Below are 56,217 nucleotides of genomic sequence, written 5' to 3'. Positions count from 1 at the left end.
CCAAGCCGGTGCTGATCGGCGAGATCCGGGCCGATGGGCAGTTTGACATCATCAGCCAGACCTCAGAGGTGCCGGGCGATGCCTGGACCGATTACCTGCCCGAGAGCGCACCGCTCACGAGCGATTGGAAAGATCTTGGCTGCGGTATGTACAACACCGAGACCAAGACCTGCGTGCAGATGACGTCGAACTACTGACGCGCACCGGGCGCGCGGGGGGAGCCCCCTGCGCGCCTTTCCTCTCAGGCAAGGCCCATATCCAGATGCGTTCGTTTCTTTTTCTCGCCCGGCTTGTGGCGACAGTGCTGGCCATTGGCCTTTTGTCCCTGTTGCGGCCCTCCGAGGGACGGGCACAAGAGGGGCTACAGCCGCTCTTGCAAGAGTATCAGGCAGAGATCGCCAAGCCATCGCGCAGCACCGTTGATCGGGTGCTGGCTGCGTTGATGGCTGCGGACCGGCCCGGAACCGCCGAATTCCTGCTGCGGTGGCAGGATCGCGGGGTCTATGAGCGGCCTGACGATGGGCTGTTTTTCTATGCTGAAGAGGCGGGCGGCGCGCTGCGTTTGATCGACATCGATAGCGGGGCTGCGGTGGCCGAGGTCAGCAGCCGTGACGTTAATCAAATCCGGCCCAACTCTGGGGTGCGTGGGGTAATCGCGGCGGCGCTTGTGCCCTTTGAGCTGAATGCGCCCGATCCGGCGCGACGCGCGGCGGCACTAGACGCGATTGCCCGCAGTGGGGACGCCAGCCAGATCGACCCATTGAGCAAGTCTATTGAGACCGAGACAGATCCCGCGCTGAAACAGCGCAAAGAACGGCTTCTGACGCTATTGACCGCGCAGTTTGCATCGGCGCTGCCCTACCGCCTCGCGGCAATCGAAGGGTTGGCCGGGGATATCAGCATTGAAGCGCGCAGCGTGCTCAACCAATTGACGGTTCGCGCGCAGGGCGTCGGCACCGCCCTGCCCACTGATGCCAATATTGCGCGCGTGCTTGAGGTTGCCACGGATGTTTCCGAGGTTGAGGCCTATGATCGGCTGGTGGCTGCCAATCTTGCGCCGCCACGTCAGAGCGCCACTGATCGTCGTGATGTGCTGGCACAGCATATCGTCGATGGGGCTGTGGGTGGGGTGCCCTTGCATCTTCTCAACACCGATGATGCCCGTGCCCGCGCCTATGAGGCGTTGGAGGCCGCAGGCAATGTGCCCCCTCGCGCTGCCGATGATGAAGTGGCCCGCGCAGTTGCGGCGCATGTGTTCTACGAGGTCTATGCCGAGCCGAACCCCGAGGTGACAGCCGCCGCCGAGGCGGCGCTCGCTTCTACCTCGCGCGCGCTTGGCCTCTTTCAGACGTTCGATCTGGTGCTTGACGGGCTCTCGCTCGCCTCGATCTTTTTCCTCGCGGCGATCGGTCTTGCCATCACCTTTGGCGTCATGGGCGTGATCAACATGGCGCATGGCGAATTCATCATGATGGGGGCCTACACCGGCTATGTGGTGCAGCTGTTCATCCCCGATTACACCGTCAGCCTGATCATTGCCCTGCCACTGGCCTTTGTCGTGACCTTTGGCGCGGGCGTGGTGATGGAGCGGCTGGTGATCCGGCATCTTTACACCCGGCCATTGGAAACACTGCTCGCGACCTTTGGCATCTCGATTGCCCTGCAACAGCTCGCCAAGAACATCTTTGGCACGCAGGCGCGCCCTCTGACGGCCCCTGACTGGCTAAGCGGGGCGTTGACGCTGAATGACATTGTCAGCATCAGCAATATTCGCGTGGCAATTTTCGTGCTTGCCCTGATGTTTCTGGCGCTCTTGCTTTTCATCCTCAAGCGCACGCGCCTGGGGCTGGAGGTGCGCGCGGTCACTCAAAATCCCGGGATGGCGGCAAGTATGGGCATCGACCCGGACCGCATCAACATGCTGACCTTTGGCCTTGGGTCGGGCATCGCTGGCATCGCGGGCGTGGCGATTGGTCTTTACGCGCAGGTCACATCCGAGATGGGGGCGAATTACATCGTTCAGAGCTTTATGACCGTTGTCGTGGGCGGCGTCGGCAACGTCTGGGGCACGCTGGCGGGGGCCTCGATGATCGGGTTTCTGCAAAAGGGGATCGAGTGGTTCAACCCCTCGAACACCTTGGCCGCGCAGACATATATGGTGCTTTTCGTCATCCTTTTCATTCAATTCCGGCCCAAGGGTATCGTCGCCCTCAAGGGTCGTGCGGCGGGGGACTGAGCCATGAGCAAACCCGAGATTGCCCCTCGAAAGCGGTTTTTGGCAGAGAACCCGTCGGTTTTGTGGTTCCTCGGTTGCCTCGCGCTCTTCACGCTTGGGGTGACGGTTTTGTCCGAGGGGTTTGGCATTGCGCTTCTCTCAACCTCGATGGTCAAGATCCTTGGTATGACGCTTTGCCTGTGTCTCATCGCGGTTGCGATGGATGTGGTCTGGGGCTATTGCGGCATCCTAAGCCTAGGGCATTTCGCCTTTTTCGGCCTTGGCGGCTATGCCATCGGCATGTGGCTTATGTATGCCCGCACCCAAGGGATCGTAGTCGAGTCGCTTTCCGCTGCGCCCATTCCGCCAACGCAGAGTGAGGTTCAAAATGCCATCGCCAGCCAGATTTTTGGTGTGGTGGGCAGCAATGAATTGCCATGGCTTTGGGGCTTTGCGCACAGTCTCACGCTGCAATTGTTGATGGTTTTGCTAGTGCCGGGCCTTTTGGCGCTGGTCTTTGGCTGGCTGGCGTTTCGCAGTCGGGTTACCGGGGTATATCTTTCCATTCTCACGCAGGCGATGACGCTGGCGCTGTCGCTTTATCTTTTCCAGAACGACACCGGGTTGCGGGGCAACAACGGTCTGTCGGGCCTGCAAAATATTCCCGGTCTTGATCATGTGCCGCAATCCACGTTGTCGCTGTGGTTCTTCTGGGCCTCAGCGCTTGCGCTTGGGCTCGGCTATCTGCTTTTTGCTTGGCTGGTCTCGGCCAAATTCGGATCGGTCATCCGCGCCATTCGCGACAATGAGGCGCGGGTGCGGTTTCTGGGCTATGATGTCGAGAGTTACAAACTGGTCATTTTCACGCTGACAGCGGTGGTGTCGGCAATCGCCGGGGCGCTGTATTATCCGCAGGCTGGTATCATCAACCCAGCCGAGATTGCGCCGATTGCCTCGATTTACCTTGCCGTCTGGGTGGCTATCGGTGGGCGTGGGCGGCTATATGGGGCGGTGATTGGGGCTGCGGTTGTCAGCCTTGCGTCAAGCTGGTTCACGGGGGGCGGCGCGCCCAACATCAACCTCGGGTTCTATACGATCAATTGGACCGATTGGTGGCTGGTGTTGCTGGGCCTCGGCTTTGTTGCGGTGACACTATTCTTTCCGCGTGGCATCGGTGGCCTCTTTGACAAGATCGTGAGAAAACCATGAGCACGCTTCTAGAAGTTTCAGGCGTTTCCGTGACCTTTGACGGGTTCCGCGCGATCAACAACCTGTCGATCCAAGTGGCAGAGCCTGAATTGCGCGCCGTGATCGGACCGAATGGCGCAGGCAAGACAACCTTTATGGATATCGTGACCGGCAAGACGCGGCCCGATGAGGGCCGCGTGATCTGGGGAGAGAAATCCGTCTCGCTGCTTGGGATGAGCGAAAGCCAGATCGCGCGAGCAGGGATTGGGCGCAAGTTTCAAAAGCCGACGGTCTTTGAGGCGCAGACCGTGCGCGAAAACCTTGCCATGGCGCTCAAGGCCAAGCGCGGGCCGTTTGATGTGTTGTTCTATCGCCGCTCCTTGCGTGCCACGGCCCGGATTGCTGAATTGGCTGAGGAAATCGGCCTGCTTGATGCGCTACCGCGCCGCGCCGGAGAGTTGAGCCATGGGCAAAAGCAATGGCTGGAAATCGGGATGCTCTTGGCCCAAGATCCGCGTCTCTTGCTGGTGGATGAGCCCGCCGCCGGGATGACCCCCGCCGAGCGCGAGCATACGACGGATATTCTCAAACGCGCGGCGCAGACCCGCGCCGTTGTTGTGATCGAGCATGACATGGAATTCATCCGCCGCTTGGGATGCAAGGTGACGGTGCTGCACGAAGGCTCGGTTCTGGCCGAGGGCAGTCTGGATCATGTGACCCAAAACCAGCAGGTGATTGATGTCTATCTGGGGAGATAAGCGATGCTGAGCGTCGAGAACCTCACGCTGCATTACGGTGCGTCACAGATCCTGCATGGTGTCAGCCTGACGGCGCGCCCGGGTGCTGTGACGGCGGTGATGGGCACCAATGGTGTGGGCAAGACCAGCTTGCTAAAGGCGATTGCCGGGCGGCATCCCTATTCGGGTGGGCACATCACGCTTGATGGGGCGGTTCTGGATCATCTGAGCGCGGCGCAGGCGGCGCGGGCCGGCATCGGCTATGTGCCGCAGGGGCGCGAGGTGTTTCCGCTCCTGACTGTGACCGAAAACCTCGAAACCGGCTTTGCCTGTCTGCCGAAATCCGAACACCGGATTCCGTCGCGGATTTATGATCTCTTTCCGGTGCTGGACCAGATGAAGGACCGGCGCGGCGGCGACCTCTCGGGCGGGCAGCAGCAGCAGTTGGCCATTGCCCGTGCGCTGATCGCCAAGCCGCGCGTGCTTTTGCTCGATGAGCCGACCGAGGGCATTCAACCCAATATCATCAAGCAAATTGGCGAGGTGATCGGTTTGCTGCGGGACGAGGGGGAAATTGCCATCGTGTTGGTCGAACAGTATTTCGATTTCGCCTATGGGCTGGCGGATGATCTGGTCGTCTTGAACCGGGGCGAAGTGCGGCTGTCCGAGCCTGCGGCGATGGTGGAGCGCGACCGGCTTTTGCGTGAGGTGTCTATTTAATAGGCCATCTGCGCTAAAAATAGGCATATACAGCCGGCGCGCCTGTGGGATTTCAGGCTGGCGCGCCGGGCGACTGGCAGGCCCCGACACAACAGGTAGCCTCTGACCTATCGCAACTCGGAATCACCCATGACCGCCTGTCCCGCCCCCTTGCATCAGCGTAGCCACGGCGCGGCTCATGTCGCCCTCTTGCCGGGCCCCGCCGGGGCGCGGCTGGACCGGCTGCATCAGGCGGGGTCGGCCAAAGCGTTCGTGCATCCGGGCGCCTTTGGCCCTGAGGTGGTCTTTCTCAACACATCCGGCGGTTTGGCGGGCGGAGACACCTTGGCCTACCGTCTTGATTTGGCAGCGGGGTGCCGTGCCACCGCCACCACGCAGACCGCTGAACGCGCCTATCGCAGCGCGGATGGCGCGGCGCATGTCACGGTGCGGCATTCTGTAGGGGGTGGCGGGCACCTCGATTGGCTGCCGCAGGAAACCATCCTCTATGACAGCAGCCACCTCGTCCGCGAAACCGAGATAGACTTGGCCGAGGATGCTTCTTGCCTGATGCTGGAGGCCATCGTTTTGGGCCGCATTGCCATGGGCGAGACACTGGCCGATGTAACGCTGCGCGATACGCGCCGGATCATGCGCTTGGGCCGCCCGGTTCTGATCGAGCCGCTGCATTTGGGCACCGAGGCGTTGACCGCTGGTCCCGCCATTTTGGGCGCAGCGCGGGCCTTTGCCACGCTGGCGTTGGTGGCGCCGGGGGCTGCGGATGCGGTGGAGCGCGCTCGTGCAGAACTGACCGAAGAGGGCGTAACCAGCGGCGCGTCGGGCTTTGACGGCAAGCTGGTGATCCGCCTTATGGCCGCTGATGGCTGGCCGCTCAAGCGGCAGATCATGCGGCTGGTTTCGGTGTTGCGCCCTGGCCCTTTGCCCCGCGTCTGGCAGATTTAGGAGAGAACCGCGATGAACCTCACCCCGCGTGAAAAGGACAAGCTGTTGATCAGCCTCGCCGCGATGGTCGCACGAGGGCGGCTCGCACGCGGCGTCAAACTTAACCACCCCGAAGCCGTGGCGCTGATCACCGATTACGTGGTCGAGGGCGCGCGCGACGGGCGCACGGTGGCCGATCTGATGGAGGCGGGTGCGCATGTCATCACGTCTGAGCACTGTATGGATGGCATCGCAGAGATGATCCATGCGGTGCAGGTCGAGGCGACCTTTCCTGATGGCACCAAGCTTGTCACCGTCCACAATCCTATCCGCTGAAAGGAACTGATCATGCGCTATCCCGTTGCCTTTTTCCTTCTCACACCGACGCTGGCACTGGCCGACCCTGGTCCGCATCTGCACCCGCATGGGATTGACGCAATGTGGCTTGGCGTTGTCGGGGTGATTGCAGCTGCTGGCGGCTATGTGCTGGGTCGGAGGCGCAAATGATCCCCGGCGAGGTGTTGCCCGCCGACGGTGACATCACCCTGAATGCAGGCGCTCCGGTGACCGTGCTGATGGTTGCCAATACCGGCGACAGACCAGTTCAAGTCGGCAGCCATTACCATTTCGCCGAGGCCAATAGTGGCCTCAGCTTTGACCGCGACGCGGCGCGCGGCCAGCGTCTGGATATTCCTGCTGGCACCGCCGTCCGGTTCGAGCCGGGGCAAAGCCGCGAGGTGCGGCTGATCCCCTACGGCGGCGCGCGGCGTGTGTTCGGCTTTAATCAACAGGTGATGGGAGACCTCTAGATGCCCTATGCGATCCCCCGCTCTGCCTATGCCGCCATGTATGGCCCCACCACGGGCGACCGGCTGCGGCTTGGTGATACCGATCTCATCATCGAGGTAGAGCGTGATCTGACCACCTATGGCGAAGAGGTGAAATTCGGCGGCGGCAAGGTGATCCGCGACGGGATGGGCCAGAGCCAGATCCCCCGCGCCGGGGGTGCGATGGATACCGTCATCACCAACGCGCTGATCGTCGATCATCAAGGGATCACCAAGGCGGATGTCGGCCTGCGCGATGGCTTGATTGCCGCCATAGGCAAGGCGGGCAACCCAGATACGCAATCGGGTGTCGATATCATCATCGGTCCGGGCACCGAGATCATCGCCGGAGAAGGCAAGATCCTTACTCCGGGTGGCTTTGATGCGCATATCCACTTCATCTGCCCGCAGCAAATCGAGGATGCGCTGCATTCCGGGATCACCACCATGCTGGGTGGCGGCACCGGCCCCGCGCATGGCACGCTTGCCACAACCTGTACGCCGGGAGCGTGGCATATCGGGCGGATGCTGCAATCGTTGGATGCGTTCCCGATGAATTTCGGCCTGTCATCCAAGGGCAATGCAAGCCAACCCGAGGCGCTGATCGAAATGATCCGCGCGGGGGCCTGCGCGATGAAGCTGCACGAGGATTGGGGCACCACGCCCGGTGCGATTGATTGCTGCCTGAGTGTTGCCGATGACATGGATGTGCAGGTGATGATCCACACCGACACGCTGAATGAAAGCGGCTTTGTGGAAAACACCCTTGCCGCCATCAAAGGCCGCACCATCCACGCCTTTCACACCGAGGGCGCAGGCGGCGGGCACGCGCCGGACATCATGAAAGTGGTGGGCTATGAACATATCCTGCCGTCTTCGACCAACCCGACCATGCCCTACACTGTCAACACGATCGAGGAACATCTCGATATGCTGATGGTCTGTCACCACCTCGACAAAGCGATCCCCGAGGATGTGGCCTTTGCCGAGAGCCGGATCCGGCGTGAAACCATCGCCGCCGAGGATATCCTGCACGACATGGGCGCGTTTTCTGTCATGGCCTCGGACAGTCAGGCGATGGGGCGCGTGGGCGAGGTGATCATCCGCACATGGCAAACCGCCTCAAAAATGCGCAAGCAGCGTGGGCGGTTGCCGGAAGAGACCGGCGACAACGACAACATGCGGGTGAAACGCTATATCGCGAAATACACCATCAACCCCGCCATTGTGCACGGGATGAGCGCCTATATCGGAAGTGTCAGCCCCGGCAAGCGCGCTGATCTTGTCCTCTGGAGCCCGGCGTTTTTTGGTGCAAAGCCGGAAATGGTGCTGATGGGCGGCACGATCGTTTTGGCGCAGATGGGTGATCCCAATGCATCTATTCCCACGCCCCAGCCGGTTTATTCGCGGCCCATGTTCGGGGCCTATGGGCGGGCGGTGGAACGCTCTGCCGTGCTCTTTGTCAGTGCCGCAGCGCAGGCCGAGGGGATCGGCGCGGCCTTGGGTCTGGCCAAAGAGACCCTCGCCGTCGCCAATACCCGCAAGATCACCAAGCGCGACATGATCCACAACAGCCTGACACCCGAGGTCGAGGTGCATCCCGAAACCTACGAGGTGCGCGCCAATGGCGAATTGCTCTCTTGCGAACCAGCCTCTGAGTTGCCGCTGGCACAACGCTATTTCATGTTCTGAGGGCCTGCCATGACCGACCTGCCTGTTGCCCGCCACCTGCTTCATCACGCCCCTGATCGGGTGTCTGATACGGTCGTGCTGGATTATGACGCGCGGCTGATGCGCCGCAAGCGGCTGGTGGGGCGGGATGGCCTGGAATTTCTTGTCGATCTGGCAGAGGTGACGAACCTTGACGATCACTGGGGCTTTGCGCTCGACGATGGGCGCGCGGTGGCGGTCGAGGCCGCACCCGAAGATCTGATTGAGGTGCGTGGCGATCTTGCGCGGCTGGCTTGGCATATCGGCAACCGGCACACGCCTTGCCAGATTGGCGCGGATCATCTGTGTATCCGCCGCGACCACGTGATCGAGGCGATGCTGGCCTATCTGGGTGCAAAGCTGACGCCCGTCACTGGCCCGTTCCGGCCCGAGGGCGGGGCCTATGGCAAGGGGCGCACCATGGGGCATGACCACGGGGATCACAGCCACGCCCATCACAGCCACGCCTGATGCTCAGCCCTGCGCATCTCACGCTTGTGCAATGGCTCTCGCCAGCCTTTCCAACCGGGGCGTTTGCCTATTCACATGGTCTGGAGGCTGAGATTGCGGCGGGCACGGTGCGGGATGCCGCAAGCCTTGCAGTGTGGCTTGGCAATATCCTGCGATACGGCGCTGGCTGGCAAGATGCGGTGCTGCTGGCCCATGCGCTGGATGGGGAGTGTGACAGGCTCGACGATCTGGCACGCGCGCTGCAACCCTGCGCCGAACGCTTGCAGGAAAGCCGGGAACAGGGGGCGGCACTGGCGCGATGCGTGGCGGGGATCACTGGGCGCGCCTTGCCCGCGCGTTTCCTACCTGTGGCGGTGGGCGAGGCGGCGGCGGCGCTGGACCTGCCCAAGCGCGATGTGATCGCGCTTTATCTGCATGGCTTTGTCGGGAACCTTGTGACCATCAGCGTCCGCCACGTGCCATTGGGTCAGACCGAAGGGCAGGCTGTGCTGGCGCGGCTTTTGCCGGATATTCACGCGCAGGCGGATCGGGCGGCGCGAGCCACCCTTGACGAGATCGGGACCTGTGCGCTGGCGGGTGATCTTGCGGCTTTGCGACATGAAACTCAGGACGTGAGGATATTCCGGACATGACAGGCAAGAGCATGAATGGCCCGCTGCGTGTGGGGATCGGTGGCCCGGTGGGCGCGGGCAAGACGACGCTGACCGAAATGCTGGCGCGTGCGCTGGCGCCGCGCTGTTCGATGGCGGTTATCACCAATGACATTTACACCCGCGAGGATGCCGAATACCTCTTGCGTGCGCAGGTCCTGCCCGCAGACCGCATTCGCGGGGTGGAAACCGGCGGCTGCCCGCATACGGCCATTCGCGAAGATGCCTCTATCAATCTGGCCGCAGTGGAGGAGCTGACGGCCGCCTTTCCTGATCTCGATCTCATCCTGATCGAGTCGGGCGGTGACAACCTTGCCGCGACGTTCAGCCCGGAATTGGCGGATATTACCCTTTATGTGATTGATACGGCCGCCGGTCAGGACATTCCGCGCAAACGTGGGCCGGGGGTAACGAAATCGGGCCTATTGGTGGTGAACAAGACCGATCTTGCCCCCTATGTTGGCGTCGATCTGGTGCGTCTTGAGGCGGATACGGCGCAGGCCCGCGCTGGTAGGCCCTATGTGCTGGCGCAATTGCGGCGCGGCTTGGGCGTTGATGCCATTGTCGATTTCATCGTTGAGGAGGGGGGGTTGCAGGTGCAGCCACCGCTGGTCCTGGCGGCTGGAGGGCTGGGCAACTAAGGCACAAGGCCGTTGAGAAACACCCGGATCGCCAATCTTTGCCGCATGGCAAGGGCGTCTGGTGTTGCAAGACAGGTGGGATCCAGCAGAGACTCCAGCGGCCATGGTCGCACCATATCGAGCAGCAGGAGCGCCGCGTCGGTTGTATCTGCAACCGCAATTTCACTTCGGTCAAGACCACGGTCCAACTCGGCCTTGAGGATCGACAGATCACGTCGCATCAGGGTTTGGACCAGATCGCGGCCTATATCCGGTGCCTGCGGCACCTGTGCGATGAAGGCGCGCAGGATTTCCAGCGGCAAGCCATAACCCTGATGCCGGACACCTTGGGATAACACACGCTCAAGTCTCGCGGCGATAGGCAGGGCCGTGTCGGCGTCGGGCAGCGGACGGATGAACGCATCGGCCACCTTATTGATATAGGCCCGAAAGAGCGCGCTGCGGCTGGAAAAAGCGGCATAGAGCGTCCGCTTGGACATCCCTGCATGGGCGGCGATTGCCTCCATCGTGGCCCCGTCTAGACCGCGCTCGGCATGCACCGCTTCGAGTGAGGCAAAAATGGCGTCGCGCCGGTCTTCGCAACTGCGTGTGACCGGGCGTCCGCGCCGGATCTTGCTCTGGGCTTGCTCGCGTCGTGTGCCATCTCGCATCACGTGGCCTCATTTTCGCACATTGGTTGTGCGCATGGCGCTGTGCTGTTGCCATTTGCCCGTTTGTCATATTTATAAAACGCACGCGTTTTATATCTGACTGGACGCCGTTCTGCCAATCCATATCGTGAAAGGGTCTCTGATGGCTGCGTTTCCCCGAATGATCCGCGTGCTCGCGCTCTGTGCTGGCTTTGTGCCGGGATTTGCCATTGCGCAACAGGCGCAGGGGCCGACACCCGTGACCGTGGTAACGCTTGCGCCGCAGGATGTGACCTTGACGTCGCTCTTGCCGGGGCGCGTGGCAGCTTCGGCAGAGGCTGAGGTGCGTCCGCAGGTCAACGGGATCATCACGGAACGCCTGTTCGAAGAAGGGGCTGATGTGACCATCGGTGATCCCCTCTATCAGATCGACAAGGCCACCTATGAGGCCACTGTGCGGCAGTCGCGTGCCGGTGTGGCGCAGGCCGCAGCGCAACTGCGCGCGGCAGAGCGCGAGGCGAGACGTCTGGTGGAACTGCAATCCCGAAATGTCGCCAGCGAGCAGGCGCTTGACGAGGCGACATCGACCCGCGATGCGGCGGCGGCAGGGCTGGAACTCGCCGAAGCACAGCTCAATTCTGCGGAAATCGAGCTGTCACGCACAACTATTCGGGCTCGCCTGTCGGGGCGGATAGGCCTGTCATTAACCTCGCAGGGTGCGCTTGTGACCGCAAGCCAAGCCCAGCCTTTGACTGTGATCCGCAACATCAATCCGGTTTATGTCGATGTGACGCAATCCGCTGCAGACCTTTTGCGGTGGCGGCGCGGTGAGACGGAGCGCGAGCTTGAGGATGCGGATGCCACGGTGCGGCTCAAGCTGGCGGATGGCTCGGACTATAGCGAGACAGGTCAACTCAAGGCGGCGGAACCCAATGTGAATCCGCAAACCGGGGTTGTCACGCTGCGGATGCAGTTCGACAATCCTGATCTTCTTTTGCTGCCGGGGATGTATGTGCAGGTGGACATGCCGGTTGAAGTGGCGCGCGATGTGTACCTCGTGCCGCAAGAGGGCGTGGTTCGCGATCGGCGCGGTCGTCCGCTTGCTTGGGTGGTCAATGGTGACGGTGTGATCGAGGAACGCGCGCTGAACATTATCCAAGACCGTGGCAATGCCTGGGTGGTGGATGAGGGGTTGAACCCTGGTGATCGCGTGATGGTGGCAGGGTTCCAGAAAACCGCACCGGGGGCGACCGTGACGCCTGAAGAGCGCGCCGCCGCACAACAACAATAACCGACCGGGCAGAGGATATTCCGAATGGCCAGCTTTTTTATCGACCGCCCGGTGTTCGCATGGGTCATTTCGATCCTGATCATGGGGGTCGGGGTGCTGGCCATCCTGATCCTGCCTGTGGCGCAATATCCGCAAATCGCGCCGCCCTCTGTCACGGTCACCGCCAATTATCCCGGGGCCTCGGCCGATACTGTGGCCAATACGGTGACACAGGTGATCGAGCAGCAGATGACCGGGCTGGACGGCCTGCGCTATTTCTCGTCTCGCTCGACCTCGGCGGGCAGTGCCGAGGTGACGCTGACCTTTGAGACGGGCACAGATGCGGATATCGCGCAGGTGCAGGTTCAGAACAAACTAGGTCAGGCCACGCCACTCTTGCCCGAGATTGTGCAGCGTCAGGGGATCACGGTCGAGAAATCCTCGGCAGGCTTCCTGATGGTGGTTGGGATGATCTCGACCGATGGCACGCTCGATCAGGTGGACCTGTCGGATTACATGGTCACCAACCTTGTTGATGAACTAAGTCGGACCGAGGGGGTCGGATCGGTCAACGTTTTTGGTGCGCAATATGCGATGCGTATCTGGCTCGACCCGTCCAAGCTGGCGGGATTCGGCCTGACGCCATCAGACGTTGTGGCGGCGGTTTCGGCGCAGAACGCGCAGATTTCTGCTGGTGCCTTTGGCGCGCAACCGGCGGTCGAAGGCCAACAACTCAACGCCACGATCACCGCGCAATCGCTGCTCAGCACGCCTGAGGATTTCCGTCAGATCGTGCTGCGTGCCGAGACTGACGGCGGCCTCGTGCTGCTCGACGATGTGGCGCGGGTCGAGATTGGGGCGGAAAACTATGCCACGACGGCGCGGTTCAACACCGATCCTGCGGCAGGTATGGCGATCACTCTGGCTCCGGGGGCGAATGCCCTCGACACGGCGCGCGCGATCAAGGAGCGGATGGTCGAATTCGCCCGCTTCTTTCCCGAAGGTGTGGATTACGTGATCCCCTATGACACCACGCCCTTTGTCGAAATTTCGATCAAGGAAGTGGTCAAGACCCTGTTCGAGGCGATTGGTCTTGTGTTTCTCGTGATGTTCCTCTTCCTGCAAAACCTGCGCGCGACGCTTATCCCTACCCTCGCGGTGCCTGTTGTCTTGTTGGGCACCTTCGGGGTGCTGGCGGCGGCGGGGTTCTCGATCAACACGCTGACGATGCTGGCGATGGTGCTGGCGATCGGCCTTTTGGTTGATGACGCGATTGTCGTTGTTGAAAATGTCGAGCGTATCATGGAGGAAGAGGGCCTTGGCCCGCGTGAGGCTACGCATAAATCCATGGGCCAGATCACCGGAGCGCTGGTGGGCATTGCCATGGTGCTTTCGGCGGTGTTCGTGCCGATGGCGTTCTTTCCCGGATCGACCGGCGTGATCTATCAGCAATTCGCGATCACCATCGTGTCCGCCATGGCGCTGTCGGTGGTGGTTGCGATCACGCTCACGCCCGCGCTCTGCGCGTCCCTGCTCAAGGCCAAGAATGGCCATGGTGCGACGCGCGGACCGTTCGCGTGGTTCAACACCGGCTTTGGTAAGCTGACCAATGGCTATGGCGGCGCGGTGGGCTGGTCGGTGCGCCGCCCGGTGCGGGTGTTCGTCGTCTATTTGGCGTTGGCGTTGGGCATGGCGCTGATGTTCCTGCGCACGCCCACCGGGTTCCTGCCCGAAGAAGATCAGGGCATTCTCTTTACCCTCATCCAAACCCCTACCGGATCAAGCGCCGAGCGCACGCTGGAGGTGATCAAGCAGGTCGAGGATTATTATCTCGAACAAGAAACCGATGTTGTGAACTCGATGTTCGGCGTCGTCGGCTTCAGCTTTTCGGGGAATGGGCAGAACATGGGTCTGGCCTTTGTGCAGCTCAAGGATTGGGAAGAGCGGACCGAACCGGGACAGAGCGTGCAGGCCTTGGCGGGCCGTGCCTTTGGGGCCTTTAGCCAAATCCGCGATGCGATGGTGTTCCCGGTCGTGCCGCCCTCGGTGATCGAGCTGGGCAATGTGTCGGGCTTTGATTTCTACCTGCAAGCGCGGGCGGGGCAAAGCCATGCCGATCTGATGGCCGCGCGCAATCAGCTGCTGGGCATGGCGGCGCAAAGCGATCTTATCGCCTCGGCTCGGCCCAACGGGCTAGAGGATGCAGCGCAATACAATCTTGATATCGACTGGCGCAAGGCGGGGGCTATGGGGCTGACGCCGACGGATGTGGGGCAATTGCTCCAGATTGCTTGGGCGGGCAGCTATGTGAACGACTTCCTTGATCAGGGCCGGATCAAGCGGGTTTATGTTCAAGGAGAGGCCGACGCGCGCGCGCAACCCACCGATATTGACAAATGGCGGGTACGAAACGCCAGCGGCGGGCTGGTGCCGTTTTCCAATTTCGCCGAAGGGCGATGGGATTACGGCGCGCAGGGGCTTTATCGTTACAACGGCATCCCATCGGTGCAGTTGCAGGGCTCGCCCGCGCCCGGTGTGTCGACGGGCGAGGCGATGGCCGAGATGGAGCGTCTCGTGGCGGAACTGGGACAGGGCTATGAGCTGGCCTGGACCGGGCTGTCGCTGGAAGAGCGCGAGTCGGGCAATCAGGCACCGCTGCTCTACGCGCTTTCTTTGGCGGCGGTGTTCCTGTCATTGGCGGCCCTCTATGAAAGCTGGTCAATTCCCTTTGCGGTCATGTTGGCCATGCCCATCGGCATCGTGGGCGCGCTGACCGGCGCGTGGATTGGCGGGTTTGAGAATGGGGTATTCTTTCAGGTGGGGCTGCTGACGGTGGTGGGCCTGACGGGCAAGAATGCGATCCTGATCGTAGAGTTTGCCCGAGAACGCTATGAGGCAGGCGAGACCATTTTGGAGGCGGTGATCGAGGCGGCGCGTCAAAGGTTCCGACCGATCATCATGACTTCGATGGCGTTCTCTCTTGGCGTTCTGCCGCTTGTGCTGAGTTCTGGCGCAGGGTCCGGTGGGCGCAATGCCATTGGGTCCGGCGTGCTGAGCGGGACCATTTCGGGCACAGTGTTGGGCGTGGTTTTTGTGCCGCTCTTCTTTGTGATCGTGACGCGTCTCTTTGGCCGGGCCAAGTCGCGCGATTGACCTTGGGCAGTTCCCGGCAAGAGCCGGGGACTGTCACGTGATTGTTGCCTGAGCATTCTAAACGCCTGAGCAACTCGGCCAGTTTTGGGCCGGAGTTGATCAAACTCAGGAGATAAGAATGACCTACCCCCTTCAATCCCTGTCCCGTCGTGCCGTGCTGGCCACGGGTGCCGCCGCCCTGGCGACCCCGCTGATTGCGCGGCGCGCGCTTGCCTCGTCTGGCGAGGTGAATGTTTTTGCTTGGGGCGATTACTTCCAGAATGGCGAGATCCCCGAAGCCTTTACCAAGGCCACCGGCATCAAGGTGAATGTCTCGACCTATGGCTCGAACGAAGAAGCCGCGTCCAAGCTGCGCGCCGCTGGCGGCAAGGGCTTTGACATTCTCTTCCCCTCGGTTGACACCCGTCCCAATTATGACGAGGGCAACCTATTGTCTGAGATCGACGAGAGCCGCCTCAAGGTGGATCGGATCGAGCCCGCGCTGTGGCGTTCGTCGCTGGAACTGGGGGCTGCGCATCGCGGCAAGCGCTATCTGGTGCCGTTCGATTGGGGCACTGAGGGCATGACGTGGGATTCGAGCGCTGTCGATGTCGCGCCTGCCGATCTGTCCTATGCCCATCTCTGGACTGATGGTCTGGATGGCAAGGTTGCCATGCGCCAGAAATCAGTGCTGATCACCCTTGCGATCTATCTCGACTCGATTGGCGAAGTGCCGTCGAACCGGGCCATGGATCTCTACAAGACCGAAGAAGACACGCGCCGTATCTTTGATGCCTGCGTGGCCTTTGCCGCCAAGAACAAGGCCAATATCGGCGCTTATTGGAATAACGCCACCGAGGCCACCGGTGCCTTTACCGATGCGGGCTGCACCATCGGCCAGACATGGGATACAACCGGCATCAAGCTGCACATGGATGTGGACCCCAAGTGGCGCTATGCCGCCCCAAAAGAGGGCGCTCTGGCGTGGATGGATACCGCTGCGATCCCCGCGGGTGCCGAGAATGTCGATCAGGCCTATGAGTTCCTCAACTTTCTGATGAGCCCGGAAATCGGCGGCATGTTTGCCAATGCGACCGGCTATAATTCAGCGGCTGTCGGCGCATCGGCGCATCTGAGCGAGGCCAACAAGACGGCGTTTGCCTTTGCCTATCAGAACGGTGCGATCGAGAACCTGTGGTGGTGGCCGATGTTCACGCCGTGGTTCTCGGCGGTGCGCGAAGAGTATTCCGAGAAACTGACCAACGCCTGAGCTGACAGTGTGGCGCGGGGAGAGTTCCCCGCGCCCGTTTCATGGAACGACCCCAATGACAGTTTCCGCTCGCGGTATGGAAATCACCCTCTGCTCAGCCGCCGTGCGATTTGGCGACTTTCAGGCCGTGCACCCCACGGACCTGACCATTCGCGCGGGCGAGTTTTTCTCGATCCTTGGCCCCTCGGGCTGTGGCAAAACCACGATTCTGCGCCTTGTCTCGGGGTTTTTGGACCCTTCAGAGGGCAGCATACTGATCGGTGGCCGGTCGATGGCGGGCATTGCGCCCTCGGACCGTCCAACTGCGCTGATCTTTCAGAATCTTGCGCTCTTTCCCCTGATGCCAGTGTGGGAGAATGTCGCCTTTGGCCTAGAGATGCGCGGCTGGAGCAAGGCCAAACGCCGCACGCGGGCGCTTGAACTGCTCACGATGGTCGCCCTTGGCGAACAGGCCGACAAGCTGCCTTCGGAATTGTCGGGGGGGCAACGTCAGCGGGTGGCGATTGCCCGTGCTCTGGCCGTTGAACCGGCGGTTCTGCTGTTGGACGAACCGCTCTCGGCGTTGGATCTCAAGCTGCGGCAGCACATGCGCGCCGAACTCAAGCAGTTACAGCGCGAGACTGGCATCACCTTTGTCTATATCACCCATGATCAGGGCGAGGCGCTGACCATGTCTGACCGGGTGGCCGTCATGAACGCCGGACGGCTGGTGCAATTGGGCACGGCGGACGACCTTTATGACCGCCCCACTGATGCCTTTGTTGCAACCTTTGTCGGCGAAACCAACCGTTTGACTGGGCGCATCGAGGTGGTAGACGGGCAAAGCGCCCGCATCGCCACACCCGAGGGGGCCTTTGTCGCGCTCAATCCGGCGGGTTTGGGTGTTGGCGCACAAGCGTTTCTCTTTTTGCGGCCCGAGCGGTTGCATGTGCTGACCGAAGGCGAGACCTGCGCCAACATGCTGGCCGGTGGCCTCATACGTCGCGATATGGAGGGGGCATTCTCGACGCTTGTGATTGACACCGGCCAAAGCCATTTGACCGTGCACCGCGTGAATGGAGGGGGCATCCCCCTTGCGGAGGGCCCGTTGCGCCTTGGGTTTTCGCAAGAGGCTGGGGTGATCCTGCCCTTGGGCGAAACCGCCCATGACTGAGTTGCGCCGCGCCTTTGGGGCACCCTTGTCGGCACTGATCGTGTTTCTGGTGGGGGTCTGGATTTTGGGCCTGATTGCCGCGCCACAGATCATCATGATCGAGCAGTCGTTCTGGACCATGCAGCGCCCCGACGGCGCCGCCGAACTTTCGGCCAAAATCGACGGACTCTACAATCGTCTCGATGTTCTCGCGCTGGACCATCAGTCCGCCGCAGACGCCACAGCCCGCGCCGCTATCGACACCGAGCGCGACACGGTTCGGGCCGAGATTGCCACGCTCGAAGCCCGGGAAACCACGCCTGTCAAAACCTGGACGCTGTCCAATTACGGGCAGATGGGGCAGGCGCATCTTGCAATCTTTGCCAAGACGATCCTTGCCTCGCTTGCGGTGACGGCCATCGCCTTTGTTGTCTGCTATCCCATCGCTTTTGCCATCGCCAAGCTAGAGCCGCCGCGCCGGGCCGCGATGATTATGATGGCGCTGATCGTGCCCTATGCCCTCAACGAACTGCTGCGGGTCTTTGCCTGGCAGATGATCCTGAACTACGGTGGGCCGATCAATGCGGCCCTCGGGCTGGTGGGGATTGGCCCGGTGCCCTTTCTAGAAAGTGGGTCTGGCGTCTTTATAGCCATGGTCTATGCCTATATCCTGTTCATGGTTTTTCCGCTCTACAACGTGCTGGAAACGCTCGATACCCATCAGATTGAGGCGGCGCGGGATCTGGGTGCCGGAACCCTTCAAATCCACCGCCGCGTGGTGCTGCCGCATGCCCGCCCCGGGATTGCAGTAGGCTGTATCATGACATTCATGCTGTCGGCGGGGTCTTATGCGGTGCCCTATATCATGACGCGCGGCACCGCTGATCCGTGGTTCACACAACTGGTCTACAACCGCTTTTTTCAGGCGACCAACTGGAACGTGGGGGCCGCCTATGCGCTTAGCCTGCTGGTCGTCTGCACCGGGTTCATTTTCCTGATGATGCGGCTGCTCAAGGTTCGGCTCAAGGATATTGCGAAATGAGAGGGCAGGGCAGCGGTGTTATCCTCCGCCTCTATATGGGCCTGTTCTTTGTCTATATGTTCCTGCCGCTCGGGATCATGGTCGCAGCGGGATTTAATGCCTATTCGCCGCCGTCTGTCACGGTCTGGCAGGGATTTACGCTAGGCTGGTTTGGCGAACTTTGGGCGGATGCGCGAATGTGGTCGGGCCTGCGCAACTCGCTGATCATTGCGGGGGCCGTGATCGCGCTCGCTCTACCGATGGGGCTGGCGGGGGCCCTTTTGCTGGGGCGGTTGGGCACCCGGGCGGCTGGGGTGCTCTATACGTTGATGGTATCGCCGCTTTTGACGCCTGGACTCATCTTGGGCATCTCAACCGTAATTTTCTGGCGCAATTTTGAGGTGGCGGGGGGGCTGTTCACTGCGATTCTTGCGCAGACCACCTTTGTTTCCTCTTACGCGATGCTGATGTTCATGGCGCGGTTGCAGCGACAGGATGCAGCGCTGGAAGAGGCGGCGCGTGACCTTGGTGCCACGCCTTTGCAGGCGTTTCGCCGGATCACCCTGCCGTTCCTGCGCCCCACCATCGCCACGGCGGCTGTCATCTCCTTCTTGCAGAGCTTTGAGAATTACAACACCACCATGTTTGCCATCGGCGGTCAGCATACGCTGGTAACAGAAATCGGCTCCCGTATGCGTTTTGGTCTTTCGCCGGTGGTCAATGTCATCGGAATTCTCTTTATCCTTGCAACGATCACCTGCGCGGTGATCTGGGCCATCCTCAAAGAGCGCGAGCGCCGCGCCGCAAACGGAGCATCGGCATGATCGACACATTCTCGGCCCCCGGACGGTTCTGGCGCGGAAATCTGCACACCCATTCAACCCGCTCAGATGGGGTATTGCCCCCTGAGGAAGTCTGCCGTCGCTATGCCGCCGAGGGCTATGATTTCATGGCGCTGACCGATCATTTTGTCGGGCGCTACGGCTATCCGATCACCGATACCCGCGCCTATCGCAGCAATCGCTTTACCACCCTGCTTGGGGCCGAGTTGCATTCTGGCGCTTTGGTCAATGGAGAGGTGTGGCATATTCTGGCCGTGGGTCTGCCGGACGATTTCGCCCCCTCCCATTCCCCCGAGTTCAAACCGGTTGCCAATCAGGAAACCGGACCCGAGATTGCGGCGCGGGCCGTCGCCGCCGGGGCCTTTGTCGCCGTGGCACATCCACAATGGTCAGGGCTGACACTCGCCGATGCGCGCAGTCTTACGGCGGCGCATGCGGTCGAGATTTACAACCATGGATGCCATATGGGCTGTGACCGGGGAGACGGCTTTGGGATTGCCGACCTCTTGCTGAGCGAGGGGCGGCGTCTGAGCTTGATTGCCACAGATGACGCGCATTTCTCGGAACCGGATCATTTCGGTGGCTGGGTCATGGTCAAGGCAGAGGAAAACAGCCCCGAGGCTCTGCTTGCCGCACTCAAGACGGGGCTGTTTTATTCCAGCCAAGGTCCTGAAATTCGCGCGCTGCATCTGGAAGACGGGGCGGTCGAGGTTGAATGCTCTGCTGCGTCTGCGGTGATCGTGCTGGGCCACGGATCAGCCGGGGTGGCGGTGCATGGCCATTCCATGACCCGCGCGCGCGTTACCCTTGACCCCCGCTGCGTCGCCTCACCGTGGCTGCGGGTCACTGTGGTGGACGCGGCAGGCAAACGCGCGTGGTTCAACCCGATCTGGAAGGGCTGAGTTGGACTCAGCCCGCCGCGAGATCCGCAAGGATCATGTCCGAGGCTTTCTCGCCGATCATGATCGCGGGGGCGTTGGTGTTGCCTGACACGATCTCGGGCATGATCGAACAATCCGCCACGCGCAGTCCGTCGATGCCATGCACCCGGAGCCGGGCATCGACGACGGTATCTGGCCCCTGTCCCATCTTGCAGGTGCCTGTCGGGTGATAGATCGTTGTCGAATAGCGCCGCGCCCAGTCGAGCGTGCCTTCGTAATCGTCCAGATCCAGCGTGCGGTCTGGGCGAAATTCTTCTGAGATCTTGGAGGTCAGCGGCGCGCAGCGCGCAATGCGACGGGCAATCCTTATTCCTTCGACGATGGTCCTGCAGTCGGTCTCGGTCGAGAGGTAATTTGGAATGATCTTGGGATACTTCCGCGGATCTGATGAGGCGAGGCGGATTTCCCCGCGGCTTTCGGGCCGCAATTGACAGACCGACATGGTAAAGGCCGAAAAGCGATGCACCCCTTCGCCGGGGCTGTCGGCGGACCATGGCTGGACGTGAAACTGAATGTCTGGTGTCTCGACATGGTCGCCCGTACGCATAAAGCCCGTGGCAAGACTTGCGGCCATGGCCATGGGGCCCGAGCGAAAAAGAGCATACTTCAGGGCGATCCGCGCCTGATTGGACAGGCTGCGCACCTCGTCATTCAACGTCGCTTCATGGCACTTGAACACCAGACGCGCTTGCAGATGGTCCTGCATGTTGCGGCCCACGGCGCGCAGATTCTGGCGCACCTCGATGCCGTGATCCTGCAAATGCGCCGCCTCTCCGATGCCCGAGAGCATCAAGAGTTGCGGCGAACCAATCGCGCCTGAGGATAGGATGACCTCGCGTCCGGCCTTGACCACCTGATCCAACCCCGCCCGGTCACGGTAGGCCACGCCAACAGCACGTCGCCCCTCCAGCATGATACGGCTGGCTTGCGCATGGGTGATGATGGTCAGGTTCGGTCTTTTGCGCGCCGGGTTGAGGAATGCCACGGCAGCAGAACACCGCCTGCCATTGCGCGTTGTCAGTTGGAAATATCCCACGCCTTCTTGGGTGGCCCCATTGTAATCGGGGTTGAACGGATAGCCCGCCTCTTGTGCCGCCGCGACCCAGGCATCGCAGATGGGCCTTTGCAGGCGCATGTTCGACACCCAAAGCGTGCCCTGATCGCCGTGATACTCATCGGCACCGCGTTCCTGTCGCTCGGAGCGCTTGAAGAGCGGCAGCACATCGTCCCATCCCCAGCCGGGATTGCCCATTTGCGCCCAACGGTCGTAATCCTGCGGCTGTCCGCGCACATAAAGCAAACCGTTGAGCGAGGATGAGCCCCCTAAAACTTTGCCACGTGGCCAGTCTAGTGCGCGGCCATTGAGCCCCGGATCTGGCTCCGTGCGATAGCACCAGTCCACCGCCGGGTTATGCATCGTTTTGAAATACCCAACCGGAATGTGAATCCACGGGTTCCAATCGCGCCCACCCGCCTCAAGCAGAATAACCGTGTTCCGAGGATCCGCAGAGAGGCGATTCGCCAGAACACATCCGGCAGAACCCGCGCCGACGATCACGTAGTCCGCTGAAATCTCCGACATTCCGGGCCTCCTTGCTCAATCTTGGCGCAAGGAAAAAATCTCCTTGCCAGATCAAGGATAATTCGATCATTATTGAGACTGCAAGTATCAAAATTGCAAAATAGGGAGGAGACCATGAAAGTATCGAAAGCCCTGAGCGGAATTTCCCGCAGGGACCTGTTCCGTCTGTCAGGTCAGTTTGGCCTATCATCCGTTGTGTTGGGGGCCGGGGCGCTGACGGGGGCGGTCTCGCTTTCGTCGGTGGCGCGGGCCGCCGAGAGCACCTATGAAAAACGCTTTGGCAAAGAGCCGAAGCATACGCTGAAACTGGGGGCTTCGGGGTTTAACGCGCGCAACCTGTTGATCGAGCGCGCCGGCGTTCTGGAATTCGCCCGCGATCTGGAAGAACGCACTGACGGCGAAATCCGCGTAGAGTTCATCGGCGACAACCAGATTTGTGGCCAGCTCAACTGCGTGGAAAAAACCCAGACCGGCGTGGTGGATATGTATGCCGCCTCGACGCAGAACTCGGCCGGGGGCGCGCCCTATCTCAACGTGCTCGACTATGCCTATATGTTCCCGAGCCGCGCCGCGCAGTATCATTTCCTCTATAGCCCCGCTTCGCAAAAGATTTTGCGTGAACCACTAGAAAGTCGGCATGGGCTGAAGTTCCTGTTCTCGCATTGCGAATTGCGCGGCCTCCAGATGGGTCAGTCCTTTGCTGACAAACCCACCGTCACCAAGCTGGAAGAGCTGTTTGGCACCAAGAACCGCGTGACTGGCACACAGTTGGGCCGTATCGCCATGCAGTTGCTCAACCTCAACCCGGTGCCGGTGGCCTGGGAAGAAACACTGGACGGACTCAAGCAGGGCCTCATTGACGGCGCGGAAACCTGGGCCTCTGCTGTGGCCTATGCCAACATGGCCCCCGTTGTCAGCCAATCGGTTGACCTGCGGTTCTTCTGCGGCACGGAACATACCTCCATGTCGGTCAAGGTGTTTGACGCGATGGAGCCGCATTTGCAGGATGCCATCATGGAATCCGCCTATCTGGCGCAGGTTCATGTGCAGGCGGCCAATGAGGCGGCGCTGGTCAAGACCGTTGGCTTCTCTGACCCGCAACTGCCCGGCACCATCTTTGCTCAGAACAATGTGCGCCCGGCGTTTCTGGCGGACGATCAGATCAAGATGGCCGAAGAAATGTGCTCGCCCGAGTTCAATCCAGAGCCATGGGCGCAGTGGCGTGAGCGTCTCAATGGCTGGGCTGGTGGCATCGACACCTATCAAGAAATCTACAACGTGGCCCGCGAGATTCCTGTGGATACCTTGCCCGAGAATGTCGAGCCGCGCCGCTGGTGGCGATCAGCCTGACGCGATAGGCTCTGATCGGGTCGCGCCATCCGCGCGGCCCGTTACCCCAAGCCGCCGAGACGTGCGGCGAATACATACGGCAACCCAAAGGGAGGAACGGGCATGACCGGCTGGTTTCAGGGCACAGGCGATATCATGAGTGCCCTCATGGCAGGCGATTCCTGGATGTTGAGTCAGGCGATGAACGAACCGGCGGCTTGGCCGCTTGGGCTGGCCGCGATGCTGGCGCTGGCCTTGTTGATTCTGGTGTTCTATCGCTTCAGCCCTTGGTCAGAGCGTAATCTGGAAAAGACGATCATGGTCGTGTCTTATTTGGCCATTGGCGGGATCATCTTTGTCGAGGTGTTTCGCCGTTTCGTCTTGTCACAACAGGTCCCATGGTCGACCACCCTGCCGCCCTTTCTTTTTCTGATCATGACGTATTTCGGGTGCAGCTATAACGTCAAGTTGCGCACGCATCTGGCCTTTGCCGAATTCCGCAACGCGATGTCGCGCACGGGACAAATGGCCTGCCTCATGCTGGATGCATTGCTCTGGACCGGGTTTTCCTGGGTCGTGGTCGTTACCTCGACCAAGGTGGCGATCAATTCGGCAGCGAATTTCCAAATCATGCTGGGCACCGACAATGTCATGCAATGGTGGTTCCTTTTGTCCGTGCCTCTGGCCTTTACCACGCTGGTGGCGCGGGTGATCGAGAATGTCCTGACCGATATTGCCAATTTCCGTAGTGGTGAGACCTTGATCACCCAAGCTGTGATCGGAGGCGACTGATATGAGCGACCCAACCCTCATCACCGCCATTTCCATTGGGGTGACGTTCCTTTTCATGCTGGGTGTGCCGGTGTTTCTGGTCATCGGTTACTGGGTGATCGGTGTGTCATTTGTCCTTGGTATGCCGCTCCAGAATATTGGGGGCGCATTGGGCGATGTGTTCACGGACGGCTTTGCGCTTTTGGCGATGCCGCTGTTCATCTTGACGGGAGACTTGATCAACCGCTCAGGCATTGCGCGGCGCTTGAGTGATTTTGCCTATGCCTGCCTAGGGTGGATACGCGGCGGATTGGCTATGGCGGCGCTTGGCGCTTGTGGGCTCTTTGCCGCAATCTCGGGCTCTAACTCGGCCACTACCGCGACCATCGGCTCGATGCTGCATCCCGAGATGATCAAGGGCGGGTATGATGCGCGCTTTTCGGCGGCGACGGCGGCGGCGGGGGGGACTGTCGGCATCATCATCCCACCGTCGATCATTTTCATCGTTTACGGCTTTCTGCTCAACCTGCCGATTTCGGAACTGTTCGTTGCGGGGATCATTCCCGGCGCGCTGATGGTTTTGGCGATGATGTTCGCCGCCTTTCTGATCTGCTGGCGTAATGGCTGGGGGTTCCTCATTCCCCTCAGCCCCCTGCGCGTTTTCAAAACTGCCATTGGCGCATGGCTTGGGTTCTTTGCCATCGGCCTTGTTCTTTGGGGCATCTACACCGGCAAATTCTCTCCGACAGAGGCGGCGGGCGTGACCGTGGGCTTTTGCGTGATCGTGGGCTTTATCAGCCTGCCGCTTTACAAGCTGATGGGCGGTGCCAAAGGGCGTGACGTGAGCGAAAAGAAAATCTCGGAGATGCTGGTCGTCGAAGGATTCAGCCCGCTGGAATTGCCTTCTATCACCATGCGCTCGGCGCAAATCACCGGTATTCTTGCCCCTCTCATCGCGGTTTCAGTCGTGATGCAACAGATCCTGTCGGTTCTGGGGGCACAGGAAGTCATTGGTAATTTCGTGACCTCGATGGGCGGGTATTATGCGGTGCTCTTTACCGCGATGGCGATTGTGTTTGTCTGTGGCATGGTGCTGGAAAGCCTGCCTGTGACGATCATTCTGGCCCCTATTCTGGCCCCTATCGCCCATTCCGTCGGGGTTGAGCCGGTGCAGTTTGCGGTGATCTTCCTTGTGGGGGCCTCTATCGGCTTTGTCACGCCGCCCTATGGGCTGAACCTCTATGTCGCCTCTGGGGTGACGGGCGTTCCCTATTTCAAGCTCTTGCGCTACATCGTGCCTTATCTTGTGGCGCTGTTGTCGGTTTGGGTGCTTGTGGCTCTGGTGCCTTCCCTATCCACAGCGCTGCTTCCGCAACGGTGAGAAAGGTCAGGACATGGATGGTGACGACGCAGGGACCATTCCCACCAATCTGAGGCTCCTGCTTGTGCTCGAGGAGATCGCGCGCGTGGGCGTGCCCGTCACGCCCACCGAGATCAACGCAGCGCTTGGCCTGCCCAAGCCGACGATCCACCGCCTTTTCGCTACACTCGAAGAGGAAGGGTTTCTGCAACGCGACATGGATGGGAGGACCTATTCCCCGGGCCCGCGCCTGCGCAGCATGGCCGGGGGTATCCTGTCGTCGCTGCGCATCCGTACAGCGCGGCAGGCAATCCTTAAGCGGTTGAGCGGCGAAATAGGCGAGACCTGCAACATCGCCTTACCGGACCGCGATGCCATGATCTATCTAGAGCGTGTTGAGACGCAATGGCCGCTCCGGATACAATTGCCGATCGGCACGCGTGTGCCGTTTTATTGCACGGCCAGTGGCAAGATGTATCTGAGCACTTTGGCGCGCAGCCACCTGGTGCGCTATCTCTCTGCGACAGATATTGTTGCCCGCACCGCCAACACCCTGACCGACCCCGATGCCCTTTTGGCCGAGATCCAGCGTGTGCGCGAGCAAGGCTACTCGCTCGACCGCGAAGAGTTCATGGAGGATATGATCGCTCTGGCTGTGCCGATCCTTGATGTCAACGACCGGCTGATGGCAACACTGGCCTTTCACGCGCCGACGCAGCGGTTCAGCATCGAGCGGGCGATGGAGTATCTAGAACCGATGCGACACGCGGCGGCGGATTTGTCAAAGCTCGTCGCCTAGGACGCGCTTAGGTCCATTTAGCCAGCGGTGGCAGGCTCATAAGCACCGCGTTGGCGTCATGGCCTGTGGCCAGTCCGAATTTCGTGCCTCGGTCATAGACGAGGTTGTATTCGGCATAGAGGCCACGATGCACAAGCTGCGTGTCCTTGTCCGCATCCGACCAAGGCTGCACCCGGCGTTTTTCCACCAAAGGAACATAAGCAGGCAGAAAGGCGCGGCCAATATCCTGTGTCAGCGCAAAATCGGCCTCCCAATCGCCAGTGTTGCGGTCATCCATGAAAATACCGCCCACGCCGCGCGCCCGATTGCGGTGTGGCACAAAGAAATACTCATCCGCCCAAGCCTTGAGTTTCGGATAGAGGTCCGTGCCATGCGGATCTAGATGCGCCTGTTGCTGGCCATGGAAATGGGCCGTGTCCTCGGGATACTCGATACAGGGATTAAGATCCGATCCGCCACCGAACCACCACGCATGCGGGGTCCAGAACATGCGGGTGTTCATATGGACCGCCGGGCAATGCGGGTTCTGCATATGCGCCACAAGGCTGATCCCAGAGGCCCAGAACCGTGGATCGCTGTCCATGCCGGGCACACCGCGCGCCGCCATGGCGCGCTGTGCGGCCTCTCCCAAGGTGCCATAGACCTCTGACACATTGACGCCGACCTTTTCAAAGACCCGCCCGCCACGCATCACGCTCATCAGCCCGCCCCCGGCGTCCGATCCGTCGTCACTATGGCGGCTGGTGTCGCTTACCTCAAACCGCGCGGGCGCGGCGTCTGACAGAGGCCCGGTGGCGTGGTTGTCCTCCAACCCCTCAAACGCGGTAACGATATCGTCGCGCAACTGGCGAAACCATGCGGCGGCACGTGATTTTTGCTGGGTAAAGTCGTCGGTCATGCGTCTGGTCCTCGGGCGATGTTGCCTATTAGTGCGCCGGGGCTGCGCAGGGGTCAAGCAGGGTCCGCCCTCCGTCCACCGTCATGATCTGTCCGGTCATAAAGGCTGATCCATCACAGGCCAGATAATGCACCGCTTCTGCCAGTTCCGCCGCCGAGGCAATCCGCCCAAGGGGCGTGTGGCATTCGATATCGGCGCGGTAATCGCTGTGTTCCCGTAGCGTTTCCTTGAGCGACGCGCTCATGACCGAGCCAAAGGCAAGGGCGTTGACCCGGATACGGTGCGGTGCCAAGGCAAGTGCCAGGCTGCGTGTCATCTGATCCAGTGCCGCCGAGGCCACCGAATAGGCCAAGAGATCCGGATGGGTGCAGCGCGCGGCAATCGAGGACAGGTTGACGATGGTGCCCGCGCTGCCTTCGGTCTGGCCTTCGGATTGCTTGATCATCCGGCGCGCGACCTGTTGGCTCATGCGCAGCGCGGTCAAAAGGTTCTGCTCCAATAGCATCTCAACCGCGTCATCATCGGGGTTGAGCGCATCTGAAGGCACGATCTGGCGGCAGGCATTGACGAGGATATCCACCTGTTCAAAGGCGTCGATCGTGGCCGACAGCAGATTGGCCTGCGTCAGTTTTTGCCGCAGGTCGCCCGCGAAATAGCGGATGTTGCTGCTGTCGTCATTCTCGCCCAATTCCTTGATCAGGCGCGCTTCATCCATGTCGGCAAAGACAACATTGGCGCCCTTGTCCGCGAAATGACGCCCGATGGCGAGGCCGATACCATTGGCACCTCCGGTGATAATGGCGGTTTTTCCGGTGATCGAGAAGGACATATCGGACCTTTCAAGCTGGGTCTGGCGCGCATGGGGGCACTAGCGGCTCTGGCGCACAGGACGGCTGGCGTGGAGGATCTTGAAGCGGGTGTCGCCAGCTACCTCACTGACCGAGGTAAAGGACTGTGCCAGCGTGGTCTCATAGGGCAGATGCCGGTTGGCCACCATCCAGAGGCTACCCGAGGGTTTGAGCATGCCCGCCGCCGCGCGAATAAAGGCGCGGCCCAGATCGGGATCGGCACTGCGGCTCTCGTGAAAGGGTGGGTTCATGATGACGCTATCGGCACGCGCGTCGGGCTTCCAGACGGTCGCATCGGCCCAATGAAATTGCGCGCGGGCGTCTGTGACATTCTGGCGTGCACAGGCGAGGGCCGCATGATCGGCCTCAACCAGATCAAGACGGGCAATGCCGGCGCGTTCCAGAGCGCGCGCGCTTAGATAGCCCCATCCCGCACCCAGATCGACCACATGCGTGCCAAGCGCTTGTGGCAGGCTATCCGCCAAAAGGCGCGATGCCGGATCAACCGCATCGGCGGAAAAGACCCCCGGTGCCGTGACATATCCACCCGCAATCGGCTGCGCTGTGGTTGCGGCCCAATCGGCAAATTCAGGGCCTGCGGCAAAGCTAAAGATCTTGCCATGTGCCTTGGACAGCGGCGCGCTGACCGCGACGCGGCGGCGGCAGTCGCGCAGCACCGATTCGATACCATCGGTCTTGAGGCCATCGACGATGATCAGGCCATCGGTGACGGTGGCGGCCTCTGCCAATGCGGCGCGGGCCCGTGCTTTGGCGCGGGGCAGACAGAGGATTGCAGCCCCATACCGCCCCTCGGGGGCTATGGCACAGTCATATCCCAAACCGGCAAAGTAATCATAATCGGGCTTGAGTGGCGTGATCACCTGCACGCGGTCCATGGGCAAGGCCGAGAGATCAGCCCCGACGCGCGGGGTGAATACGGCAATGCGTCCAGCCTCGGGCAGGGTCGCAACCCCGTCGGCGAGGGCAAGTGTCAGGCGGGTGGCGATGGCCAAGTTATTCTTTTTCCATGGTGCATTGCAGCGGATGTTGGTGACGGCGGGCAAAATCCATCACCTGCGCCACCTTGGTTTCGGCGATTTCGTGGCTGAAGACACCCACGACCGCCAGCCCCTTTTTGTGCACGGTCAACATGATTTCAAAGGCCTGCGCGTGCGACATGCCGAAAAACCGTTCAAGCACGGCCACCACGAATTCCATCGGCGTGTAATCGTCATTCAGCAGCAGAACCTTGTAGAGCGGCGGGCGCTTGGTCTTGGGCCGTGTGGCAACGACCACCGCAGGATCGCCCGCGTCCTCCTTGGGCCCGGTCATTGTAATCGGATGCTGGATCATTTCAGTCGCACTATCGGATTATTGCCATGTGACAGGGTCTGTTTCATGACGTCTATATATCGTTTGACCGGGGTTAGAAAAGGGTCCCCGTGAAAGAAGGGGTTCAAGCCGTCGTGTGTGGGATCGGCACGATCAGGTCTGCCCCCTGCGCGCGGTTGGAATTGACCGTTGGGGCGACGCGCCACATCTCTAGTGTGTCCTCGGGCGCAGGGCGCATCAGCCGCGCCGCGCCATGCCCCGCCTCGCCCAGCCAGAGCGGCCAATCCTGCGGTTCAAGGATCACCGGCATCCGGTGATGCACTTGCGCCATGCTGTCATTCGCGGCGCAGGTGACAATCGCGCAGGTGTCGATCCGGGTATTGCCGTGCTCCCAGATTTGCCAGACCCCGGCCATGATAAGCGGCGCAGCATCGCGCCTTTGGATAAACCACGGCAGGCGTGTGTTGCCATCCCGCGTCCATTCGTAAAAGCCTGCGACGGGAATGAGACATCGGCGCGCGCGTGCCGCCTCGCGAAAGGCGGGTTTGTCGGCGATGGTCTCGGCGCGGGCGTTGATCAGCAGCGGGCCAGCGGTGGGGCTGTCATACCAATTCGGCAAGAACCCCCATCGCAAGGCCGAAAGCCGCCGCGTGCCGCTCTCGCCCAGACGAACAGTCGCGATCCGGGCTGTGGGACAGACATTGTAATCGGGTGGCTCGGGTAGGTCGTTGTCCGGGGCCGCGCCAAAGAGTTGCGCCATCGCGTCATTGGGCAGGGTGATGACAAAGCGTCCGCACATGCCAGCCGCCTCTCAGGGCTGACGGGGCAGGCCCGTACCAATCATCGAATCGCGCGTGACCAAGCGGGCCAATTGCGCCTCGTCCATCGCGTCGGTCCCCTCTGGACGGGCGGGCAGCACGATATAGCGCATATCGGCGGTGCTGTCGTGGACGCGGACGGTGACATCCTCGGGCAGATCCAGACCGAATTCACGCAGAACCGCGCGCGGTTCGCGCACCGCACGGCTGCGATATTCCCGCGTCTTGTACCAATCGGGCGGCAAGCCCAACAGGTTGCGCGGGTAGCACGAACAAAGCGTGCAGACGATGAGATTATGGGTCTGGACGGTGTTTTCAACCGCGATCAGGTGGAGCGGGCCGATGTTGAACCCCATCTCGCGGCTGGCTGCAGAGGCATTGGCCAAAAGCCGCGCCTTGAAATCGGGATCGACCCAGGCGCGCGCCACGACGGCCGCGCCGTTGGCGGGGCTGCGGGCATCCATCGCCTCAATCTGCGCAGCAATCTCGGCCGGGGTGAGCAGGCCTTTTTCCACGAGCAATTCGCGCACTGCGATTTCCATGCGCTGCCAATAGGTCAGTGGGCCGTCGTTGTCGGCGCGGTAGGGATGGCCAGAGGGGCTCATCCCCTCATGGTGGAAATGGTCGTGATCGTGGTGGTCATGGGGCATGGCTATCCACCTGTTCCAGCCAATGCGCGTAGAGTTCGGCATCGAGCGTGTCATCGGGGTTCTCGGCGGCCTCGCCCCAGATGTCGCGCATGGCAAAACGGACGCGAAAGAGCGGCTTTTCCTCGGCTGTCAGGCCATAGGCCAGTTGCTCGGGGTTGCGAAAGGCCCCCAAGGATCGCTCGATCACGCCCTGCTTGCCGCGCAGATACCACGGGGCGCGCACATGACCCGGCGGCGTCAGCGCCTTGACCCGCACCCGCTCAGCCATCTTGCGCCTCGGCATAGGTAGGACCGCGCGCGGCGACAGCATCCATCCGGGCCGCCAATTCCTCAAGCGAATAGGCACCGGCCTCGAGCAGGTTCTGGTTCACGGCAGCGATCCAGCGTTCGTAATAGGAATACGTCTCAAACGCGTCTTCGCCCATATCCTCAAGAGCGCGACGCAGCCCGTCAACGCTAAACAGGCCCTTTTCCCCACAGAGCACCATCAGCGCATCGATGCGCTTTTCCCAAAGGGCAAAATCATGACCGTCCATCGGCACAGGCCCGGCAGCCTGTCCGCCCATGTCGTGCCAGCGGCGTCCATCCCAATCACTCATGGAATCAAGCCTAGGAGGGCTGGCGCGGCTTGTCCAGTGGTCACGCGCTCTGGTCTTCTTCGGGGGTCACATAGGCGATCTCGCTCGCCGCTTCGAGGGTGCGCACGGCGTTGACCACAGCGGTCATCGCCTCTTCGGCATCGCGCAGGCGTACGCGGCCGCGCTCTTGTATTTCCTCACGCATGGCCTCTGCCATGCGTTTGCCCATATTGCTGAGGATGAACTCGGCCACCGGCGCCAGATCGCCCGAGGCTGCCCCCGCAAGCGCCGTGACAAGAACCGCCTGATCCACTTCCCGCGTGATGCGCGGAATATCCGTGGGCTTCACCCGCTCAGGAATATGCACAAAGGTAAAGATCGCGCGCCGCACAAGGTTTGCGAAGTCTTGATCGGCTTCGTCCAATCCTGTCAGCACGTCATCGCGCGTCGCGGCGGGCGAGAAGTTGAGGATTGCGCCCACACGTTCGACCGCCCCTTGGGCAAAGGCGGTTTCGGGGATGTCGTGCAATTCCGCGGCAAGTGCCAGACCGATCCTGTCAACGGCCTCGGGGCTGACCGCGCCGGTCTGCGATACCGCATAGGTGATCCGCCGCGCCAATTCTCCGGGGAGTTTGCCCAAGAGGTCCGCCGCGCGCGCTACGTCGAGCTTGGACAAGAGCACGGCCGCAATCTCTGTGCTTTCCCGTTCGACAATGGGGATGAGCGCGGCAAGATCGGCGTGTTTCACCTGCTCCCAAGGGTCGCCCTGTTGGCGCACGCCCGCCTCCTTGCGCAGGCGCGCAGCGGTTTGCGGGCTGATCCGGCCATCGAGCGCGCTAAGCGCCCCAGCCACGCCGCGCGGAAAGGTCAGCCCCATCCCCTCCAACTCCTGCGCGAATTCCGCGACCACATCCGCAAGCGTTCCTCGGTCGACATAGCGCATCGACCCCATCTGTGTGGTGAGGCGCGCTTGCAACACGTCCGGCAGGTCCGTCAGCGCGATTTCAGCCCCTTCGTTGATCAGAAACCTGACGATGATCGCCGCCTTTTGCACGCGGGTCAGATGAGCGGCCACCCCGCCATGGGCGACGGTGCTCAGTCGGGCCAAAGGGGTGGTTGTTTTCATCGTGGGCCTCTCTGCGGGTCTCGTCTGACCTTAGGGGCCAAAGGGTGAAGAATTCTCTAAACCCTGCCCGGTATTTCGGTGGTTTCCCGGATGACGCCGCTCGCGCTTCGTGCTAGGGCCGAGACATGAGCCAGATGCCCAGCAAGGTCGAAATCCTGCAATGGATTTCGGACAACCCGACCCTCACCGCGAAACGCGATATCGCCAAGGCCTTTGGCATCAAGGGGGCTGCGCGGATCGACCTCAAGCGCCTGCTCAAGGAGCTCGAGGACGAAGGCCATCTGGAAAAGCGCAAGAAATCCTATCGTGACCCTGACCGGCTGCCACCCGTAAGCGTGTTGCAGATCACGGGGCAGGCCTCTGACGGAGAACTGCTTGCGCGGCCCTTGGAATGGACGGGTGAGGGGATAGAGCCTGTCGTGCTTCTTATTCCGCGCGCCTCTGACCCCGCGATGGGGGTAGGCGACCGCATTCTGGCGCGTCTGCAAGAGGTCAAGGGCGAAAGCCATCACTATGAGGCGCGGTTGATTCGCCGTATCGGCACCAACCCGCGAAAAGTGCTGGGAATTTTCCGCAAAGGGGCAGAGGGCGGGCGCATCCTGCCTATCGACAAGGGCGACGGCAAGGAATGGCACGTGGCTGCGGATGCCACAGGCGGCGCCCAGGATGGCGAGCTTGTCGAGGCGGAACAGGCGGGTCCTGCGGGCCGCATGGGCCTGCTGCGCGCGCGGGTTCTGGACCGGTTGGGCGATCCATCGGCACCCAAGGCGGTGTCGCTTATCGCTATCCATCAGCACGGAATCCCCGACAGCTTTCCCGATGCCGTGATTGCAGAGGCGGATGCGATGAAACCTGCGGGCCTCAAGGGCCGTGAGGATATGCGTGATATGCCGCTGATCACGATTGATCCTTGGGATGCGCGCGACCATGACGATGCGGTCTGGGCCCATGCCGATGATGATCCCAAGAACGAAGGGGGGCATGTGATCTGGGTGGCGATTGCCGATGTGGCGCATTACGTGCGCCCCGGCACGGCGCTTGACCACGAGGCGCGCAAGCGCGGCAATTCAAGCTATTTCCCTGATCGCGTTGTGCCGATGCTACCCGACCGCCTATCTGGTGATTTGTGTTCGCTGCATGAGGGTGTGCCACGCGCCTGTATCGCGGTGCGGATGCAGATCACCGCGACCGGTGAAAAGATCGGGCATCGGTTTGTGCGCGGTCTTATGCGCTCTGCTGCGTCGCTGACGTATCAACAGGTTCAGTCGGCGCAGGATGGTGCGCCGGATGACAAATGCGCGCCCCTGATGGACGAGGTGATTACACCGCTCTATGCCGCCTATGCCGCATTAGAGGAGGCGCGGCGTCGCCGTCAGCCGCTCGACCTCGACCTGCCCGAGCGCAAGGTGGTCCTGAGTGACGCGGGCAAGGTTTTATCGGTGAATTTCACCGAGCGACTGGAGGCCCATAAGCTGATCGAGGAATGCATGGTGTTGGCCAATGTGGCCGCCGCCGAAACGCTGGTGGCGCGCAAATCGGCGCTTTTGTTCCGGGTGCATGAGGAACCAAGCCCCGAAAAACTTGATGCCCTGCGCGAGGTAGCGGCGACGGCGGGGATGGTGCTCGCTAAGGGTCAGGTGCTGAAAACCGCACATCTTAACGCGCTGCTGCATGCAGCGCGCGATACGGATCATTCCGAGGTGATCAACATGTCCACCCTGCGCGCGATGACACAGGCCTATTATGCGCCGCAAAACTTCGGACATTTCGGCCTTGCACTTCAGGCCTATGCGCATTTCACCTCGCCCATTCGGCGCTATTCCGATCTTGTGGTCCATCGGGCGCTGATTTCGGCGCATGGCTGGGGCAAAGATGGTCTGAGCCATGAGGAAGAAGCGCAGCTTGAGGCGACGGCGCAGCATATTTCCGACACCGAGCGCCGCTCGATGATGGCCGAGCGTGACACCAATGATCGCTATCTGGCGGCGTTTCTGTCGGAGCGATTGGGTGAGGAATTCACCGGGCGTATCAGCGGCGTCGTCAAATTCGGCGTGTTCGTGAAACTGGATGAAACCGGGGCGGATGGGTTGATCCCGGTGCGCTCATTGGGCCGGGAATATTTCCACTTCGACCGCGAAGCAAGCACGCTGATGGGGTCCGATACCGGGCTTACGATTGGCTTGGGGCAGCGCGTGACGGTCAAGCTGGCCGAGGCCGCGCCCGTGACAGGTGGCATTGCGCTTGAACTGGTTAGCCTTGATGGCGAGACCCTGCCCAAAGGCCCGCGCGCCACACGCGGCAAGCCGCCAAAACGCAAGCTGGGCAGCGCCAAGCGCAAGGCGACGGTCGAGAGGCGCAAGGCCGAGCGCAAGCGTCGGTAGGTAAAAGATCGGACGCCCTCAGCGCAGCCCGTCGCGTGCAATCGTAACCGCCAAATCCCGCACGGCCTGACCGCGTGCTGCGGCGATGGCGGTAATGCCTGCCTCGTCCGGTACGGGCACGCTCAGGTCAAAAAGCCGTGCGCGCGCGCGGCCATTCTCAGATGACACGAAATACTGCCCGGCAAGCCGGAATACGCCATCCGCTTGCGCTAGCATCTCTTCGACCCGCACCTCGACCTGCGCCTCGGGAAAGCCACCAAAGGGCCAAGGCTCTGCCGCCACCCGCGCGCCGGTGATTTGGGCCAGATGACGGCTGAGTTCCAACGTGATGGCGCGGCCCGGATCATCGGCCCAAAAGAGGCCGGGTTGAGTGCTCAGAACGCCTGTTGCATCCGAGAAATAGATTTCCTCACCCGCGGCATATCCCGGCAAGGACACCTCGCGCAGCGCGACTGAGCCAAAGGCGATCCGCTGCTTGGTCTCAATCGGCGCGCGTGGCACGGTCAGTCGCTGTTCGGGAACAGAGGTGCAGGCGGTGAGGGCGGCCAGCAAAAGCAGGGCGGAAAATCTCTTCATTCTCATCATCTTCCCAAAAGCAGCGAATTTGGATTCCGTTCTATGGCTCGGGCCAAGGATGACACAGCACGCGCGGCGCGTTCAACCTCGCGCATTGCGGCGCGGGCGTCGCGGCCTACACCATTGTCGGCGGCATAGCCTGCCAGCGTGCCGCGCGCCTGTGCCAGCACGGCCTCGGCCTCGGCAATAAGGCCCGGCAGATCACGGCCCGCTTGCGCAAAAGTATCCGCGGCATCGCGGGCAGAGCCAAGGGCGGCGGTGGCATTCTCGACCACGCCGCCTTCGCGCAATTGCGCAAGAACGCTGCGCATTTCGTCAAGGGTTGCGTTCAGCGTGGCAGGCAGGGCCTGTGTGCCCTCTTGCGCCAAAAGCGTGTCAGCCGAGGTTATGAGCGCGGTCAACTGTGCAACCATGGCATCAATCTCGACGCTTTCGGCCTTTTGCGCCACGGCATCCAGCCGCGCCACGAGATCTGGCACACCGCTCACGGCATCGCTCACACCTTGAGACGCGGCAGAGGCATCGCTGAGCGCGGTGCTCAACTTGGCCGCTATAGCCTCTTGCGCGATTTGCGCGACCAGCGTCTCCATCTCGGTCAGCACGGCATCAAGCCGCCCAGGCAGGGCCTGCACCTCTGGCGCGCCAATCACGCCGCGTGTCTCATCCAGAAGCGCGTTGACATTGCCCGGCACGGCGCGCGTATCGGCGCTGGAGACCAAGGCATTGGCGTTTTGCAGCAGGGTGATCGCCTCGGCCATCACCTCTTCGATGGGCAAGGCATTGATCCGCTCGAATACGCCCGTTGCGGTTGCCGATACATCCGCGATCTCGCTCTCGGTGGTGGGGAAAAGAAGATCGCCGCCATCTGCCGTCTCGATTTCGGCAGGGGGGGCATCGGGCACGTCGACCAGTTCAACCTTGAGCCCTCCGGTCAATATGGACGCCGAGGCCAGCCGCGCGCGCAGGCCCGTCGCCACGCTCTCGCGCAAATAGGCAAGCGCCGAGTCGCGCCCTGCACCTCCCTCCAGCCCCAACCGTCCCGGACGGATTGCCAGACTGACAAGAAGCCGCACGCGGTCATCGCCAAATCGCGCCTCATCGACCACGCCATTAAGCGCGCTCACCTGACCGATGCGCAACCCGTTCCACTCAACGGGGGCGTCCACGCTAAGACCTGCGATATTGTCCTCGAACACTGCCGCAAGCGTGAGGATTTCGTTGTCGTCCCCGCGAAACAGGCTGGCACGTGCCGCGGATTCTTCGGAGTAGACGGTGTAGTTGTCTCCGGCCCGCGCCGATGTGCCACCTGAAATCATCGTCTCGAAGGTGACGCCGCCGGACACAAGTGCGGCAACGGATGAGAAATCAAGTTGTGCGCCGCCGGGTCCGAGCGAAAAGGAAAAGCCGGAGGTGTCCCAAAAGCGCGTCGCGCTGTTGATCAGACGATCATGCGGGGCAAAGATCAGCGCCTCTGCCTCGGCGGAGCTGCCATCAGCAGTGATGCGCGGTCGCCCGATGCGCCCCACCTCGATCCCGCGATAGATCACCGGAGCGCCTTCGACCAGCGAGGCGCGCCCCTGCGCCCGCAGCATGAGGCGCAGACCATCCTGCCCCACCCGTTCCAAGGGGGCATCGGGCAGGCCTGCGATCTGCGTGACGGCCGCACCGGGGCTATTGTCCCATAAACCTTCGATGTAGACGCCCGAGAGCACGGTCCCAAGACCGGTGACGCCCCGCGCCGTAACTTGGGGACGGACCACCCAGAATTGGGCGTCGCGGTCGATATAGGGTGCCACCTCTTGATCCACGCGGACCTTGACCAGCACGAGGTCGAGACCCGGGGCAAAACTTACGTCCTCGACCATGCCGACGGTCACATCGCGGTAGCGAAGCTCGGTCGCCCCCGCCCGAACACCCGACGCATTTTCAAAGGCGATTTCGATCAGCGGCCCGCGCTCGGAATAGGCCTGCCACGCCACGACCAGCACGACCAAAAGCGCCGCCAGCGGCACCAGCCAGATCACTGAAATCCGGTCTATCAGGCTCCGTCCGGCAGGAAGAACAGTGGGCTCTGGCGGAGGCGTGCTGTCTTGGGTCACGTTTGGCTATCCTCTTGGTCTTCGGGTCGGCGGGTGCCGTCCCAGATCATCCGGCTATCAAAACTTTGCGCGGAGAGCATGGTGAAAACCACCGAAAGGGCGAAAAACAGGCTGGCGCGGCCCGGTGTGATCGTGGCCAAGGCCTGCAATTGCACCAGGGATGACAGGATCGCCACAACAAAAACGTCGATCATCGACCAGCGGCCGATGTATTCGACTATCTCATAGAGCAGGTGCCGCCGCGCCTTTGACAAGCGCGAGCCGCGCCAGACACCGAATGCCAGAGCGGCCAGCACCAGAAACTTGGCCACCGGGATCACCACACTGGCCACAAGAATAATCAGTGCCACGCCCCAATTGCCATGCTCTGCCAGCGTCACCGCCCCGCCGACAATCGTATCAGATTGCGTACTGACCAGCGTGCGCGTCTCTAGCATCGGAAAAAGATTGGCCGGAATGTAGCAGCCAAGGCCCAACAGCCACCACGCCCAGACCTTTTGCAGCGCCATCGGATCGCGGGATTGCAACGCACTGCCGCAACGCGAACAGCGCGCTGTGCCAAGAGGCGCCACAGCCATGCAACGTGTGCAGCCCACCAGTCCCATGTCGCGCGCGGTTCTCATGCGTCCAGCGAGGCCCAGATTGAATAGCGGCACATCAGACTGTCGGTCGCCACCACCAGCACCACCAGCACCGCAAACATCCACGCCGCCGGGCCAAAGACAACATCCGCCAGATCGCTGAGTTTGACCAGTGCCACGGCGCAACCGATGGCGAAGATTTCGGCCATGGACCACGGCACGAGCGCCTCTGAAAGACGAAAGGCAGGGCGCGCCAGAGGGGCGGGGGGGTGATCGCGGATGATGGGGGCCAAGACATAGATCAGCAGCATCAGGCGCAGCGCCGGTATGACCACGATGAAAAAGAGAACTGCCACCGCCAGCACAGACAGCCCGCCCTCGAACACAAAGGCAGCCTGCAGGATCGAGGCATCATGGTGTAGCCCGCCCGCGCCGATCGACAAAAAGGGAAAGAGCACCGCCGCCACGATCAGGATCAGCACAGTCAGCGCCAGAGCGATCAACTGCTTGCCTGCCTTTCGCCGTGGCGCGATCAAGACTGTATGACAGCGCGCGCAAATGGCGCGTTGCCGCATCGCCACGTGGGGCGCGGTATAGACCAGATCACACGTCGGGCAGCAGATGAGGCCCGCCAACTCGTCGGGTGCGGATTGGCGGACGCTCACGAGCGCTTGAGCAGCGCCAGCAATTCCTGCGAGGGCAGGCCGTCCGGCGTCACCCCGACCGATTGCTGAAAGGCGCGAATGGCGTTGATCGTATTGGGGCCGATGATGCCGTCGATCTTTTCGATGGCAAAACCCTTGCGTTGCAGGCGGCGCTGCATGTCCATTTTTTCGTCAAAAGACAGGGGGTTATAGCCACGTGGCCAAGCGCCCCTGATTTCCGGTCCGCCGCCGATCCGGTCTGAAAGATGCCCAACGCCCATCGCATAGGCATCGGAATTATTGTAGCGTTTGATCACGCCGAAATTGTCGAAAACCATAAAGGCTGGCCCCTGAAGCCCGGCGGGCAGCAGGATCGACGCAGTGCCGAAATCGCGCACCGCGCGCCCGTCCATACCGACCACGCCCTGCGCCGCCCATTGAGACGGTAGCCGCTTGGCCTTGGCCGCGGCGGCGCTGAACCCGCGCGGAACCTGTACCTCGACGCCCCAAGGTTGGCCCTTGGTCCAGCCAAAGCGCTTGAGATAGGCGGCGGTTGAGGCCAGGGCATCGGTCGGGTTATCCGACCAGATGTCGCGTTTGCCATCGCCGGTGAAATCCACCGCATAGGCCAGGTAAGAAGTGGGCATGAACTGCGTATGGCCCATCGCCCCGGCCCATGACCCTTTCATGTTTTCAGGTGTCACATCGCCCGATTGCAGGATCTGCAAGGCGGCGATGAGCTGTTTTTCAAAAAACGCGCCGCGCCGTCCGTCATAGGCCAGTGTCGCCAGCGATTGGATCAACGGCAAATCACCAAGCCGTTCGCCATAGGTGCTTTCCATCCCCCAGACGGCGGCGACCACCTCTTTTTCTACGCCGTAATGTGCCTCGATCCGTTCGAGTGCGCGGCGGTGTTTGCGCAGCGCCTCTTGTCCGTTGTTGACCCGGATGGGCGAGACGGCGCTGTCAAGGTAGTCCCAGATCTCGCGTTTGAATTCCGATTGGTTGCGGTCTTTTGATACAATCTCGGGGTTGAACGTCACACCACGAAAGGCGCGGTCAAATACCTGTCCGCTGATCCCTTGTGATAGCGCGCGACCCCGGAAACCGGCCACCCAGGTGTCAAAGCGCGGATTGGCATTGACCGGCACGATGGCGGTCTCAGACACATCCGCCGGGCGCAATTGTGGCCGTAGGCTGCGCACTGGCACGTCGCTCGAAACAACCACCGCCCCTGTGATGAGGCCCGAACCGGGCCGCATCTGCGGGCGTAATGACTGGTCCACCGCCCCGGCCAGCACCGGTGGTGCCCCGATCAGAACGCTCAATAATCCGATATATACCGCTCGCATTGTCCGGCCCCTTGGTTGTGTGGCTCTTGTCATAGAATAGCCCGATTGTTTCCAAATCAAAAGCGATCAAGGGGACGGAAACGAAAAGGCGCGGCGATTTCTCGCCGCGCCTCTCTGTTTGGAATGCTCAGTCCGATCAGGCCAGATCGAAACGGTCGGCGTTCATCACCTTGGTCCATGCGGCGACGAAATCGCGCACGAATTTTTCGGGCGCATCGTCCTGTGCGTAGACCTCTGCATAGGCGCGCAGGATCGAATTCGAGCCGAACACCAGATCGACGCGGGTGGCCGTGTGTTTCACGGCACCGGATTTGCGATCTACGATGTTATAGGTGCCATCGCCATTCGGCTCCCATTTGTAGCTCATGTCGGTGAGCGTGGTGAAGAAGTCCGTGGTCAGCGCGCCCACCTTGTCGGTAAACACGCCATGCGCCGTGTCGCCGTGGTTGGTGCCCAGAACCCGCATGCCGCCGATGAGGCAGGTCATCTCATGCGCATTGAGCCCCATCAGCTGTGCCCGGTCGAGCAACATTTCTTCGGGCGCAACAATGTAGTCTTTCTTGAGCCAGTTGCGGAAGCCATCGGCCAGCGGTTCCAGCACCTCGAAAGACGCGGCATCGGTCATCTCTGCCGTCGCGTCGCCACGACCGGGGGTAAACGGCACCTCAACGGCATACCCTGCCGCTTTGGCCGCCTGTTCGATCCCGAGATTGCCGGCCAGAACGATCACATCCGCCACGCTTGCCCCGGTTTCGGCTGCAATGGGTTCAAGCGTTGCCAGAACCCGTGCCAGCCGGTCAGGCTCGTTGCCGTCCCAATCCTTTTGCGGGGCAAGTCGGATGCGTGCGCCATTGGCACCGCCGCGCAGGTCAGAGTTGCGGAAGGTGCGGGCACTGTCCCATGCGGTGGCGACCATATCCGACAGGCTCAGACCGCTTGCGGCGATCTTTGCCTTGACGGCGGCGACATCGTAGCCGGTCGACCCTGCCGGAATCGGATCTTGCCAGATCAGATCCTCTTTGGGGGCGTCCGGTCCGATGTAGCGGGTCCGCGGTCCGAGGTCACGGTGTGTCAGCTTGAACCACGCGCGACCAAAGCAATCGTCGAAATAGGCCGGGTCAGCCATGAATTTTTCGCAGATGGCGCGATAGGCCGGATCCATTTTCATCGCCATATCGGCATCGGTCATCATCGGCATGACGCGCTTGGACGGGTCGGTTGAATCAACCGGCATGTCCTCTTCCTTGATGTCGATGGGCTGCCACTGCTGCGCCCCCGCCGGGGATTTGGTGAGTTCCCAGTCATAGCCGAACAGCAGTTTGAAATAGCCCATGTCCCACTTGGTTGGGTGTGTGGTCCAGGCCCCTTCAATGCCAGAGGTCACGGCATTGGTGGCTTTGCCGCCCAGGTTCGGGTTGACCCAGCCAAAGCCCTGATTTTCAACGTCTGCCGCTTCAGGCTCTGCCCCCAATGTCGACGCATCGCCATTGCCATGCGCCTTGCCCACGGTGTGACCACCGCAGGTCAGTGCCGCGGTTTCTTCGTCATTCATGGCCATCCGGGCAAAGGTTTCGCGCACCTGACCGGCGGTCGCCAGCGGATCGGGTTGGCCGTTCACGCCCTCGGGGTTCACATAGATCAGGCCCATCTGCACAGCGGCGAGGGGGTTTTCCATCGTGGCCGGGTTTTCGACGCTTTCATAGCGGGTGTCACTCGGCGCCAGCCATTCCTTTTCCGCGCCCCAGTAGGTGTCCTTTTCGGGGTGCCAGATGTCTTCACGGCCAAAGGAAAAGCCATAGGTTTTAAGGCCCATGGATTCATACGCCATGTTGCCCGCGAGCAGGATCAGGTCGGCCCAGCTCAGCTTGTTGCCGTATTTCTTTTTGACCGGCCAGAGAATGCGGCGCGCCTTGTCGAGGTTGCCGTTGTCCGGCCAGCTGTTCAGCGGAGCAAAGCGGATATTGCCATGGCCACCGCCACCGCGACCATCGGCCAGACGATAAGAACCAGCCGAGTGCCAGGCGAGACGGATCATCAAACCGCCGTAATGGCCCCAATCGGCGGGCCACCAATCCTGGCTGTCGGTCATCAGTGCCTTGACGTCGGCCTTGACGGCCTCGAAATCAAGTTTCTTGACCTCTTCAGCATAGTTGAAGTCTGCGCCGAGCGGATTGGTTTTCTGGTCGTGCTGATGCAGGATGTCGAGATTGAGGGATTTGGGCCACCAATCCATGACGCTGGCGCCTGTTTCTGTCACGCTGCCGTGCATGACCGGGCATTTTCCGATGTTGTTACCGTCCATTTTCGTCTCCTACCTAGATCGTTGTCGTTGGTGAGTGGTCTGGTTGCGCCGATCAGAATGCGACCGATTCCAGTGGCCACGCGCGTTATCCTCGGGTCGTGTAACAGATGCGTTCAATAATTAATAATTGGATTTACTAACTGTAACCATAACTGCTGATTATTGAACCTGATCCCGCCGCAGCCGGAATACGCCTGTACCGGTGGCGATATGCGTACCGTTGTCATCCCGCACAATGCCTTCTGCGAAATAGGTCGATTTGCCGCCGCCCGTTCGGCGGGCCTCGGCAAAGAGCCGCGTGCCTTTGGCCTGCCCCAGATAATTGACCGTGAGCGACAGGGTCAGAGCCATCTGTTGCCGCGCCGGGTCGCCGGTGTAGCAGCCGCAAAAGCCCATGGCGGTATCGAGCAGCGTGGCGTGGATGCCGCCATGCGGTAGCCCCTGACGGTTCATCAGGAATGGCTCTAGCGGCAGTTCGATCCGCGCAAAATCTGTGGACCAGGCAATCAGGCGATACCCAAGATGGGTTTGCAGCGCAGAAGGGGGTTCAAGCAGGTTAGGGTCTATGTCTTGCGTCATATCTTGTCCTTGGTCGCAGAGAGGCCCGCGCGGGCGAATTCGGGCACATACTCCCCAAGACGCAGACCGCGCGCGGGGTCAGAGGCGTTGCCATCCAGCGCGCGTCTTTTGACGCCTTGCAGGATGGCCGCCATGCGGAAATAGCTGAAGGCGAGGTAGAAATGGAACCCCTCAATGGGCGCAATCCCGCGTCTTTCGCAATAGCGGGCGATGAACTCCGCATCCGACCAGAGGCCAAGGGCGGCGCGGTCCACTCCCGCCAGCCCGCGCCCCTCTGCGGTTGCGGGCATCGACCATTGCATGATCACGGCGGCAAGGTCGGCGTAGGGGTGGCCGAGGGTCGACAGCTCCCAATCCAGCACGGCAACGCACGCGGTGCCTTGGGGCGCAAAAAGCAGATTGTCGAGTCGGTAGTCGCCATGCACCAGCGTGCGTTGCCCGTCATCTTCAGGGATATGCGCATCAAGCCAGGCCATAAGGGCGGTCATCTCGGGCAGGTCATCGGTGGCTGTGGCGGTATATTGCGCGCACCAGCGGTCCACCTGCCGGCGGTAGTAATTGCCGGACGGGCCGTAGTCTGTAAGGCCGGTTTGCACGAGATCAACGTCATGGATGGCGGCCAGAACGCGGTTCATTTCATCTAGGATAGCGTGGCGTTCGGGCGGGGTGAGACCGGGCATCGCGGGGGCGTCAAAGCTGCGGCCCTTGATCTCGTCCATGATGTAGAAGGGCGTGCCGATGATGCTTTCATCCTCGCACAGGATGTGCATGCGGGCGACAGGAACCGATGTGTCCTGCAACGCGCGTTGCACGCGAAATTCCCGCTCGACCGCGTGGGCGGATTTCAACAGAACGCCGGGCGGTTTGCGACGCAGGACGTAACTGCGCGTGGGCGTTATGAGACGATAGGTCGGGTTGGATTGCCCGCCGCTGAATTTCTGCGCCGTGAGCGGCCCGGCAAAGCCCGGCAAATGCGCGGCAAGCCATGCCGCGACGGCGTCTGTGTCAAGACCGCTCATGCGCCGTCCCCGCGAATGCCGGGGTGGATGTAATCGGCGAACTGGTCGCGCAGTGTCAGTTTCGAGACCTTGCCGGTGGCGGTCATTGGCAGTGCCTCGACCCACAGCAGATCATCGGGCAATTGCCACTTGGCGAAATGCGATGCCATATGGGCGCAGACATCGGCCAGCGTGGGGCGCTCTGCACCCGTGGCGACCGCCACTAAAACTGGCCGCTCGTCCCATTTCGGATGCGGCACGGCGATCACCGCGCAGGCAGCGATGCCGGGATGCGAGAGGGCGGCGTTTTCCAGATCAATTGAGCTGATCCATTCGCCCCCCGATTTCACCAGATCCTTTGAGCGGTCGCGGATCGTAAGCCGCCCCTCGGGACTGACCGAGGCGACATCGCCGGTGCCGAACCAACCCTCGCTATCCATCGCGGCGCGGGTGGCCTCGGGGTTGTTGAAATAGCCGCTGATCACAGTGTTGCCGCGTATGTATAGCTCGCCTGCCGCCTGTCCGTCATGCGGCAGGCGTTGGCCAGCATCATCGACGATCTTGTAATCTACCCCAAAAAGCCGCCGCCCTGCGCAGCATTTGGCGGTGATCCTCTCTGGCAGCGGTGCCGTATGCAGCGCGGGGGACAGCACGCCATAGGCCCCAATCGGGCTGGTTTCGGTCATGCCCCACGCCTGTGAGACAATGACGCCGCGCGTCTCATAGGCTTCGATCATCACGCGCGGCATGGCCGATCCGCCGACCACCAGATCAGCAAAGCCGGATGGAATGCGGCCCTGTGCCTTGATCTCCGCCAGCAGCCCCGCCCAGACGGTTGGCACCCCCCAAGCGGAATAGACACCCTCGGCCTCCATGAGGCGAAAGAGGCTGGCCCCGTCCAGATTTGGCCCCGGCATCACAAGTGTCATCCCCGTGAGCGGCGCCACATAGGGCAATCCCCAAGCGTTGACATGAAAGAGCGGCACCACGGGCAGCACGCGCGCCCCCGCACGAAAACTGGAGGTCTGGCAAAGCGGCACTTGCAATGCATGCAGCAGAGTGGAGCGGTGTGTGTAGAGCGCGCCCTTGGGATTGCCTGTGGTGCCAGAGGTGTAGCAAAGACCGGCGGCTGTATCCTCGGGGAAGGTGGGCCAGTCAAAATCGGGCGTCTGCGCGGCCAGCAAATCCTCGTAGCAGAGCGCGTCAAAAGAGCAGTCCGGCATATGGGCGCGGTCGGTCAGGATCACGAAACGCAGACCCTGTGGTAGATCAGGCAAGATCGCCTCGATCAGCGGCACAAAGGATAGATCAAGGAACAAGAGCCGGTCATCGGCATGGGCGATGATGTAAAGCAATTGCTCATGCGAGAGGCGCGGATTAAGCGTATGGCAGACCGCACCGATGCCGGAGACCCCGTAGTAGAGCTCAAAATGTCGGTGGCCGTTCCATGCCAAGGTGGCAACCCGGTCGCCTTGTTCGACGCCCAGTCCGGTCAGCGCCTGCGCGAGCTGCGCCACCCGCACCAGCGTTTGCGGATAGCTCTGGCGGTGCAGGTCACCTTCAACTCGTGCGGACACGATGCCCTCGGCGGCATGCGCTTCGGCGGCGTGCAACAGGATGTCTATGATCCTGAGCGGCCGATGCATCATCTGACCCTGCATGGTGGTTCCCTCCCTCGTGCCTCAGCCGCGACGGTGGCATGAAAGCAGAGGGGGATCAATCGGGCCGGAGGAGCCCTTGACTTGTTGCGAATAGTTCTCATATTCATTCTCATGTCACATCATATCACAGCCTTTCCGTCTCTGACCCGCCGCCGCGCGCTTGGCCTAGCGATTGGCGCGGCAGTCCTTGCCTCACGCCCTGCATTCGCCCAAACCGCCCCGCTCGAGGTGGTTGCCACCACCGGCATGATCGCCGATGCCGCGCGGGTCGTGGGCGGCGACCGGGTTGCGGTGCGGGCCCTGATGGGGCCGGGGATTGATCCGCATTCCTATCGTCAGACCCGCAGCGATATCGCTGCCCTCGCGCGCGCCGATCTGGTGCTCTGGCATGGCCTCTATCTTGAGGCGCAGATGGAAGAGTTTTTGCTGAAACTCGCCGCCCGTTCGCCCGTTGTCCCGGTGGGCGAGGCGGTGCCCATGGCCGCGCGCATCGCGCATGAGGATTACGAGGGGCGCTTTGATCCCCATGTCTGGATGGTGCCAGAGTTGTGGGCCTCTGTTGTGGATCGTATCGCCGAGGCGCTGAGCGCCGAACGGCCCGAGGATGCGGATTTCTTTGCCGGCAATGCCGCGCGCTACAAAGAAGCACTGGCGCGATTGGGCAACTACGCCACTGGCGCGCTTGCTTCTGTGCCTGAGCCTGCGCGCGTGCTGGTCACGGCGCATGACGCATTCGGATATTTTGGCCAAGCATATGGGTATCAGGTGGAGGGCATTCAGGGGCTATCCACGGAATCCGAGGCCGGTCTGGCGCGCATCCGTGATCTCGTCGATCTGCTGGTCAGTCGTGAAATCCGCGCAGTTTTCGTCGAAAGCACTGTGTCGGATCGTAATATCCGTGCCTTGATCGAAGGTGCGGCGGCCGAGGGGCATGAGGTGATCATCGGTGGCGAGCTGTTCTCGGATGCCATGGGTGCGCCGGGCACCTATGAGGGTAGCTATCTGGGCATGATTGACCATAATGTGACGACCATTGCCAATGCCCTTGGCGGCACTGCCCCAGCACGGGGCATGGATGGCAATCTGTCGGCAGGGGGATGATCATGCCATTGGAACTGGTCGGAACACGGCCCGCGCCCAATACCGACAGCCCGCTATCGATCCGGGGGCTAACCGTGTCCTATGGTGAGAAGCCTGCGGTTTTTTCCGTTGATGTCAATTTTCACCCAAGCCAGATGACAGCGATTGTCGGCCCTAATGGCGCAGGCAAGTCAACGCTACTCAAGGCCGCGCTTGGGATCATCCGGCCTCTGTCTGGACAGGTCACAAGCCTTGGGCGTCCGCTGCAAGAGCGGCGCGCGCAGATTGCCTATGTGCCGCAGCGCGCCAGCGTGGATTGGGATTTCCCGGCCCGTGTGCTCGATGTGGTGATGATGGGGCTGGCCCGCGAATTGGGTCTCTTGGGCCGGGTGCGGGCCAGCCACCGTGCTCGGGCCATGGCCTGTCTCGACCGAGTTGGCATGCAGGGCTTTGCGCATCGCCAGATCGGGCAGCTCTCGGGTGGGCAGCAACAGCGGGTGTTTCTGGCGCGCGCCTTGGCGCAGGAGGCGGATCTTTATCTGCTGGACGAACCCTTTGCCGGGGTCGATGCCGCAACGGAAAAGGCAATCATCGCCGTGCTGCATGGCCTCAGGGCCGAAGGCAAGACGGTCATTGCCGTACATCACGATCTGGCCACGGTGGCCGAATATTTCGACCGCGTGTTTCTCATCAACACCACCGCCATTGCCGAAGGGCCGGTGGCCGAGGTGTTTACCCACGATCATTTGCAAGCCGCCTATGGCGGACGGTTGGCGCTGGCGCAGATGGGTGGGGCGGCGGCGGGCTGAGCATGCTCTGGGACGCGCTCACGCTGCAACTGGGTTATAACGCCACGCTGGTCACGCTGGGCGCTGCCATGCTGGGCGTGGGCGCGGGTGCGACGGGCACCTACCTTTATCTCGGCAAGCGCGCGCTGGTCTCTGATGCCATTAGCCATGCCACGCTGCCCGGTGTCGTGCTGGGGTTCATGGTGATGGTGGCGCTGGGTGGCGAGGGCCGGTTTTTGCCCGGTCTGATGCTGGGGGCGGCGCTGTCGGCGGTGCTTGGTCTTTTGGCGGTGACATGGCTGACAACGCGCACGCGGTTGCATGAGGATGCCGCGATTGGCGCGGTGCTGTCGGTGTTCTTTGGTTTTGGCGTGGTCCTGCTGACGGTGGTGCAGGTGATGGATGCGGGGCGGCAGGCGGGGCTGGAAACCTTTTTGTTGGGCGCTACCGCCGGCATGCTGCGCGACGAGGCGCTGACGATTGCTGCTGGCGGTGTCGTGGTTCTGGCGCTGGTGCGGCTCTTGCATCGGCCCATGATCCTGGTGGCCTTTGATCCGGACTATGCGGTGGGTCAGGGGATGCGGCTTGCGCGTGTCGATCTGGCGATGATGGGGCTTGCGCTGGCCATTACCGTGACCGGGCTCAAGGTGGTGGGACTTGTGCTTATCGTGGCGCTCTTGATCATCCCGCCGGTGGCGGCGCGGTTCTGGTCGGAACGCGCAGGCCATGTGGTGATGATCGCGGGCGCGGTTGGCGGGGTTGCTGGCTATCTCGGCGCGGCGTTTTCCGCGACGGCACCTGACCTTCCCACCGGGCCGCTGATTGTGCTGGCGGCCTTTGCGCTTTTCGTGCTGTCGCTCTTGATGGCGCCGGGTCGCGGTGTGCTGGCAGCGGCGCTGCGGCATCTGCGGTTCCAGCGGCGGGTGCATCTGCGCCAAGGTCTCTTGGCGCTGGCGGCGGGGCAGCCGGTCTATGAGCCGCTGACGCTGCGATTGATGCGCCGCGCGGGTCTGGCGCGCGCCGATGGAGTTGCGACCGAGGCAGGGCGTGCCATGGCGGCGCGGGCGCGGCTGGATGAGCGGCGTTGGCAAATCCTGCGCTCGGACCCGGCGTTCGAGGCAGCGGCAGCGCGGTATGATGGTCTGACCCCATTGGACGAGGTGTTGACGGGCGATCAGATCGCCGCACTCGACCGGAGGCTTGGGCCAGAGGGGGCGGTGTGATGGGGCAGGATTTCGTCATGCTGTCGCTCGCGCCACTGCTGATCGGAATTGCAGCGGCGGTGGCCTGTGCGCTGCCAGGGAATTTCTTGCTGTTGCGGCGGCAGGCGCTGATCGGTGATGCGATCAGCCATGTGGTGTTGCCCGGGATCGTGGCCGGATTCCTCGTGACCGGCATGGTCGCCACCGGGCCGATGATGCTGGGGGCTGCGGCTGCGGCATTGGTCGCTGTGATCCTGATCGAGGCGATCCGTCGTCTCGGCCGGATCGAGCCGGGGGCGGCGATGGGCGTGGTTTTTACTGCCATGTTCGCGGGCGGTGTGCTGCTCTTGGAACAAAGTGCTGCGTCCGGCGTGCATCTCGATGTTCAACATGCGCTTTATGGCAATCTAGAAAGCCTGATCTGGCTGGATGGCTATGGTTGGGGCGCGCTGACCGATCCCGTGGCTTTGGCGGGCTTGCCGCCCGAATTGGGCCGTATGGTGGCGGTGCTGATCTGCACGACGCTCTTTATCGCGGTGCTATGGCGGCCACTTGTGATTGCAACCTTTGACGAGGGGTTTGCCCGCGCCATGGGCATTCCAACGGCTATTTTGGGGCTGGCGCTTGTTGCGGTGGCGGCATTGGCGGCGGTGGCGGCGTTTGACGCGGTAGGCTCAATCATCGTGATTGCGATGTTTATCTGCCCCCCCGCGAGCGCCCGGCTGATGACAGACCGGCTGGGTCGCCAAGTGGCGTGGAGCGTAGGGTTTGCCACGCTATCGGCGGTCTTGGGCTATGTGCTGGCGGGCTATGGCCCGCTCTGGCTGGGCTATGACAACGCGGTCAGTGCGGCGGGGATGATCGCCACGGTGTCGGGCGTGATCCTGGGGGGGGCCGCACTCTGGGGGCCACGGCGGCGCAGTGTCAGCCGCGCAGGCGCCACGCCGCAACCATCAGCCCCGGCAGAATAGCCGCGCAGCGTGCATAGCGCGGCACCAACCGACGTGGGCTGGACAGCATCCGCCATAGCCATTCGAGCGCCAGACGCCGCGCCCAAAGGGGCGCGCGGGGTTGCACGCCTGCGATGAAATCAAGACCGGCACCGATGCTGGCAAATCCCATATGCGGCAGTGCGGCGTGGGCGCGGGCGGCGAAAATCTCTTGTTTGGGTGCGCCAAGCGCCAAAAGGCACAGCCCCGCGCCCGAGGCGCGCAGCGCGGCAATCACCTCTGTCCCTTGCGCGCCCAACGGATCAAACCCCATCGGCGGCGCGATGCGTGCGGCAATCACCACCCCCGGAACACGGTCACAAAGCCCCTCTCCGGCGGCGTGCAAGGCTGCCTCTGTGCTGCCGACAAGGGCCACGCTTGCCCCGGCCTCTGCCGCCAGCCGCGTCATGGGCACCACCATATCCGCGCCCGGCACCAGCCCGACGGGACGCCCCGCAAGGCGTGACAACCACACCACCGGATTGCCATCGGCAACCACCAGATCATGCCGTAAATAGGCCGCCAGAAACGCGGAATCCTGGCGCAGTTTCACCAGATGATCGAGGTTCAGCGTCGCCAGAGCAAAGCCGCGCCGAGCACGAAACCGATCTCTCAGGACCGACAACAGACGCGAGGCATCGCGGGGCGCGATGCGTATCACCTCATCCTGAATGCGAAATTCCACCCGATCCCCCTGCGACAGTCGCGGCGTTTGATGCTATATGAACCGCAGGTCTTGGTGACACTAGGGCGAAATTGCGCGGCTTTCGCGGCGCTGCGGAGGGCGACTGTGCCCGCGCTGCATCACGGGCTCGCAAAGGCTTGAAACTGTAGGGAAATGGTCAGATTCTCGCCATGATCCTGTGATTAACCGAAGGCCGAGATACAGGGGCAATGATGCAGGCACAGGGCAAAGGGAACAGCAGCCGAGAGGCAAAGCTGGGGCGTGTGGCGCTGGTGGGGTGCGGATTCGTTGCCGATCTCTATATGCGCTCGCTCGCGGCCCATCCCGAGATTGCCGTGGTCGCCGCCCATGACCATGACGAAGCCCGTATCGCGACGTTTGCAGCGCATTGGGGCGTTGCGCGTGCGCCAACGCTTGAGAGCCTCTTGGCGCGGCTTAGCCCCGGCGATGTCGTGCTGAACCTCACCAACCCTTCGGCGCATTTTGCCGTGAGCCGCACCTGTCTGGAGGCGGGCCATCACGTCTGGTGCGAAAAGCCGCTGACACTGGAATTGGCGCAGGCCCGCGCGCTGCATGATCTGGCGGAGGCGCGCGGCCTCATGCTGGCTTCTGCGCCCTCGTCCGTGCTGGGCGAGGCAGCGCAGGTGCTGATTGGAGCCGTGCGGCGCGGTGTGGCGGGCACGCCCCGACTGATCTATGCCGAGATGGATGATGGCTTTATCCCGCAAGCCCCCTACGCCAAATGGCAGAGCGAAAGTGGCGCGGCGTGGCCCTATGCCGATGAATTCGCAGTTGGCTGCACGCTGGAGCATGCAGGCTATGTGCTCAGCTGGCTGATCGCGATGTTCGGCAGTGTGACGCGGGTCGTGTCTGCCTCTGCCGAGGTGATCCCTGACAAACCCGGCGCGAGCGGTGCGCCTGATGTTTCGGTGGCCACGCTTTTCTTTGAAAATGGCCCGGTGACACGGCTGACCTGCTCAATTGTGGGCAGTCATGATCACCGTTTACGTATCTTTGGCGACAAGGGTGTGCTTCAGGTGCGTGAGGTCTGGGACAATGCTGCGGCAGTGCGGTTTTACCGGCGGTTCACCTTGCGGCGCAGGCTGATCGAGCATCCTATCGGGCGGCGCATCCGCGCGCGTGGGCCGTCGCATCCCAAGGTGGGGCGGTGGGGGGCGGCGTCGATGAATTTCGCCCTCGGCCCCGCAGAGATGCTAAGGGCACTGGCCGAGCGGCGGGCCTGTCGGCTGACGAATGCCATGGCGCTGCATCTGACCGAGGTGACGCTGGCGCTTCAGGGTCCAAGCGGTGTGGTCGAGATCGAAAGCCGCTGCGCCCCGATGGAGGTTGCCTCATGGGTCTGAATCTGATCGTGACGGGGGCAGGCGGATTTTTGGGCCGCGCGGTTATGGCCGAGGCGCGTGCGCGCGGGCATGCGGTGCGCGGCCTAACGCGCGCCGATGTCGATCTGGCGACGGATGATCTGGGCGGGTTTTTCGAGGACGTTGATTGCGTGATTCATCTGGCCGGGGCGCTCTCGGGCGATTGGGCGGTGCAAACCAGTGACACGCTGAACGCCACACGCCGCCTCATTGCGGCGATGCAGGCACAGCCCCTGCCGCCGCGTCTGGTGCTGTCGAGTTCGATCGCAGTCTATAGCGCCGATGCAATGGGCGTTGTCACCGAGGCGACGCCTCTGGAAGACCACCCTGAGCAGCGTGATGCCTATGCCCGTGCCAAGCTGGCGCAAGAGGCGATGTTGCGCGAGAGTAGTCTGCGGCACACCATCTTGCGCCCCGGTGCGATCCTTGGACCGGGGCGGGTGATGAATGCCCATTTGGGGCCGGGTATCGGCAGCGCCTTGATCCTGATGGAGCAGGGCGGTGAGGTGCCGGTTGTCTCTTTGGCCGATTGTGCCCGCGCCTTTGCATTGGCTGCAGAGGCACCGGGCGAGGGGCGCGCGCTCAATATTCTGGGCGCGGACCTGCCGACGCGGGCGCGGTATGTGGCCGCCCTGCGGCGCACGGGCTGGCCGCGCCATGTGGTGCCGCTCAACTGGCGGCTTATTCTGCCTTTGGCGTGGTTGCTTTCGCCTTTGGGTGCGCGGCTGCCGGGGCTCTTGCGCCCCGCCGTGCTGCGTGCGCGCATGCGGCCGCTCCGCTATGATATCGCAGCGGCAGAACTGGCGCTTGGTTGGGTGCCGCAGGATGATTTCGACACCGCGTTTCTGCGCGCAACAAAGGCCGCCACATGAGCTTGCGCATCGCCTATCTGACCGGCGAATATCCCCGCGCCACCGATACCTTTATTCAGCGCGAAGTGGCGGCCCTGCGCGCCCGAGGCTTGACTGTCGAGACATGCTCGATCCGGCGCACGGGGCCAGAGCATCACACCGGACCCGAGCAGAAGACCGAGGCCGTGGGAACATTTCATGTCCTCGAATCCGCCCTTTCGCCCCGGCATCTGATCGCGGCGCATCTGGCGGCGTGGCGCAAGCCGGGGGCATGGCTGCGCGCGCTGCGTTTGGCATGGCGCACCAGCCCCGGCGGGATCAAAGCCACGCTTTACCAGTTCATCTATCTTGCCGAAGCCGCCGTTCTGGCGGAGCATCTGCGCGCCCGTGGGCTGACGCATCTGCACAATCATATCGCCAAATCCAGCTGCACCGTGGCGATGCTCATGTCGGAAATGTCGGGTATTCCTTATAGTTTCACGCTGCACGGGCCGGATATTTTCTATGAGCCCTATCGCTGGCGGCTGGATGAAAAGATTGCGCGCGCGCGTTTCGTCGCCTGTATCAGTCATTTCGCCCGCTCTCAGGCCATGGCGTTTTCCGATCCGGAGCATTGGGGCAAGCTGCATATCGTCCATTGCGGTGTTGATCCGGCGCGGTATGAGCGCCCCGCTATGCCTGAACCGGCGCAGCTTTTGTTTGTGGGGCGGCTGGCGGGGGTCAAGGGCGTTCCGATGCTGCTGGACGCGGTGCGTGATCTGAGCGCCGATCATCCCGCGCTGCATCTGACGTTGGTGGGGGATGGGCCAGAGCGCAGCAAACTAGAGCGGCGCGCCCGCGAAATGGGCCTTACATCGCGGATCACGTTTGCGGGCTATCGGTCACAGGCCGAGGTGGCGGATCTGCTGCAAACGGCGACGGCCTTGATCCTGCCCAGCTTTGCCGAAGGCGTGCCAGTCGTGTTGATGGAGGCGATGGCGGCGCGGGTGCCGGTCGTGACAACCCGCATTGCAGGCGTGCCAGAGCTGGTCGAGGATGGGGTGAGCGGTCTTTTGGTGCCGCCGGGTGATGCTCATGCCCTGCGCATGGCGATTGGGCGACTTCTCTATGATGCCCATCTGTGCCGCGATATGGGCGTGGCTGGGCGCGCACGGGTGCAAGCCGAATTCGCCTCGGACATCGAGGCGGCATGGCTGGCTGCTCTCTTTGAGGGGTATGCAGTGGGCGTGCCCCCCAAACACCTCAGACCGGAGGGGCAAGAATGAGAATCGCCGTTGTCCTGATTGGCCGCAATGAAGGCGCGCGATTGGAGGCGAGCCTTGCGTCGCTCAGCGGGCAGGGGCTGCGGTTGGTCTATGTCGACAGCGGCTCAACCGATGGCAGCGTGGCGGCGGCACGCGCGGCGGGGGCTGAGGTGGTCGAATTGGATACAATGACGCCCTTTACCGCGGCGCGGGCACGCAACGCGGGCTTTGCCGCACTGTCCACAGACCTGCCCGACGCGGTGCAATTCATCGACGGCGATTGCATCGTGGTGCCGGGCTGGATCGACCGGGCTGCGGCGGCGCTGATGGCGGATGACAGCATCGGCCTTGTCACCGGGTGGCGGTCGGAAATCTACCCTGAGGCCTCGGTCTACAATGCGCTGTGCGATCACGAATGGCACCGGCCTGCGGGTGAGATCACAGCCTGCGGCGGCGATATGTTGCTGCGGGTCTCAGCCTTTCAAGGTGTTGGCGGCTTTGACGGCACAATCATCGCTTCTGAGGATGAAGAATTCTGCCAACGTCTGCGCAAGGCGGGTTGGCGGCTGATCCGCTTGGCCGAACCGATGACCCGGCACGATGCTGCGATGCGGACGTTTGGCCAATGGTGGCAGCGGGCAGTGCGCTCGGGCCATGGCTTTGCTCAGGTGGGAGAATTGCACCCCGGCTACTTTGCGCGGGAACGCACGCGGGTCTGGGTTTATGGGCTGGCCCTGCCTTTGCTGGCGGTGGCAGGGCTTTTCTGGTTTCCATTGCTGGTCGGCGTTTTGTCGGCCTATGCGATGTCCTATGCCAAGACGGTGCAGGGGCTGCGCACCTCGGGGATGGACACGCGAAGCGCGCTGCATCAGGCGATTTTCCTCAGCCTGTCCAAATTTCCAAATCTGATCGGCATGCTGACCTACAAGCTGCGCAAATGGCGCGGCGCAACGATGCAAATTATCGAGTATAAGTAAGGAAACCTGTGATGAGTAAAGCAATCAACGTAGGTCTCATTGGCGCGGGCTATATCGCGGGCTGGCATGCCGAGGCGCTCAAGCTGACGCCGGGTGCGCGGCTGGCGGCGGTTTGTGATCTGTCGACCTCCGCCGCCGAGGCCTTGGCTGCTGCGCATGGGGCGCGGGCCTTTGCCGCGCTCGATGACATGATTGCAAGCGGCGCGGTCGAGGCGGTGCATATCCTTACGCCTCCCGATAGCCATGCGGTGCTGGCACGCAAATGTCTGACGGCGGGGCTGCATGTGCTGGTGGAAAAGCCGGTGGCCCTCTCGGGCGAAGAGACCGCCGGGATTGCCAGTGTTGCACGGGCGGCAAACCGCCATTTTGCCGCCGGGCACAATTTCCTTGGGCTGCCCGGCTATCAACGCCTCAAGGCGCAGATCGGGCGCGGCGACTTGGGTCGTATTTCCAGCGCCGAGATCACCTGGGCCTTGCCATTGGCCCCTTTGCGCTCTGGCCCTTATGGTCTCTGGCTCTTGCGCGAACCTCGTAATCTGTTGTTAGAGCTTGGGCCGCATCTCTTTGCCTTTGCGCATGACCTTTTTGGTTCAGTCACAGTTTCCGGGGTCTATCTGGGCAAGCCTGTGACCCTACCGGGGGCCGGCATACGACCGCAAAGCTGGCGGATCACGGCAGAGGCGGGCGGCGTTGATATCGCCTTTAACCTGCAATTGGTTGAGAGCGTTGATGATCGTTCTGTCACGCTACGTGGGTCTTCGGGTCTTGCGCGGTTGGATTACGCCGCCGATGTGCTGACTGTAACCCATGAGAACACCGCTGATCTGGTGCTCAACCCGTTCTTGCGCCAGATGGGCGCTGCTTGGGGCCACCTGCGCGAAGGTGTGGGCAATGCTGCGCGCCAGATCGGATCGCTCAATCGCAAATCACCCTATGCGCTTGGGTTTGTTGGCACGTTTGAGGCGTTTTACACTGCCATTCGCGAGGGTAAGCCGCTTGATCCGCGGTTTGATGGCATGGCCGCAGAGGGTGTCATGCGTGCGATTGATGCGGCTCTTGCGGTGATGCCCAATCAGGGCCGCGAGATATGGGCACCGCCCAAGGCGCAGCGCAATCCAAAGCCCACGGCGTTGGTGATCGGTGGCACGGGATTTCTGGGTCGTGACCTGACGCGCGCCTTGGTGGCGCGCGGGCAGGATGTGCGGGTGCTGTCGCGCGGTTCGCATGGCCCGTTTGACGATCTTCCCGAGACTGTCGAGACCTGCGCGGTGTCTTTGCGCGATGAGGCAGGGCTGTGCCGCGCGATGGAGGGGATCAACGTCGTTTACAACCTCGCCCGCGCGCTTGGCACCACGTGGGAGGACTGTCTGGAAAATGACGTTGCCGTATCGGACCGTATTGCGCGCGCAGCACTGGCTGCGGGGGTCACGCGGTTCGT

The 56,217-nt window shown here is 62.0% G+C and carries 55 protein-coding genes (2 of these 55 running past the window's edge); 34 read left to right on the top strand and 21 right to left on the bottom strand.

Features of this window, described 5'->3' with window-relative positions; genetic code table 11:
• From urtA to ureG, 13 genes are all read left to right on the top strand, one after another.
• Window positions 1-197: the 3' portion of an urea ABC transporter substrate-binding protein gene (gene urtA, locus GC127_RS05005; RefSeq protein WP_237183444.1), read on the top strand. Its footprint begins 1,066 nt before the window's first position; the window shows 197 of its 1,263 coding nt (coding positions 1,067-1,263); the start codon falls outside the window, past its left edge; the stop codon is at window positions 195-197.
• Window positions 198-262: 65 nt separating this feature from the next.
• On the top strand, window positions 263-2,236 hold the full coding sequence (gene urtB, locus GC127_RS05000; RefSeq protein ID WP_151976838.1) for an urea ABC transporter permease subunit UrtB: 1,974 nt from the start codon (window positions 263-265) through the stop codon (window positions 2,234-2,236).
• A 3-nt stretch (window positions 2,237-2,239) separates the two neighbouring features.
• Window positions 2,240-3,424 (top strand): urea ABC transporter permease subunit UrtC, encoded by a 1,185-nt coding sequence (gene urtC, locus GC127_RS04995; protein WP_008279422.1) that lies wholly within the window; start codon window positions 2,240-2,242, stop codon window positions 3,422-3,424.
• The gene (urtD, locus tag GC127_RS04990; protein ID WP_008279421.1) at window positions 3,421-4,161 is read left to right on the top strand and encodes an urea ABC transporter ATP-binding protein UrtD; all 741 of its coding nucleotides are present in this window, start codon (window positions 3,421-3,423) and stop codon (window positions 4,159-4,161) included. Before urtC ends, urtD begins: the two co-directional genes overlap by 4 nt.
• A 3-nt stretch (window positions 4,162-4,164) precedes the next feature.
• Window positions 4,165-4,860 carry an urea ABC transporter ATP-binding subunit UrtE gene (gene urtE / locus GC127_RS04985; protein WP_008279420.1) on the top strand — a complete coding sequence of 232 codons (696 nt, stop codon included), beginning with the start codon at window positions 4,165-4,167 and terminating at the stop codon, window positions 4,858-4,860.
• A 129-nt stretch (window positions 4,861-4,989) separates the two neighbouring features.
• Window positions 4,990-5,802 carry an urease accessory protein UreD gene (locus GC127_RS04980; protein WP_008279419.1) on the top strand — a complete coding sequence of 271 codons (813 nt, stop codon included), beginning with the start codon at window positions 4,990-4,992 and terminating at the stop codon, window positions 5,800-5,802.
• A 12-nt stretch (window positions 5,803-5,814) separates the two neighbouring features.
• Window positions 5,815-6,117: an urease subunit gamma gene (locus GC127_RS04975; protein ID WP_008279418.1), complete on the top strand. Its 303-nt coding sequence runs from the start codon at window positions 5,815-5,817 to the stop codon at window positions 6,115-6,117.
• A 12-nt stretch (window positions 6,118-6,129) separates the two neighbouring features.
• The gene (locus GC127_RS04970; RefSeq protein WP_151976836.1) at window positions 6,130-6,288 is read left to right on the top strand and encodes an LPXTG cell wall anchor domain-containing protein; all 159 of its coding nucleotides are present in this window, start codon (window positions 6,130-6,132) and stop codon (window positions 6,286-6,288) included.
• A complete protein-coding gene (locus tag GC127_RS04965; protein ID WP_008279416.1) occupies window positions 6,285-6,590 on the top strand; it encodes an urease subunit beta in 306 nt (101 codons plus the stop codon). The genes GC127_RS04970 and GC127_RS04965 overlap by 4 nt, the downstream gene beginning before the upstream one ends.
• The gene (gene ureC / locus GC127_RS04960; RefSeq protein WP_151976834.1) at window positions 6,591-8,300 is read left to right on the top strand and encodes an urease subunit alpha; all 1,710 of its coding nucleotides are present in this window, start codon (window positions 6,591-6,593) and stop codon (window positions 8,298-8,300) included.
• Window positions 8,301-8,309: 9 nt separating this feature from the next.
• Window positions 8,310-8,789 (top strand): urease accessory protein UreE, encoded by a 480-nt coding sequence (locus GC127_RS04955; protein WP_151976832.1) that lies wholly within the window; start codon window positions 8,310-8,312, stop codon window positions 8,787-8,789.
• Window positions 8,789-9,421 carry an urease accessory protein UreF gene (locus GC127_RS04950; protein WP_151976830.1) on the top strand — a complete coding sequence of 211 codons (633 nt, stop codon included), beginning with the start codon at window positions 8,789-8,791 and terminating at the stop codon, window positions 9,419-9,421. The genes GC127_RS04955 and GC127_RS04950 overlap by 1 nt, the downstream gene beginning before the upstream one ends.
• Window positions 9,418-10,080: an urease accessory protein UreG gene (gene ureG / locus GC127_RS04945; RefSeq protein WP_199861196.1), complete on the top strand. Its 663-nt coding sequence runs from the start codon at window positions 9,418-9,420 to the stop codon at window positions 10,078-10,080. The genes GC127_RS04950 and ureG overlap by 4 nt, the downstream gene beginning before the upstream one ends.
• Here the strand turns inward: ureG and GC127_RS04940 are convergent.
• Entirely contained in the window at window positions 10,077-10,730 is a 654-nt protein-coding gene (locus GC127_RS04940) for a TetR/AcrR family transcriptional regulator (RefSeq protein ID WP_151976828.1), read from the bottom strand. The genes ureG and GC127_RS04940 overlap by 4 nt on opposite strands.
• 160 nt (window positions 10,731-10,890) lie before the next feature.
• Here GC127_RS04940 and GC127_RS04935 point away from each other — a divergent pair, with 160 nt between their 5' ends.
• The 7 genes from GC127_RS04935 (at window position 10,891) to GC127_RS04905 (ending at window position 20,278) form a co-directional block, all read left to right on the top strand.
• On the top strand, window positions 10,891-12,000 hold the full coding sequence (locus GC127_RS04935) for an efflux RND transporter periplasmic adaptor subunit (RefSeq protein WP_081508627.1): 1,110 nt from the start codon (window positions 10,891-10,893) through the stop codon (window positions 11,998-12,000).
• A 24-nt stretch (window positions 12,001-12,024) separates the two neighbouring features.
• Window positions 12,025-15,132 carry an efflux RND transporter permease subunit gene (locus tag GC127_RS04930; protein ID WP_008279409.1) on the top strand — a complete coding sequence of 1,036 codons (3,108 nt, stop codon included), beginning with the start codon at window positions 12,025-12,027 and terminating at the stop codon, window positions 15,130-15,132.
• Between the two features lie 118 nt (window positions 15,133-15,250).
• Window positions 15,251-16,381, top strand: coding sequence for an extracellular solute-binding protein (locus tag GC127_RS04925; RefSeq protein WP_151976826.1), 1,131 nt, complete (start codon window positions 15,251-15,253; stop codon window positions 16,379-16,381).
• 76 nt (window positions 16,382-16,457) lie between these two features.
• Window positions 16,458-17,534, top strand: a complete 1,077-nt coding sequence (locus tag GC127_RS04920; protein ID WP_151979643.1) for an ABC transporter ATP-binding protein — start codon at window positions 16,458-16,460, stop codon at window positions 17,532-17,534.
• Complete coding sequence (locus GC127_RS04915) at window positions 17,527-18,555, top strand: ABC transporter permease (RefSeq protein ID WP_151976824.1); 1,029 nt, start codon at window positions 17,527-17,529, stop codon at window positions 18,553-18,555. The genes GC127_RS04920 and GC127_RS04915 overlap by 8 nt, the downstream gene beginning before the upstream one ends.
• Window positions 18,552-19,358, top strand: a complete 807-nt coding sequence (locus tag GC127_RS04910; protein WP_151976822.1) for an ABC transporter permease — start codon at window positions 18,552-18,554, stop codon at window positions 19,356-19,358. Before GC127_RS04915 ends, GC127_RS04910 begins: the two co-directional genes overlap by 4 nt.
• Window positions 19,355-20,278 (top strand): CehA/McbA family metallohydrolase, encoded by a 924-nt coding sequence (locus tag GC127_RS04905; protein ID WP_151976820.1) that lies wholly within the window; start codon window positions 19,355-19,357, stop codon window positions 20,276-20,278. Before GC127_RS04910 ends, GC127_RS04905 begins: the two co-directional genes overlap by 4 nt.
• Before the next feature lie 7 nt (window positions 20,279-20,285).
• Here GC127_RS04905 and GC127_RS04900 read toward each other — a convergent pair whose 3' ends face one another.
• On the bottom strand, window positions 20,286-21,899 hold the full coding sequence (locus tag GC127_RS04900) for a GMC family oxidoreductase (protein ID WP_151976818.1): 1,614 nt from the start codon (window positions 21,897-21,899) through the stop codon (window positions 20,286-20,288).
• 114 nt (window positions 21,900-22,013) lie between these two features.
• Here GC127_RS04900 and GC127_RS04895 point away from each other — a divergent pair, with 114 nt between their 5' ends.
• The 4 genes from GC127_RS04895 (at window position 22,014) to GC127_RS04880 (ending at window position 26,158) form a co-directional block, all read left to right on the top strand.
• Window positions 22,014-23,249 carry a TRAP transporter substrate-binding protein gene (locus GC127_RS04895; protein WP_037296743.1) on the top strand — a complete coding sequence of 412 codons (1,236 nt, stop codon included), beginning with the start codon at window positions 22,014-22,016 and terminating at the stop codon, window positions 23,247-23,249.
• Window positions 23,250-23,351: 102 nt separating this feature from the next.
• On the top strand, window positions 23,352-24,020 hold the full coding sequence (locus tag GC127_RS04890; protein WP_008279401.1) for a TRAP transporter small permease: 669 nt from the start codon (window positions 23,352-23,354) through the stop codon (window positions 24,018-24,020).
• 1 nt (window position 24,021) lies between these two features.
• Window positions 24,022-25,380: a TRAP transporter large permease gene (locus GC127_RS04885; protein WP_008279400.1), complete on the top strand. Its 1,359-nt coding sequence runs from the start codon at window positions 24,022-24,024 to the stop codon at window positions 25,378-25,380.
• Between the two features lie 13 nt (window positions 25,381-25,393).
• The gene (locus tag GC127_RS04880; RefSeq protein WP_081507543.1) at window positions 25,394-26,158 is read left to right on the top strand and encodes an IclR family transcriptional regulator; all 765 of its coding nucleotides are present in this window, start codon (window positions 25,394-25,396) and stop codon (window positions 26,156-26,158) included.
• Between the two features lie 7 nt (window positions 26,159-26,165).
• On the opposite strand, the gene hemF is transcribed toward GC127_RS04880, so the two are convergent.
• The 9 genes from hemF to GC127_RS04835 form a co-directional block, all read right to left on the bottom strand.
• Window positions 26,166-27,056, bottom strand: coding sequence for an oxygen-dependent coproporphyrinogen oxidase (hemF, locus tag GC127_RS04875; protein ID WP_151976816.1), 891 nt, complete (start codon window positions 27,054-27,056; stop codon window positions 26,166-26,168).
• A gap of 28 nt (window positions 27,057-27,084) precedes the next feature.
• Entirely contained in the window at window positions 27,085-27,885 is an 801-nt protein-coding gene (locus GC127_RS04870) for an SDR family NAD(P)-dependent oxidoreductase (protein ID WP_008279397.1), read from the bottom strand.
• Window positions 27,886-27,924: 39 nt separating this feature from the next.
• Window positions 27,925-28,917 carry a class I SAM-dependent methyltransferase gene (locus GC127_RS04865; RefSeq protein WP_199861195.1) on the bottom strand — a complete coding sequence of 331 codons (993 nt, stop codon included), beginning with the start codon at window positions 28,915-28,917 and terminating at the stop codon, window positions 27,925-27,927.
• 1 nt (window position 28,918) lies between these two features.
• Entirely contained in the window at window positions 28,919-29,236 is a 318-nt protein-coding gene (gene clpS / locus GC127_RS04860) for an ATP-dependent Clp protease adapter ClpS (protein WP_232279150.1), read from the bottom strand.
• 124 nt (window positions 29,237-29,360) lie between these two features.
• On the bottom strand, window positions 29,361-30,035 hold the full coding sequence (locus GC127_RS04855; RefSeq protein WP_151976814.1) for an SOS response-associated peptidase: 675 nt from the start codon (window positions 30,033-30,035) through the stop codon (window positions 29,361-29,363).
• 12 nt (window positions 30,036-30,047) lie between these two features.
• Window positions 30,048-30,704: a nitrile hydratase subunit alpha gene (gene nthA, locus GC127_RS04850; protein WP_151976812.1), complete on the bottom strand. Its 657-nt coding sequence runs from the start codon at window positions 30,702-30,704 to the stop codon at window positions 30,048-30,050.
• On the bottom strand, window positions 30,694-30,972 hold the full coding sequence (locus GC127_RS04845) for an SH3-like domain-containing protein (protein ID WP_151976810.1): 279 nt from the start codon (window positions 30,970-30,972) through the stop codon (window positions 30,694-30,696). Before GC127_RS04845 ends, nthA begins: the two co-directional genes overlap by 11 nt.
• Window positions 30,965-31,303, bottom strand: a complete 339-nt coding sequence (locus GC127_RS04840; RefSeq protein WP_254700000.1) for an SH3-like domain-containing protein — start codon at window positions 31,301-31,303, stop codon at window positions 30,965-30,967. The genes GC127_RS04845 and GC127_RS04840 overlap by 8 nt, the downstream gene beginning before the upstream one ends.
• Before the next feature lie 40 nt (window positions 31,304-31,343).
• Window positions 31,344-32,408, bottom strand: a complete 1,065-nt coding sequence (locus tag GC127_RS04835) for a flagellar motor switch protein FliG (protein ID WP_151976808.1) — start codon at window positions 32,406-32,408, stop codon at window positions 31,344-31,346.
• Between the two features lie 125 nt (window positions 32,409-32,533).
• Between GC127_RS04835 and rnr the strand changes: the two genes are divergently transcribed.
• On the top strand, window positions 32,534-34,789 hold the full coding sequence (gene rnr, locus GC127_RS04830) for a ribonuclease R (RefSeq protein ID WP_151976806.1): 2,256 nt from the start codon (window positions 32,534-32,536) through the stop codon (window positions 34,787-34,789).
• 18 nt (window positions 34,790-34,807) lie between these two features.
• On the opposite strand, the gene GC127_RS04825 is transcribed toward rnr, so the two are convergent.
• From GC127_RS04825 to GC127_RS04785, 9 genes are all read right to left on the bottom strand, one after another.
• The gene (locus tag GC127_RS04825) at window positions 34,808-35,365 is read right to left on the bottom strand and encodes a membrane integrity-associated transporter subunit PqiC (RefSeq protein ID WP_151976804.1); all 558 of its coding nucleotides are present in this window, start codon (window positions 35,363-35,365) and stop codon (window positions 34,808-34,810) included.
• A gap of 5 nt (window positions 35,366-35,370) precedes the next feature.
• Window positions 35,371-37,464 (bottom strand): MlaD family protein, encoded by a 2,094-nt coding sequence (locus tag GC127_RS04820; RefSeq protein WP_254699998.1) that lies wholly within the window; start codon window positions 37,462-37,464, stop codon window positions 35,371-35,373.
• Window positions 37,461-38,069 (bottom strand): paraquat-inducible protein A, encoded by a 609-nt coding sequence (locus GC127_RS04815; RefSeq protein ID WP_037296730.1) that lies wholly within the window; start codon window positions 38,067-38,069, stop codon window positions 37,461-37,463. Before GC127_RS04815 ends, GC127_RS04820 begins: the two co-directional genes overlap by 4 nt.
• Before the next feature lie 14 nt (window positions 38,070-38,083).
• The gene (locus tag GC127_RS04810) at window positions 38,084-38,710 is read right to left on the bottom strand and encodes a paraquat-inducible protein A (protein WP_151976802.1); all 627 of its coding nucleotides are present in this window, start codon (window positions 38,708-38,710) and stop codon (window positions 38,084-38,086) included.
• Complete coding sequence (locus GC127_RS04805; protein ID WP_151976800.1) at window positions 38,707-40,041, bottom strand: lytic murein transglycosylase; 1,335 nt, start codon at window positions 40,039-40,041, stop codon at window positions 38,707-38,709. Before GC127_RS04805 ends, GC127_RS04810 begins: the two co-directional genes overlap by 4 nt.
• A 136-nt stretch (window positions 40,042-40,177) precedes the next feature.
• Complete coding sequence (katG, locus tag GC127_RS04800) at window positions 40,178-42,343, bottom strand: catalase/peroxidase HPI (protein ID WP_151976798.1); 2,166 nt, start codon at window positions 42,341-42,343, stop codon at window positions 40,178-40,180.
• 159 nt (window positions 42,344-42,502) lie between these two features.
• Window positions 42,503-42,922, bottom strand: coding sequence for a PaaI family thioesterase (locus tag GC127_RS04795; protein WP_151976796.1), 420 nt, complete (start codon window positions 42,920-42,922; stop codon window positions 42,503-42,505).
• Complete coding sequence (locus GC127_RS04790) at window positions 42,919-43,941, bottom strand: phosphotransferase family protein (RefSeq protein WP_151976794.1); 1,023 nt, start codon at window positions 43,939-43,941, stop codon at window positions 42,919-42,921. Before GC127_RS04790 ends, GC127_RS04795 begins: the two co-directional genes overlap by 4 nt.
• A complete protein-coding gene (locus GC127_RS04785) occupies window positions 43,938-45,581 on the bottom strand; it encodes a long-chain fatty acid--CoA ligase (protein WP_151976792.1) in 1,644 nt (547 codons plus the stop codon). The genes GC127_RS04790 and GC127_RS04785 overlap by 4 nt, the downstream gene beginning before the upstream one ends.
• 111 nt (window positions 45,582-45,692) lie before the next feature.
• Here GC127_RS04785 and GC127_RS04780 point away from each other — a divergent pair, with 111 nt between their 5' ends.
• Genes GC127_RS04780 through GC127_RS04765 form a run of 4 tightly spaced genes read left to right on the top strand, consistent with a single transcriptional unit; the run spans window position 45,693 to window position 49,622 of the window.
• Complete coding sequence (locus tag GC127_RS04780) at window positions 45,693-46,682, top strand: metal ABC transporter solute-binding protein, Zn/Mn family (protein ID WP_151979639.1); 990 nt, start codon at window positions 45,693-45,695, stop codon at window positions 46,680-46,682.
• Window positions 46,679-47,470, top strand: a complete 792-nt coding sequence (locus GC127_RS04775) for a metal ABC transporter ATP-binding protein (protein ID WP_151976790.1) — start codon at window positions 46,679-46,681, stop codon at window positions 47,468-47,470. The genes GC127_RS04780 and GC127_RS04775 overlap by 4 nt, the downstream gene beginning before the upstream one ends.
• Window positions 47,471-47,472: 2 nt before the next feature.
• Window positions 47,473-48,672 carry a metal ABC transporter permease gene (locus GC127_RS04770; protein ID WP_008279376.1) on the top strand — a complete coding sequence of 400 codons (1,200 nt, stop codon included), beginning with the start codon at window positions 47,473-47,475 and terminating at the stop codon, window positions 48,670-48,672.
• Window positions 48,672-49,622, top strand: a complete 951-nt coding sequence (locus tag GC127_RS04765) for a metal ABC transporter permease (protein WP_151976788.1) — start codon at window positions 48,672-48,674, stop codon at window positions 49,620-49,622. The genes GC127_RS04770 and GC127_RS04765 overlap by 1 nt, the downstream gene beginning before the upstream one ends.
• Here GC127_RS04765 and GC127_RS04760 read toward each other — a convergent pair.
• Window positions 49,576-50,325: a WecB/TagA/CpsF family glycosyltransferase gene (locus GC127_RS04760; protein WP_151976786.1), complete on the bottom strand. Its 750-nt coding sequence runs from the start codon at window positions 50,323-50,325 to the stop codon at window positions 49,576-49,578. The two genes, GC127_RS04765 and GC127_RS04760, sit on opposite strands and share 47 nt — an antisense overlap.
• Window positions 50,326-50,534: 209 nt before the next feature.
• Between GC127_RS04760 and GC127_RS04755 the strand changes: the two genes are divergently transcribed.
• The 5 genes in view from GC127_RS04755 to GC127_RS04735 are tightly spaced (at most 11 nt apart) and all read left to right on the top strand, a layout consistent with a single transcriptional unit that may run on beyond the window.
• Entirely contained in the window at window positions 50,535-51,689 is a 1,155-nt protein-coding gene (locus tag GC127_RS04755) for a Gfo/Idh/MocA family protein (protein WP_151976784.1), read from the top strand.
• Window positions 51,680-52,579, top strand: coding sequence for an NAD(P)-dependent oxidoreductase (locus GC127_RS04750; RefSeq protein ID WP_151976783.1), 900 nt, complete (start codon window positions 51,680-51,682; stop codon window positions 52,577-52,579). Before GC127_RS04755 ends, GC127_RS04750 begins: the two co-directional genes overlap by 10 nt.
• Window positions 52,576-53,823, top strand: coding sequence for a glycosyltransferase (locus GC127_RS04745; RefSeq protein ID WP_151976781.1), 1,248 nt, complete (start codon window positions 52,576-52,578; stop codon window positions 53,821-53,823). The genes GC127_RS04750 and GC127_RS04745 overlap by 4 nt, the downstream gene beginning before the upstream one ends.
• Window positions 53,820-54,779 (top strand): glycosyltransferase family 2 protein, encoded by a 960-nt coding sequence (locus GC127_RS04740; protein ID WP_151976779.1) that lies wholly within the window; start codon window positions 53,820-53,822, stop codon window positions 54,777-54,779. Before GC127_RS04745 ends, GC127_RS04740 begins: the two co-directional genes overlap by 4 nt.
• 11 nt (window positions 54,780-54,790) lie before the next feature.
• Window positions 54,791-56,217, top strand: partial view of an NAD-dependent epimerase/dehydratase family protein gene (locus GC127_RS04735; protein WP_151976777.1) — the 5' portion only. Its footprint extends 679 nt past the window's final position; only the first 1,427 of its 2,106 coding nucleotides appear in the window; it begins with the start codon at window positions 54,791-54,793; the stop codon falls past the right edge of the window.

Origin of the sequence: Roseovarius sp. EC-HK134 (assembly GCF_902498815.1) — a bacterium.
Lineage (GTDB): Bacteria > Pseudomonadota > Alphaproteobacteria > Rhodobacterales > Rhodobacteraceae > Roseovarius > Roseovarius mucosus_A.
This window is presented reverse-complemented; position numbering and strand designations above follow the sequence as displayed.

Excerpts from the sequence above, each read along its gene's own strand:
- GC127_RS04770 (WP_008279376.1), top strand. The coding sequence starts at position 47,473 with ATGCTCTGGGACGCGCTCACGCTGCAACTGGGTTATAACGCCACGCTG.
- GC127_RS04840 (WP_254700000.1), bottom strand. The coding sequence starts at position 31,303 with ATGAGTGATTGGGATGGACGCCGCTGGCACGACATGGGCGGACAGGCT.
- GC127_RS04935 (WP_081508627.1), top strand. The coding sequence starts at position 10,891 with ATGATCCGCGTGCTCGCGCTCTGTGCTGGCTTTGTGCCGGGATTTGCC.
- GC127_RS04905 (WP_151976820.1), top strand. The coding sequence starts at position 19,355 with ATGATCGACACATTCTCGGCCCCCGGACGGTTCTGGCGCGGAAATCTG.
- urtB (WP_151976838.1), top strand. The coding sequence starts at position 263 with ATGCGTTCGTTTCTTTTTCTCGCCCGGCTTGTGGCGACAGTGCTGGCC.
- GC127_RS04805 (WP_151976800.1), bottom strand. The coding sequence starts at position 40,041 with ATGCGAGCGGTATATATCGGATTATTGAGCGTTCTGATCGGGGCACCA.
- GC127_RS04795 (WP_151976796.1), bottom strand. The coding sequence starts at position 42,922 with ATGACGCAAGACATAGACCCTAACCTGCTTGAACCCCCTTCTGCGCTG.
- nthA (WP_151976812.1), bottom strand. The coding sequence starts at position 30,704 with ATGCCCCATGACCACCACGATCACGACCATTTCCACCATGAGGGGATG.
- GC127_RS04750 (WP_151976783.1), top strand. The coding sequence starts at position 51,680 with ATGGGTCTGAATCTGATCGTGACGGGGGCAGGCGGATTTTTGGGCCGC.
- katG (WP_151976798.1), bottom strand. The coding sequence starts at position 42,343 with ATGGACGGTAACAACATCGGAAAATGCCCGGTCATGCACGGCAGCGTG.
- urtD (WP_008279421.1), top strand. The coding sequence starts at position 3,421 with ATGAGCACGCTTCTAGAAGTTTCAGGCGTTTCCGTGACCTTTGACGGG.
- GC127_RS04790 (WP_151976794.1), bottom strand. The coding sequence starts at position 43,941 with ATGAGCGGTCTTGACACAGACGCCGTCGCGGCATGGCTTGCCGCGCAT.
- GC127_RS04910 (WP_151976822.1), top strand. The coding sequence starts at position 18,552 with ATGAGAGGGCAGGGCAGCGGTGTTATCCTCCGCCTCTATATGGGCCTG.
- GC127_RS04785 (WP_151976792.1), bottom strand. The coding sequence starts at position 45,581 with ATGCAGGGTCAGATGATGCATCGGCCGCTCAGGATCATAGACATCCTG.
- hemF (WP_151976816.1), bottom strand. The coding sequence starts at position 27,056 with ATGACCGACGACTTTACCCAGCAAAAATCACGTGCCGCCGCATGGTTT.
- GC127_RS04975 (WP_008279418.1), top strand. The coding sequence starts at position 5,815 with ATGAACCTCACCCCGCGTGAAAAGGACAAGCTGTTGATCAGCCTCGCC.
- GC127_RS04740 (WP_151976779.1), top strand. The coding sequence starts at position 53,820 with ATGAGAATCGCCGTTGTCCTGATTGGCCGCAATGAAGGCGCGCGATTG.
- urtC (WP_008279422.1), top strand. The coding sequence starts at position 2,240 with ATGAGCAAACCCGAGATTGCCCCTCGAAAGCGGTTTTTGGCAGAGAAC.
- GC127_RS04880 (WP_081507543.1), top strand. The coding sequence starts at position 25,394 with ATGGATGGTGACGACGCAGGGACCATTCCCACCAATCTGAGGCTCCTG.
- GC127_RS04890 (WP_008279401.1), top strand. The coding sequence starts at position 23,352 with ATGACCGGCTGGTTTCAGGGCACAGGCGATATCATGAGTGCCCTCATG.
- GC127_RS04835 (WP_151976808.1), bottom strand. The coding sequence starts at position 32,408 with ATGAAAACAACCACCCCTTTGGCCCGACTGAGCACCGTCGCCCATGGC.
- ureC (WP_151976834.1), top strand. The coding sequence starts at position 6,591 with ATGCCCTATGCGATCCCCCGCTCTGCCTATGCCGCCATGTATGGCCCC.
- GC127_RS04965 (WP_008279416.1), top strand. The coding sequence starts at position 6,285 with ATGATCCCCGGCGAGGTGTTGCCCGCCGACGGTGACATCACCCTGAAT.
- GC127_RS04780 (WP_151979639.1), top strand. The coding sequence starts at position 45,693 with ATGTCACATCATATCACAGCCTTTCCGTCTCTGACCCGCCGCCGCGCG.
- ureG (WP_199861196.1), top strand. The coding sequence starts at position 9,418 with ATGACAGGCAAGAGCATGAATGGCCCGCTGCGTGTGGGGATCGGTGGC.
- GC127_RS04955 (WP_151976832.1), top strand. The coding sequence starts at position 8,310 with ATGACCGACCTGCCTGTTGCCCGCCACCTGCTTCATCACGCCCCTGAT.
- GC127_RS04745 (WP_151976781.1), top strand. The coding sequence starts at position 52,576 with ATGAGCTTGCGCATCGCCTATCTGACCGGCGAATATCCCCGCGCCACC.
- GC127_RS04885 (WP_008279400.1), top strand. The coding sequence starts at position 24,022 with ATGAGCGACCCAACCCTCATCACCGCCATTTCCATTGGGGTGACGTTC.
- GC127_RS04775 (WP_151976790.1), top strand. The coding sequence starts at position 46,679 with ATGATCATGCCATTGGAACTGGTCGGAACACGGCCCGCGCCCAATACC.
- GC127_RS04765 (WP_151976788.1), top strand. The coding sequence starts at position 48,672 with ATGGGGCAGGATTTCGTCATGCTGTCGCTCGCGCCACTGCTGATCGGA.
- GC127_RS04925 (WP_151976826.1), top strand. The coding sequence starts at position 15,251 with ATGACCTACCCCCTTCAATCCCTGTCCCGTCGTGCCGTGCTGGCCACG.
- GC127_RS04825 (WP_151976804.1), bottom strand. The coding sequence starts at position 35,365 with ATGAAGAGATTTTCCGCCCTGCTTTTGCTGGCCGCCCTCACCGCCTGC.
- GC127_RS04855 (WP_151976814.1), bottom strand. The coding sequence starts at position 30,035 with ATGTGCGGACGCTTTGTCATCACCCTGCCCAATGACGCGATGGCGCAA.
- GC127_RS04845 (WP_151976810.1), bottom strand. The coding sequence starts at position 30,972 with ATGGCTGAGCGGGTGCGGGTCAAGGCGCTGACGCCGCCGGGTCATGTG.
- rnr (WP_151976806.1), top strand. The coding sequence starts at position 32,534 with ATGAGCCAGATGCCCAGCAAGGTCGAAATCCTGCAATGGATTTCGGAC.
- GC127_RS04940 (WP_151976828.1), bottom strand. The coding sequence starts at position 10,730 with ATGCGAGATGGCACACGACGCGAGCAAGCCCAGAGCAAGATCCGGCGC.
- GC127_RS04980 (WP_008279419.1), top strand. The coding sequence starts at position 4,990 with ATGACCGCCTGTCCCGCCCCCTTGCATCAGCGTAGCCACGGCGCGGCT.
- GC127_RS04900 (WP_151976818.1), bottom strand. The coding sequence starts at position 21,899 with ATGTCGGAGATTTCAGCGGACTACGTGATCGTCGGCGCGGGTTCTGCC.
- GC127_RS04915 (WP_151976824.1), top strand. The coding sequence starts at position 17,527 with ATGACTGAGTTGCGCCGCGCCTTTGGGGCACCCTTGTCGGCACTGATC.
- GC127_RS04755 (WP_151976784.1), top strand. The coding sequence starts at position 50,535 with ATGATGCAGGCACAGGGCAAAGGGAACAGCAGCCGAGAGGCAAAGCTG.
- GC127_RS04950 (WP_151976830.1), top strand. The coding sequence starts at position 8,789 with ATGCTCAGCCCTGCGCATCTCACGCTTGTGCAATGGCTCTCGCCAGCC.
- urtE (WP_008279420.1), top strand. The coding sequence starts at position 4,165 with ATGCTGAGCGTCGAGAACCTCACGCTGCATTACGGTGCGTCACAGATC.
- GC127_RS04970 (WP_151976836.1), top strand. The coding sequence starts at position 6,130 with ATGCGCTATCCCGTTGCCTTTTTCCTTCTCACACCGACGCTGGCACTG.
- GC127_RS04870 (WP_008279397.1), bottom strand. The coding sequence starts at position 27,885 with ATGTCCTTCTCGATCACCGGAAAAACCGCCATTATCACCGGAGGTGCC.
- GC127_RS04930 (WP_008279409.1), top strand. The coding sequence starts at position 12,025 with ATGGCCAGCTTTTTTATCGACCGCCCGGTGTTCGCATGGGTCATTTCG.
- GC127_RS04815 (WP_037296730.1), bottom strand. The coding sequence starts at position 38,069 with ATGGGACTGGTGGGCTGCACACGTTGCATGGCTGTGGCGCCTCTTGGC.
- GC127_RS04895 (WP_037296743.1), top strand. The coding sequence starts at position 22,014 with ATGAAAGTATCGAAAGCCCTGAGCGGAATTTCCCGCAGGGACCTGTTC.
- clpS (WP_232279150.1), bottom strand. The coding sequence starts at position 29,236 with ATGACCGGGCCCAAGGAGGACGCGGGCGATCCTGCGGTGGTCGTTGCC.
- GC127_RS04920 (WP_151979643.1), top strand. The coding sequence starts at position 16,458 with ATGGAAATCACCCTCTGCTCAGCCGCCGTGCGATTTGGCGACTTTCAG.